Source organism: Rhizobiaceae bacterium, from assembly GCA_023953835.1.
GTDB lineage: Bacteria > Pseudomonadota > Alphaproteobacteria > Rhizobiales > Rhizobiaceae > Mesorhizobium_G.
The window spans coordinates 1,726,122-1,781,752 of record JAMLJB010000001.1 but is presented as its reverse complement, the minus strand read 5'-3'; the positions used below and the strand labels follow the sequence as shown (position 1 = coordinate 1,781,752).

Annotated in this window: 58 protein-coding genes (2 of these 58 cut by a window edge); 25 read left to right on the top strand and 33 right to left on the bottom strand. The window is 62.4% G+C overall.

All coding sequences use genetic code 11. The features are described 5' to 3' along the window. Nucleotides 1-1,152, bottom strand: partial view of a multidrug effflux MFS transporter gene (locus tag M9924_08335; protein ID MCO5064413.1) — the 5' portion only. The gene continues 54 nt to the left of window position 1, outside the view; the window shows 1,152 of its 1,206 coding nt (coding positions 1-1,152); the start codon lies at nt 1,150-1,152; the stop codon falls past the left edge of the window. Between the two features lie 98 nt (nt 1,153-1,250). Here M9924_08335 and M9924_08330 point away from each other — a divergent pair, with 98 nt between their 5' ends. Beyond that, a complete protein-coding gene (locus M9924_08330) occupies nt 1,251-3,296 on the top strand; it encodes a M3 family metallopeptidase (GenBank protein MCO5064412.1) in 2,046 nt (681 codons plus the stop codon). Between the two features lie 3 nt (nt 3,297-3,299). On the opposite strand, the gene M9924_08325 is transcribed toward M9924_08330, so the two are convergent. Then, the gene (locus M9924_08325; GenBank protein MCO5064411.1) at nt 3,300-4,961 is read right to left on the bottom strand and encodes an adenylate/guanylate cyclase domain-containing protein; all 1,662 of its coding nucleotides are present in this window, start codon (nt 4,959-4,961) and stop codon (nt 3,300-3,302) included. A gap of 238 nt (nt 4,962-5,199) precedes the next feature. Between M9924_08325 and typA the strand changes: the two genes are divergently transcribed. Further along, nucleotides 5,200-7,026: a translational GTPase TypA gene (typA, locus tag M9924_08320; protein MCO5064410.1), complete on the top strand. Its 1,827-nt coding sequence runs from the start codon at nt 5,200-5,202 to the stop codon at nt 7,024-7,026. A 67-nt stretch (nt 7,027-7,093) separates the two neighbouring features. Further along, nucleotides 7,094-7,708, top strand: a complete 615-nt coding sequence (locus M9924_08315) for a LysE family translocator (protein ID MCO5064409.1) — start codon at nt 7,094-7,096, stop codon at nt 7,706-7,708. 84 nt (nt 7,709-7,792) lie between these two features. Here the strand turns inward: M9924_08315 and M9924_08310 are convergent, their stop codons facing one another. The 8 genes from M9924_08310 to M9924_08275 form a co-directional block, all read right to left on the bottom strand. After that, entirely contained in the window at nt 7,793-8,197 is a 405-nt protein-coding gene (locus M9924_08310) for a F0F1 ATP synthase subunit epsilon (protein ID MCO5064408.1), read from the bottom strand. A gap of 89 nt (nt 8,198-8,286) precedes the next feature. Then, nucleotides 8,287-9,891 (bottom strand): F0F1 ATP synthase subunit beta, encoded by a 1,605-nt coding sequence (gene atpD / locus M9924_08305; GenBank protein ID MCO5064407.1) that lies wholly within the window; start codon nt 9,889-9,891, stop codon nt 8,287-8,289. A gap of 59 nt (nt 9,892-9,950) precedes the next feature. Further along, complete coding sequence (locus tag M9924_08300; GenBank protein ID MCO5064406.1) at nt 9,951-10,826, bottom strand: F0F1 ATP synthase subunit gamma; 876 nt, start codon at nt 10,824-10,826, stop codon at nt 9,951-9,953. Between the two features lie 27 nt (nt 10,827-10,853). Next, entirely contained in the window at nt 10,854-12,383 is a 1,530-nt protein-coding gene (gene atpA / locus M9924_08295) for a F0F1 ATP synthase subunit alpha (protein MCO5064405.1), read from the bottom strand. After that, complete coding sequence (locus M9924_08290) at nt 12,383-12,943, bottom strand: F0F1 ATP synthase subunit delta (GenBank protein ID MCO5064404.1); 561 nt, start codon at nt 12,941-12,943, stop codon at nt 12,383-12,385. The genes atpA and M9924_08290 overlap by 1 nt, the downstream gene beginning before the upstream one ends. 249 nt (nt 12,944-13,192) lie before the next feature. Then, nucleotides 13,193-13,588, bottom strand: coding sequence for a DUF4345 family protein (locus M9924_08285; protein ID MCO5064403.1), 396 nt, complete (start codon nt 13,586-13,588; stop codon nt 13,193-13,195). A 101-nt stretch (nt 13,589-13,689) separates the two neighbouring features. Further along, on the bottom strand, nt 13,690-14,295 hold the full coding sequence (locus tag M9924_08280) for an isoprenylcysteine carboxylmethyltransferase family protein (protein ID MCO5064402.1): 606 nt from the start codon (nt 14,293-14,295) through the stop codon (nt 13,690-13,692). A 75-nt stretch (nt 14,296-14,370) separates the two neighbouring features. After that, nucleotides 14,371-16,554, bottom strand: coding sequence for a primosomal protein N' (locus M9924_08275; GenBank protein ID MCO5064401.1), 2,184 nt, complete (start codon nt 16,552-16,554; stop codon nt 14,371-14,373). 79 nt (nt 16,555-16,633) lie between these two features. On the opposite strand from M9924_08275, the gene fsa reads away from it, so the two are divergent. Then, nucleotides 16,634-17,287, top strand: coding sequence for a fructose-6-phosphate aldolase (gene fsa / locus M9924_08270; GenBank protein ID MCO5064400.1), 654 nt, complete (start codon nt 16,634-16,636; stop codon nt 17,285-17,287). Between the two features lie 35 nt (nt 17,288-17,322). On the opposite strand, the gene M9924_08265 is transcribed toward fsa, so the two are convergent. The 4 genes from M9924_08265 to hemC all read right to left on the bottom strand — a co-directional run bounded on the left by M9924_08265 (nt 17,323) and on the right by hemC (nt 22,008). After that, nucleotides 17,323-18,978: a heme biosynthesis protein HemY gene (locus tag M9924_08265; protein ID MCO5064399.1), complete on the bottom strand. Its 1,656-nt coding sequence runs from the start codon at nt 18,976-18,978 to the stop codon at nt 17,323-17,325. An 8-nt stretch (nt 18,979-18,986) separates the two neighbouring features. Continuing rightward, nucleotides 18,987-20,300 (bottom strand): phage tail protein, encoded by a 1,314-nt coding sequence (locus M9924_08260; protein ID MCO5064398.1) that lies wholly within the window; start codon nt 20,298-20,300, stop codon nt 18,987-18,989. Between the two features lie 75 nt (nt 20,301-20,375). Then, complete coding sequence (locus M9924_08255) at nt 20,376-21,077, bottom strand: uroporphyrinogen-III synthase (GenBank protein ID MCO5064397.1); 702 nt, start codon at nt 21,075-21,077, stop codon at nt 20,376-20,378. Between the two features lies 1 nt (nt 21,078). After that, nucleotides 21,079-22,008: a hydroxymethylbilane synthase gene (gene hemC, locus M9924_08250; protein MCO5064396.1), complete on the bottom strand. Its 930-nt coding sequence runs from the start codon at nt 22,006-22,008 to the stop codon at nt 21,079-21,081. Nucleotides 22,009-22,099: 91 nt separating this feature from the next. Between hemC and tsaD the strand changes: the two genes are divergently transcribed. From tsaD to M9924_08225, 5 genes are read left to right on the top strand one after another with little or no spacing between them, the layout of a single operon-like run. After that, a complete protein-coding gene (gene tsaD, locus M9924_08245; GenBank protein ID MCO5064395.1) occupies nt 22,100-23,188 on the top strand; it encodes a tRNA (adenosine(37)-N6)-threonylcarbamoyltransferase complex transferase subunit TsaD in 1,089 nt (362 codons plus the stop codon). Continuing rightward, nucleotides 23,185-24,165, top strand: coding sequence for an NAD(P)-dependent glycerol-3-phosphate dehydrogenase (locus tag M9924_08240; GenBank protein MCO5064394.1), 981 nt, complete (start codon nt 23,185-23,187; stop codon nt 24,163-24,165). Before tsaD ends, M9924_08240 begins: the two co-directional genes overlap by 4 nt. 8 nt (nt 24,166-24,173) lie before the next feature. Next, complete coding sequence (locus M9924_08235; protein ID MCO5064393.1) at nt 24,174-24,470, top strand: YciI-like protein; 297 nt, start codon at nt 24,174-24,176, stop codon at nt 24,468-24,470. Nucleotides 24,471-24,478: 8 nt separating this feature from the next. Continuing rightward, nucleotides 24,479-24,904, top strand: a complete 426-nt coding sequence (locus M9924_08230) for an EVE domain-containing protein (protein ID MCO5064392.1) — start codon at nt 24,479-24,481, stop codon at nt 24,902-24,904. Continuing rightward, entirely contained in the window at nt 24,901-25,557 is a 657-nt protein-coding gene (locus M9924_08225) for a methyltransferase (protein MCO5064391.1), read from the top strand. The genes M9924_08230 and M9924_08225 overlap by 4 nt, the downstream gene beginning before the upstream one ends. An 18-nt stretch (nt 25,558-25,575) precedes the next feature. On the opposite strand, the gene M9924_08220 is transcribed toward M9924_08225, so the two are convergent. Next, nucleotides 25,576-26,091, bottom strand: a complete 516-nt coding sequence (locus tag M9924_08220) for a L,D-transpeptidase family protein (protein ID MCO5064390.1) — start codon at nt 26,089-26,091, stop codon at nt 25,576-25,578. A gap of 139 nt (nt 26,092-26,230) precedes the next feature. Between M9924_08220 and M9924_08215 the strand changes: the two genes are divergently transcribed. Both M9924_08215 and M9924_08210 read left to right on the top strand, forming a co-directional pair. Further along, on the top strand, nt 26,231-26,914 hold the full coding sequence (locus M9924_08215; protein ID MCO5064389.1) for a response regulator transcription factor: 684 nt from the start codon (nt 26,231-26,233) through the stop codon (nt 26,912-26,914). 159 nt (nt 26,915-27,073) lie between these two features. Further along, nucleotides 27,074-27,529 carry a cyclic nucleotide-binding domain-containing protein gene (locus M9924_08210; protein ID MCO5064388.1) on the top strand — a complete coding sequence of 152 codons (456 nt, stop codon included), beginning with the start codon at nt 27,074-27,076 and terminating at the stop codon, nt 27,527-27,529. 1 nt (nt 27,530) lies between these two features. On the opposite strand, the gene M9924_08205 is transcribed toward M9924_08210, so the two are convergent. The 6 genes from M9924_08205 to M9924_08180 form a co-directional block, all read right to left on the bottom strand. Then, nucleotides 27,531-28,334 (bottom strand): exodeoxyribonuclease III, encoded by an 804-nt coding sequence (locus M9924_08205; protein MCO5064387.1) that lies wholly within the window; start codon nt 28,332-28,334, stop codon nt 27,531-27,533. A 66-nt stretch (nt 28,335-28,400) separates the two neighbouring features. Next, nucleotides 28,401-29,048 carry an outer membrane lipoprotein carrier protein LolA gene (locus tag M9924_08200; protein ID MCO5064386.1) on the bottom strand — a complete coding sequence of 216 codons (648 nt, stop codon included), beginning with the start codon at nt 29,046-29,048 and terminating at the stop codon, nt 28,401-28,403. A gap of 110 nt (nt 29,049-29,158) precedes the next feature. Further along, the gene (locus tag M9924_08195) at nt 29,159-31,816 is read right to left on the bottom strand and encodes a DNA translocase FtsK (GenBank protein MCO5064385.1); all 2,658 of its coding nucleotides are present in this window, start codon (nt 31,814-31,816) and stop codon (nt 29,159-29,161) included. A gap of 197 nt (nt 31,817-32,013) precedes the next feature. After that, complete coding sequence (locus M9924_08190; GenBank protein ID MCO5064384.1) at nt 32,014-33,384, bottom strand: ammonium transporter; 1,371 nt, start codon at nt 33,382-33,384, stop codon at nt 32,014-32,016. Between the two features lie 32 nt (nt 33,385-33,416). Continuing rightward, nucleotides 33,417-33,755, bottom strand: a complete 339-nt coding sequence (locus M9924_08185; protein MCO5064383.1) for a P-II family nitrogen regulator — start codon at nt 33,753-33,755, stop codon at nt 33,417-33,419. Between the two features lie 227 nt (nt 33,756-33,982). Next, nucleotides 33,983-34,852 (bottom strand): acyl-CoA thioesterase II, encoded by an 870-nt coding sequence (locus M9924_08180; GenBank protein ID MCO5064382.1) that lies wholly within the window; start codon nt 34,850-34,852, stop codon nt 33,983-33,985. Between the two features lie 187 nt (nt 34,853-35,039). On the opposite strand from M9924_08180, the gene M9924_08175 reads away from it, so the two are divergent. The 3 genes from M9924_08175 (at nt 35,040) to M9924_08165 (ending at nt 37,309) form a co-directional block, all read left to right on the top strand. Beyond that, nucleotides 35,040-36,281 (top strand): ubiquinone biosynthesis hydroxylase, encoded by a 1,242-nt coding sequence (locus M9924_08175; protein ID MCO5064381.1) that lies wholly within the window; start codon nt 35,040-35,042, stop codon nt 36,279-36,281. A gap of 39 nt (nt 36,282-36,320) precedes the next feature. Continuing rightward, nucleotides 36,321-36,797 (top strand): YbaK/EbsC family protein, encoded by a 477-nt coding sequence (locus tag M9924_08170; protein ID MCO5064380.1) that lies wholly within the window; start codon nt 36,321-36,323, stop codon nt 36,795-36,797. Between the two features lie 74 nt (nt 36,798-36,871). Continuing rightward, a complete protein-coding gene (locus M9924_08165; GenBank protein MCO5064379.1) occupies nt 36,872-37,309 on the top strand; it encodes an OsmC family protein in 438 nt (145 codons plus the stop codon). Between the two features lie 59 nt (nt 37,310-37,368). On the opposite strand, the gene M9924_08160 is transcribed toward M9924_08165, so the two are convergent. The 4 genes from M9924_08160 to sdhC are packed head-to-tail and all read right to left on the bottom strand — an operon-like array spanning nt 37,369 to nt 40,795. Beyond that, on the bottom strand, nt 37,369-38,148 hold the full coding sequence (locus M9924_08160) for a succinate dehydrogenase iron-sulfur subunit (protein ID MCO5064378.1): 780 nt from the start codon (nt 38,146-38,148) through the stop codon (nt 37,369-37,371). 11 nt (nt 38,149-38,159) lie between these two features. After that, nucleotides 38,160-39,986, bottom strand: a complete 1,827-nt coding sequence (gene sdhA / locus M9924_08155) for a succinate dehydrogenase flavoprotein subunit (protein MCO5064377.1) — start codon at nt 39,984-39,986, stop codon at nt 38,160-38,162. A 3-nt stretch (nt 39,987-39,989) separates the two neighbouring features. Next, nucleotides 39,990-40,373, bottom strand: a complete 384-nt coding sequence (gene sdhD, locus M9924_08150; GenBank protein MCO5064376.1) for a succinate dehydrogenase, hydrophobic membrane anchor protein — start codon at nt 40,371-40,373, stop codon at nt 39,990-39,992. Next, nucleotides 40,373-40,795 (bottom strand): succinate dehydrogenase, cytochrome b556 subunit, encoded by a 423-nt coding sequence (gene sdhC / locus M9924_08145; protein MCO5064375.1) that lies wholly within the window; start codon nt 40,793-40,795, stop codon nt 40,373-40,375. The genes sdhD and sdhC overlap by 1 nt, the downstream gene beginning before the upstream one ends. A 312-nt stretch (nt 40,796-41,107) precedes the next feature. Between sdhC and M9924_08140 the strand changes: the two genes are divergently transcribed. Together M9924_08140 and M9924_08135 are read left to right on the top strand one after the other, a co-directional pair. After that, entirely contained in the window at nt 41,108-41,428 is a 321-nt protein-coding gene (locus tag M9924_08140) for a hypothetical protein (protein ID MCO5064374.1), read from the top strand. 3 nt (nt 41,429-41,431) lie between these two features. After that, entirely contained in the window at nt 41,432-42,205 is a 774-nt protein-coding gene (locus tag M9924_08135) for a hypothetical protein (protein ID MCO5064373.1), read from the top strand. Nucleotides 42,206-42,238: 33 nt separating this feature from the next. Here M9924_08135 and leuC read toward each other — a convergent pair whose 3' ends face one another. The 3 genes from leuC to M9924_08120 all read right to left on the bottom strand — a co-directional run bounded on the left by leuC (nt 42,239) and on the right by M9924_08120 (nt 45,537). Continuing rightward, entirely contained in the window at nt 42,239-43,648 is a 1,410-nt protein-coding gene (leuC, locus tag M9924_08130) for a 3-isopropylmalate dehydratase large subunit (protein MCO5064372.1), read from the bottom strand. A gap of 254 nt (nt 43,649-43,902) precedes the next feature. Further along, the gene (locus M9924_08125) at nt 43,903-44,727 is read right to left on the bottom strand and encodes an amino acid ABC transporter permease (protein MCO5064371.1); all 825 of its coding nucleotides are present in this window, start codon (nt 44,725-44,727) and stop codon (nt 43,903-43,905) included. An 18-nt stretch (nt 44,728-44,745) separates the two neighbouring features. Next, complete coding sequence (locus M9924_08120) at nt 44,746-45,537, bottom strand: basic amino acid ABC transporter substrate-binding protein (protein MCO5064370.1); 792 nt, start codon at nt 45,535-45,537, stop codon at nt 44,746-44,748. A gap of 198 nt (nt 45,538-45,735) precedes the next feature. Here M9924_08120 and M9924_08115 point away from each other — a divergent pair, with 198 nt between their 5' ends. The 3 genes from M9924_08115 to M9924_08105 all read left to right on the top strand — a co-directional run bounded on the left by M9924_08115 (nt 45,736) and on the right by M9924_08105 (nt 47,142). Continuing rightward, nucleotides 45,736-46,407: an LON peptidase substrate-binding domain-containing protein gene (locus tag M9924_08115; GenBank protein MCO5064369.1), complete on the top strand. Its 672-nt coding sequence runs from the start codon at nt 45,736-45,738 to the stop codon at nt 46,405-46,407. Nucleotides 46,408-46,459: 52 nt separating this feature from the next. Next, nucleotides 46,460-46,636 (top strand): Trm112 family protein, encoded by a 177-nt coding sequence (locus tag M9924_08110; protein MCO5064368.1) that lies wholly within the window; start codon nt 46,460-46,462, stop codon nt 46,634-46,636. Nucleotides 46,637-46,719: 83 nt separating this feature from the next. Next, nucleotides 46,720-47,142 (top strand): metallopeptidase family protein, encoded by a 423-nt coding sequence (locus tag M9924_08105; GenBank protein ID MCO5064367.1) that lies wholly within the window; start codon nt 46,720-46,722, stop codon nt 47,140-47,142. Nucleotide 47,143: 1 nt separating this feature from the next. Here M9924_08105 and M9924_08100 read toward each other — a convergent pair whose 3' ends face one another. Both M9924_08100 and M9924_08095 read right to left on the bottom strand, forming a co-directional pair. Continuing rightward, a complete protein-coding gene (locus M9924_08100) occupies nt 47,144-47,350 on the bottom strand; it encodes a DUF1737 domain-containing protein (protein MCO5064366.1) in 207 nt (68 codons plus the stop codon). Beyond that, on the bottom strand, nt 47,347-48,264 hold the full coding sequence (locus M9924_08095) for a CoA ester lyase (protein ID MCO5064365.1): 918 nt from the start codon (nt 48,262-48,264) through the stop codon (nt 47,347-47,349). The genes M9924_08100 and M9924_08095 overlap by 4 nt, the downstream gene beginning before the upstream one ends. Before the next feature lie 90 nt (nt 48,265-48,354). Between M9924_08095 and M9924_08090 the strand changes: the two genes are divergently transcribed. The 5 genes from M9924_08090 (at nt 48,355) to M9924_08070 (ending at nt 53,102) form a co-directional block, all read left to right on the top strand. Next, complete coding sequence (locus tag M9924_08090) at nt 48,355-49,521, top strand: FAD-binding oxidoreductase (protein ID MCO5064364.1); 1,167 nt, start codon at nt 48,355-48,357, stop codon at nt 49,519-49,521. A gap of 73 nt (nt 49,522-49,594) precedes the next feature. Then, entirely contained in the window at nt 49,595-50,200 is a 606-nt protein-coding gene (gene leuD, locus M9924_08085; GenBank protein MCO5064363.1) for a 3-isopropylmalate dehydratase small subunit, read from the top strand. Beyond that, nucleotides 50,197-50,580, top strand: a complete 384-nt coding sequence (locus tag M9924_08080; protein ID MCO5064362.1) for a RidA family protein — start codon at nt 50,197-50,199, stop codon at nt 50,578-50,580. Before leuD ends, M9924_08080 begins: the two co-directional genes overlap by 4 nt. A 74-nt stretch (nt 50,581-50,654) precedes the next feature. Then, nucleotides 50,655-51,755, top strand: a complete 1,101-nt coding sequence (leuB, locus tag M9924_08075) for a 3-isopropylmalate dehydrogenase (protein MCO5064361.1) — start codon at nt 50,655-50,657, stop codon at nt 51,753-51,755. A gap of 312 nt (nt 51,756-52,067) precedes the next feature. Beyond that, nucleotides 52,068-53,102, top strand: a complete 1,035-nt coding sequence (locus M9924_08070; protein ID MCO5064360.1) for an aspartate-semialdehyde dehydrogenase — start codon at nt 52,068-52,070, stop codon at nt 53,100-53,102. A gap of 100 nt (nt 53,103-53,202) precedes the next feature. Here the strand turns inward: M9924_08070 and M9924_08065 are convergent, their stop codons facing one another. Together M9924_08065 and M9924_08060 are read right to left on the bottom strand one after the other, a co-directional pair. Continuing rightward, entirely contained in the window at nt 53,203-53,619 is a 417-nt protein-coding gene (locus M9924_08065) for a DUF6220 domain-containing protein (protein ID MCO5064359.1), read from the bottom strand. Between the two features lie 6 nt (nt 53,620-53,625). After that, entirely contained in the window at nt 53,626-54,189 is a 564-nt protein-coding gene (locus tag M9924_08060) for an NAD(P)H-dependent oxidoreductase (GenBank protein ID MCO5064358.1), read from the bottom strand. 88 nt (nt 54,190-54,277) lie between these two features. Here M9924_08060 and M9924_08055 point away from each other — a divergent pair, with 88 nt between their 5' ends. Further along, nucleotides 54,278-55,165, top strand: coding sequence for a LysR family transcriptional regulator (locus M9924_08055; GenBank protein ID MCO5064357.1), 888 nt, complete (start codon nt 54,278-54,280; stop codon nt 55,163-55,165). Nucleotides 55,166-55,335: 170 nt separating this feature from the next. On the opposite strand, the gene rpsP is transcribed toward M9924_08055, so the two are convergent. Continuing rightward, nucleotides 55,336-55,631: the 3' portion of a 30S ribosomal protein S16 gene (gene rpsP, locus M9924_08050; GenBank protein ID MCO5064356.1), read on the bottom strand. 97 nt of this gene lie beyond the right edge of the window; the window shows 296 of its 393 coding nt (coding positions 98-393); its start codon lies beyond the right edge, outside the window; it ends in the stop codon at nt 55,336-55,338.

The following is a 55,631-nucleotide window of genomic DNA, read 5'->3' as shown; positions in this document are numbered from 1 at the left end:
CCCCAGCAGCGGCACAACCGTTGCGAGCGCCACGACTGCATCGCCGATCAACGCGGCGAGCGATCCGCCAGCCAGCCCGGTCCCCATCTGCATGAAACCGAGCAGCGCCGACGCCGCCCCTGCATTGCGTCCGAACGGAGCCATCGCCGCCATTGTCATGACCGAAACGATGAAGGCCACGCCAAAGGCGTAGAAGGCGAGCGGCACCATGACGGTAGCGAAGCTCGGCGGCCAGATGCGTGGCAGGGTGACGAAAGCGATGCTCGCCAGCCCGACAAGCGTCAGTCCCAACGGCACAAGCGCGGCAGGCGACCATCGCCGCATCAGCCAGCGCAGCGTAAGCGAACCGACGATGAAGCTGCCTGACTGCATCAGCATCGCCAGACCGAATTGGGTGGGCGTCAACCCGACCCGGTTCATCATCACGAAGGGCAGCATCGTGGCAAGCGCATAGATCGCGCCCGTGGCGCCGGCGTTTGTCAGGCTGGCGGTCATGAAATAGGGGCTTTTCAGCAGACTGGCATAGCTTGCAAGAAGCGCGCGCGGCGAGATGCGGCCAAGATCTCGCTCGACGGTTTCGCGAATGCCGAAGATCGTCATGAGCACCAGCGCCCCGCCCGCAACCGCCATGACGAAAAAGATCGCGTGCCAACCGAAGAACTTCATGGTCAGCCCCCCAATGGTCGGCGCAAGCGCGGGCCCGATGGCGAGGATCGTCGCGATCAGGTTCATGATGCGGGCCGCCTGGTCGTGGTTGAACAGATCGCGGACGATGGCGCGGGACATGGCGATGCCGGCGGCGGCGCCGATGCCCTGCACGAACCGCGCAGCGATCAGCACGCCGATGCCGGGGGCAAACAGGGCGGCGAGGCTGGCCATCGTGTAGATCGCCATGAAGGCGATAGTTACCGGCCTGCGTCCCAGCCCGTCCGACAGCGGCCCCGTGACCAGTTGCGCGAACGCAAAGCCCGCGAAATAGAGCGAGAGCGACATCTTGACCGCTTCTTCGGTGGTGCCGAAAGCGTGCACGATCTCCGGCATGGCGGGTGTGTAGACCGACATTGAGAATGGACCGATCATGGCCAGACACGCGCCGATGATACCGACGCGGCGCTCGCTCATCAGTGGCCGTTGCGGCTGTTGGATGTCCATGGGTTTTGTCAGCACATGGTTGGACGGGACAGTCAAGACCGTTGCGCCGACAGAGGATGGGACCTACATCGAAGGCGCACATTCGACAGGATCATGGCATGATAGAGATTTCCCTTACAGAACATCCTTTGACGCATTGGACCGGCCCCTCCGGCCTGCCGGACTTCTCACGCATCGAGGACCGGGATTTCGCAGGCGTGCTCGACAGCGCCATGAAGGCACATGAAGGGGAAATCGAGGCAATTGCCGCCAACCCTGAACCCGCAAGCATCGAGAACACGCTCAAGGCGCTCGAACTCGGCGGCGACGCGTTGCACCGCGTATCTTCCATTTTCTGGTGTCGCGCGGGCGCACACACCAACGACACGATCCAGTCGCTCGAACGCGAGATCGCCCCGAAAATGGCGCGTCACTATTCCGCGATCTCGATGAACGAGCGGCTTTTCTCGCGCATAGACGACCTGTACCAACGGCGCGAGAGCCTGAAGCTGGACGCGGAGACGCTGCGCGTTCTGGAGCGCACCTGGAAGAATTTCGTGCGAACAGGTGCGAAGCTCGACCCCGAGGGAAAGAAGCGGCTGGCCTCCATCAACGAGGAACTGGCGGGACTCGGCGCACGCTTCGGACAGAACGTGCTGGCCGACGAGAAGCAATGGTATTTGCTACTCGATGAAAAGGACCTTTCCGGCCTGCCGGATTTCCTCAGGAGCGCCATGGCCGAGGCGGCCGACACGCGCGACGCCAAGGGCCAATATGCGATCACCCTCTCGCGCTCCATCTACGAGCCGTTCATGGCCTTCTCGGATCGCCGCGACCTTCGCGAGAAAGCGTTCAGCGCCTTCATCATGCGCGGCCAGACGGGTGGCGCGACGGACAATGGGGAAGTGGTGCAAAAGACGCTCGCACTCCGCGCGGAAAAGGCAAAGCTTCTCGGATATGAGAGCTTTGCCGCGCTCAAGCTCGACAACACCATGGCAAAGACACCCAAGGCCGTGCTCGACCTGCTCGAACCCGTCTGGGACAAGGCGCGCGCCAAGGCGGCGGCCGACGAGATCGAGCTTCAGCGCCTCGCGGCAGCCTCCGGCAGCAATGAGAAGATCGCGGGCTGGGACTGGCGCTATTATCAGGAAAAGCTGCGCGCCGAGACATTCGCCTTCGACGAAGCGGAGTTGAAGCCTTACCTGCAACTGGACAACATCATCGCAGCCTGTTTCGATGTCGCCGCCCGCCTGTTCGGCATCAGCATCGCGCCAATCGAGGGGGCAAGCGCCTGGCATCCGGACGTGCGGGTGTTCCGCGTGCTGGACAAATCCGGCAATCCGCTCGCGATTTTCCTCGCCGACTATTTCAACCGGCCTTCCAAGCGTTCCGGCGCATGGATGAGCGCGCTCCAGTCCGGCTACAGACTCGGAGAGGGATCGTCGCCGATCATCTACAACGTCATGAACCTCGCCAAGCCGCCGGCAGGCGAACCGGCTTTGCTTTCGCTCGACGAGGCGCGCACGCTGTTTCATGAGTTCGGCCACGCCCTGCACGGCATGCTGACCGATGTCACATGGCCATCGGTTTCGGGCACCTCCGTCAGCCGCGATTTCGTGGAGCTTCCCTCGCAACTCTACGAGCACTGGCTGACCGTGCCCGAAGTGCTCGAAAAATATGCGCTGCATGCGAAGACCGGCGAGCCGATGCCGAAGTCGCTGCTCGACAAGCTGCTGGCCGCCAGGACATTCGGCGCCGGGTTCAACACGGTCGAGTTCGCGGCCTCCGCGCTGGTCGACATGGCCTACCACGCCGAGCCGAACGCACCGGCCGATCCGCTCGCCTTCGAGGCACAGACGCTGCAAAGACTGCAGAAGCCGGACGCCGTTCCCATGCGACACCGCACGCCGCATTTCCAGCACGTTTTCGCAGGCGACGGCTATTCGTCGGGCTACTACTCCTACATGTGGTCGGAAGTGCTCGACGCCGATGCGTTCTCCGCGTTCGAGGAGACCGGCGACCCGTTCAACCCCGAAATGGCCGAAAAGCTCAAGACCTTCATCTATTCAGCGGGCGGTTCCCGAGACCCGGAGGAGCTTTACATCGCGTTCAGGGGCAAGATGCCTACCGCGCAGGCCATGATGGAGAAGCGCGGCCTGGAATGACGGTCAGGCCGAGACGGCTGCGGCAGGGGAGATGCGCGCTGTATCCATCCTGCGCGCGGCCATTGGCCCGATGACGCAGACTTCGAGCGGCGTCGGCATGCCGCGAATCTCTACCTGCTGAAAGGAATAGCCTTTCAGTTCCAGCCTCGACTGTTCGGCGGCGTGCCGCGATATGACAATCGCGGCATCCATTTCCTTGGCAAGCGATTCCAGCCGGCTTGCCACATTCACCGTCTCGCCGATGACCGTCACGTTGGTCGTGCGGCCGTAGCCCATCGTGCCCGCGATCGCCGGGCCGGAATGAATGCCGATGGCGACCCTCAGCGGTTCGGCAAGGTCCTGCTCAAGCTCGCGGCTGACCTGATCGAGTCCTTCCAGAATGGATTTTGCTGCCGCGAGCGCCTGTCGACAGGCAATGTCGGGACCCGTTTCGAGCCCGAATATGGCCATCGCGCCATCACCGATGAACTTGTCCAGCCGCCCGCCTTCTGCCTCCACCGCCCTGCCCACAATCGCGAAATATCGGTTGAGCATGAACACGGTGTCGAAAGGCAGGCTGCGGCTGGTGATACGGGTGAAATCGCGTATGTCGCAAAACAGCACCGCGACTTCGCGCTCCCGTCCGGGTGCAGGCGTGGCGCGCACGATTTCCGCGTGAACGCTCTCTTCCGTGGCGAGCACCGGCGCAACCTTGATGTCGGTCACCGGGCGCAACTGGCAGGCGAGCCGCACGTCGGGCGGAGCGTTGATCCGCTCCAGCGTCGCGGCCTCCACGGCTTCGGGCGACGGCTGCTCGGCCAGATGATCCAGCACGACGACCCGGCAGGTGGAGCATCTGCCGCGCCCGCCGCACACCGAATGATGCGGGATGCCCGCCAGCCTGCTGGCTTCGAGCACGCTGTAGCCGCGTGGAACCCGTGAGACCTTGCCGTCCGGATAGCGTATTTCGATCATGTTGCTTCGTTCGCTGAGAGAGCGGACGAAGCGCAACGCAAGCAGGGTGACCAGTGCGAGCCCATAGACCGAATAGATCGCGGCGACCGCCCGCTCCTTGACGATGCCCGCGGCCATGATCCGCTGCTCGTCGGGCGCGGGCAGGCCGAGACCGAGGTCGGCAACGGAGCGTCCGGCGGTGACGAAGGCGAGCGTTGTCAACACGGGAACGAGTGCCGCCACCACAAGCAGCGGCGCCCCCGCGCGCTCGAACCATGGCTTCTGGCGCTGCCAGAAATAGAGGCCGAGGCACGCATGGACCCAGACCGCGAACACCGCGAAGATCTGGCGCATGCCGGCTGTGGGCGAAGCGACCCAGAGCGAGTAAGCCACATAGCGATAGGTGTCGGGAACGCCGGTCAGCGCCTCGTTCAGCCTCGTGCCGATCACATGTTCCGCAATCAGCAATGGAATGAGCAGACCGAGCGTCACCTGGCACGCCTCGCGAAACGGCATGACCAGCGTTCGCCTGCGATAGAGGGCAAAGAGCGCGAGACCGACATGCGTGAGCAGCGCGCTGTAGAGCAGGATCGTTCCCACCGGATTGCGCCACAGCAGCAGGAACCAGGGGCGAACCTTTTCCGCCAGATCGAACGACACCAGCGCCAGCATGTGGTTGGCGAAATGCATCGACACGAAGCTGAACAGCACGAGGCCCGAATATAGCCTCATGTTCCGCAGCCGGCGGTCCAACCTTCCTCTTATCGGAGCACGGGCTACGCGGTTCATGCCGAATCCTGATCGATATCCAATGTGTCAGGCTCCTTGAGCGCCAGCAACGCCCATTCCGGCGCCTTTGCATAGCAGCAATGCCGAAGGCCCCTTTCGCAACTGCGAAAAAACCTGTATGAGCGCGGCAAACTCGGCATTCGCACCGACGGATGCTCCCGATTCATCCCGAGAACCCATTATGAAACTTCGCAATATCGCGATCATCGCGCACGTCGATCATGGCAAAACGACGCTCGTGGACGCCCTTTTGAAACAGTCCGGCGCGGTGCGTGACAATCAGCGGGTCGCCGAACGCGCGATGGATTCCAACGATCTTGAAAAAGAGCGCGGCATCACCATCCTCGCCAAGGCCACCTCCGTGGTGTGGAAGGACACGCGCATCAACATCGTCGATACGCCGGGCCACGCCGATTTCGGCGGCGAGGTCGAGCGCATCCTGAACATGGTCGATGGAGCCATCGTGCTGGTGGACGCCGCCGAAGGCCCGATGCCGCAAACCAAGTTCGTGGTGGGCAAGGCACTCAAGGTGGGCCTGCGCCCCATCGTGGCGATCAACAAGATCGACCGCCCCGACGCTCGCGAGGTCGAGGTCATCAACGATGTGTTCGACCTGTTCGCCGCGCTTGACGCTACCGACGACCAGCTCGATTTCCCGATCCTCTATGGTTCGGGCCGTGACGGCTGGATGGCCGAAAAGCCCGAGGGACCGAAGGACCAGGGATTGGGTCCGCTTTTCGATCTCGTTCTCAAACATGTTCCCGAACCCAATGTCGGAACCGGGCCGTTCCGCATGATCGGAACGATCCTCGAGGCCAATCCGTTCCTCGGGCGCATCATCACCGGCCGCATCGAGAGCGGATCGCTCAAGCCCAACCAGGCGGTAAAGGTCCTGCATCACGACGGTTCGTTGCTGGAAAACGGGCGTGTGTCGAAGATACTCGCCTTTCGTGGCCTTGAACGGCAGCCCATCGAGGAAGCGCAGGCCGGCGACATCGTCGCGATCGCGGGACTTTCGAAAGGCACCGTCGCGGACACGTTCTGCGACCCTGCGTTCAGCGAACCGCTCGCCGCGCAGCCCATCGATCCGCCGACCGTCACCATGTCCTTCCTCGTCAACGACTCGCCGCTGGCAGGCACCGAGGGCGACAAGGTTACGAGTCGCGTGATCCGCGACCGCCTGCTGCGCGAGGCCGAAGGCAATGTCGCGCTGCGCATCGAGGAATCGGCTGACAAGGATTCATTCTATGTGTCGGGACGCGGCGAATTGCAGCTTGCCGTTCTCATCGAGACCATGCGCCGCGAGGGTTTTGAGCTTGCCGTTTCGCGTCCCCGCGTCGTCATGCAGAAGGACGAGCATGGGCGCCTCCTCGAACCGATCGAGGAAGTGGTGATCGACGTTGACGAAGAGCATGCGGGAATCGTCGTCCAGAAAATGTCGGAGCGCAAGGCCGACATGGTCGAGCTGAAGCCTTCTGGCGGCAACCGCCAGAGGCTGGTTTTTCACGCGCCGACGCGCGGCCTGATCGGCTACCAGTCGGAGCTTCTGACCGACACGCGCGGCACCGCCGTTATGAACCGGCTGTTCCATTCCTACGAGCCGTTCAAGGGCGAGATTCCCGGTCGTGTGAACGGGGTGCTCATCGCCAACGAGCCGGGCGAGGCCGTGGCCTACGCGCTGTGGAACCTGGAAGATCGCGGGCCAATGGTGATCGACGCGGGCGTCAAGGTCTATGCCGGCATGATCGTCGGGATCCATACCCGCGACAACGACCTCGAGGTGAACGTCCTCAAGGGCAAGAAGCTCACCAATATCCGCGCTGCCGGCAAGGATGAAGCGGTGAAGCTCACCCCGCCCGTCCGCATGACGCTTGAGCGCGCGCTTGCATGGATTCAGGACGATGAACTTGTCGAGGTGACGCCGAAGTCCATACGGCTTCGCAAGCTCTATCTCGATCCGCATGAGCGCAAGCGGTTCGAAAAGACCAAACTTGCGGGCGCCGCCTGAAGTCAGCGCATGGTCCCTTGCTTGCGGACGTGATTTCCTGAACCTAAGATGGTTCAGGAGGCTCCGCATGTCGTTCTCATCACTGCTGATTTTCGCGCTGGCGCTTTTCGTCGCCGCCGGCTCGCCCGGTCCGTCGGTTGCCGCACTCGTCGCGCGGGTCATTTCGCGCGGTATGCGCGACGCATTGCCCTTCATGCTCGCCATGTGGATCGGCGAAGCGATCTGGCTGTCGCTCGCCGTGTTCGGTCTTGCGGTGGTGGCGCAGACCTTTCATGAGGCATTCCTGGTGTTGAAATGGATCGGCGTCGCCTATCTCCTTTTCCTGGCCTGGAAGATGTGGAACGCGCCTGCTGATGCTGTCGAAGGGGCGCTCCCGCAAAAGGGTTCTGGCCTGAAGCTGTTCGCAACAGGTATCGCGGTAACGCTCGGCAACCCGAAAATCATGCTGTTCTATCTCGCGCTCCTGCCCACGATCATCGATCTCGGATCTGTGACCATGGTCGGCTGGGTCGAGCTTACCTTGACCATGTTTATCGTGCTCGCGGTGATCGATCTGGGCTGGGCACTGGCGGCGGCGCAGGCACGCAAGCTGCTCAGAAGTCCCTCCGCGATGCGCATGGCGAACCGCATCAGCGCAGGCACGATGGCAGGGGCGGCGGCGGCGATCGCCACGCGGAGCTGAACTTCCGTTCGATGTCACACAAAAAAGCCGGGGTCGTCCCCGGCTTGCTTCCTACGCGGTCTATTCCACGCGGTTCAATTTAATCTACGCCGCGATAGCACCCTGCAGCGTCGAGAGGTGATCCAGATATTCCTGGGCCTTGGCGCGCGCGACGTCGGACTTTGCGTCGGACACGTCTTCCCTCGCTTCCTGGATACGGCGCGAAAGATCGTCACGGTTGATGTCCGCCACGGCGATTGCCTCCTCAGCGAGCAGCGTGCAACCCGTGGGAAGAATGTCCGCAAAGCCGCCGAACACCACGAAGCGCTGTTCCGCACCTGACGCGGGCTTCACCGTCACGACGCCGGGCTTGATGGTAGTCATGACCGGCGCATGGTTGGCCATGATGGTCATTTCGCCCTCGGTGCCAGGAATGACCACCGATTCGACCGACTCCGAAACGAGCAGCCGCTCGGGAGAAACCAGTTCGAATTTGAACGCTTCAGCCATGTGTCACCGTTTGTCCAGCGCAGCTTGCGCCGCAATTCTCGTCTGCGTGGAGAGGGCGAGGCTTGGATGCCGCGCCCTCAACCCTTGTCTCAGGCTGCTTCGGCGGCCAACCGCTGGGCCTTCTCGACGGCTTCCTCGATCGAGCCGACCATGTAGAAGGCGGCTTCCGGCAGATGGTCGTACTCACCCGCGACCAGACCCTTGAAGCCCTTGATCGTGTCCTGAAGGTCGACGAGCTTGCCCGGTGCACCCGTGAACACTTCGGCGACGAAGAAGGGCTGCGACAGGAAGCGTTCGATCTTGCGAGCGCGAGCAACCGTCAGCTTGTCCTCTTCGGAGAGTTCATCCATGCCGAGAATGGCGATGATGTCCTGCAGCGACTTGTAGCGCTGCAAGGTGGACTGCACCGAACGCGCGACCTGATAGTGCTCTTCCCCGACAACCAGCGGATCGAGCATGCGCGACGTCGAGTCGAGCGGATCGACGGCCGGGTAGATGCCCTTTTCCGCGATAGAGCGCGAAAGCACCGTGGTGGCGTCGAGGTGGGCGAACGATGTCGCAGGCGCCGGGTCGGTCAAGTCGTCGGCAGGGACGTAGATCGCCTGCACGGAGGTGATCGAACCCCTCGTGGTGGTGGTGATGCGCTCCTGCAAGGCGCCCATATCGGTCGCCAGCGTCGGCTGATAGCCCACGGCCGAAGGAATACGGCCAAGCAGCGCCGACACTTCCGAACCAGCCTGCGTGAAGCGGAAGATGTTGTCCACGAAGAACAACACGTCCTGTCCCTGGTCACGGAAGAACTCCGCGACGGTCAGCCCGGTCAGGGCGACACGCGCGCGTGCTCCCGGCGGTTCGTTCATCTGGCCATAGACCAGCGCGGCCTTGGAGCCTTCCCCGCCGCCCTTCTTGTTGACGCCGGATTCGATGAACTCGTGATAGAGGTCGTTACCCTCGCGCGTGCGCTCGCCGACGCCCGCGAACACCGAGAAGCCGCCATGCGCCTTCGCGACGTTGTTGATCAGTTCCTGAATGAGCACGGTCTTGCCGACGCCCGCACCGCCGAACAGGCCGATCTTGCCGCCCTTCGCATAGGGCGCGAGCAGGTCGAGAACCTTGATACCCGTGACAAGGATCTGGGCTTCGGTAGACTGTTCGACATATTCCGGCGCGGGCTGGTGAATGCCGCGATGTTCGGTCGCCTTGACCGCACCGGCTTCGTCGACCGGCTCCCCGATGACATTGATGATACGGCCAAGCAGTCCGGGGCCGACCGGTACCGAGATCGGGCCGCCCGTGTCTGCCACCGTCTGGCCGCGAACCAGACCTTCCGTCGTGTCCATGGCGATGCAGCGAACCGTGTTCTCACCGAGGTGCTGCGCGACTTCGAGGACAAGGCGGTTGCCGCCATTATCCGTCTCGACCGCGTTCAGAATTGCGGGCAGATGATCCTCGAACTGCACGTCGACGACAGCGCCGATGATCTGGCGCACCTTGCCCTTCGGCCCGGTTGCGAGCTTCACCTTGGCCGGCGCGGAGGTCTTGGCCACGGCGGCCTTCGCCGGAGCCGCCTTCACGGGAGCTGCCGCCTTGGCCGGTGCTGCCGCCTTGGCCGGTGCGGCAGATTTCTTAGCGGGAGCGGCCTTGGCAGCCGCTTTCGCGGGCTCGGCCTTCTTTGGGGTCGCTGCTTTCGCCATCCTGATTACCCTTTTTCGTCCTTGTGTCCTGTTCGCCGGCCTTTTTCAGGCAGGTCGAGCTAGAGCGCCTCGGCGCCCGAAATGATCTCGATAAGTTCCTTGGTGATCTGCGCCTGACGCTGGCGGTTGTAGGTGATCGAAAGCTTGTTGATCATCTCGCCTGCGTTGCGCGTCGCATTGTCCATGGCGCTCATCTTCGCGCCCATCTCGCCCGCTGCATTCTCAAGCAATGCGCGGAAGATCTGCACCGCGATATTCCTCGGGATGAGGTCTGCGAGAATTTCGCCTGGCTCCGGCTCATATTCATAGACCGCGCCCGCATCGGTCCCGGCAGCTGCCGTCGCCGCAGCCGGAATGATCTGTTGCGCGGTCGGAATCTGCGAGATGACCGACTTGAATTCGGAATAGATCAAGGTGCAGACGTCGAAGCCGCCTTCGTTGAAGAGCGAAATAACCTTGTCGGCAATAGCCTGCGCGTTGACGAAGCCGATCTGCTTCACGTCGCGCAGTTCAATGCGATCGATGATCAGGTTGCTGAAGTCACGACGCAATATGTCGTAGCCCTTCTTGCCAACGGTGATGATCTTTACCGTCTTGCCGTTGTTCTGGAGCTTGCGCACCGTATCACGTGCCAGACGAGCGATCTGCGAGTTGAACCCGCCGCACAATCCGCGTTCCGCCGTGCAGACGACCAGAAGATGCGTGTCGTCCTTGCCCGTTCCGGTCATCAGGGCGGGCGCTTCGCCTCCACCGCCGACGGCGGCGGAGATATTGGCCAGCACCGCCCCCATGCGCTGCGAATAGGGGCGCGCCGCTTCGGCGGCCTCCTGCGCACGGCGCAGCTTCGCCGCAGCGACCATCTGCATCGCCTTGGTGATTTTCTGCGTCGCCTTGACCGAGGCGATGCGGTTGCGAAGGTCTTTCAGCGAAGCCATGTCGTCAGGTCCGGTCCGTCTTCGCTCTTATGCAAAGGTCTTGGCGTAGGCGTCGATCTCGGCCTTGAGCTGGTCGCGCAGGCTGTCCGAAAGCGCCTTTTCCTTGCGGATGCCTTCGAGAACGGCCTTGCCCGGCCCACGCATATGCGCCAGCAGGCCCTGCTCGAACTTGCTGACATCGGAAACCGACAGCTTGTCGAGATAGCCGTTCACGCCCGCGAAGATCACCGCGACCTGCTCTTCCGTCTTGAGCGGCGAGAACTGCGGCTGCTTCAGCAGTTCGGTCAGGCGCGCGCCACGATTGAGCAGGCGCTGCGTCGCCGCGTCGAGATCGGAGCCGAACTGTGCGAACGCCGCCATTTCGCGGTATTGCGCCAGCTCGCCCTTGATCGATCCGGCAACCTGCTTCATCGCCTTGATCTGCGCGGCCGAACCGACGCGGGACACCGAGAGGCCGACGTTCACAGCAGGGCGGATGCCCTGGAAGAACAGGTTGGTTTCGAGGAAGATCTGGCCATCGGTGATCGAGATCACGTTGGTCGGGATGTAGGCGGAAACGTCGTTGGCCTGCGTCTCGATGACCGGCAGCGCGGTGAGCGAACCGGCGCCATTGTCGTCATTGAGCTTCGCAGCGCGTTCCAGAAGCCGGGAGTGAAGATAGAAAACGTCGCCCGGATAGGCTTCGCGGCCCGGCGGGCGGCGCAGCAGCAGCGACATCTGGCGATAGGCGACCGCCTGCTTCGACAGGTCGTCATAGCCGATCAGCGCATGCATTCCGTTGTCGCGGAAGTATTCGCCCATGGTGCAGCCCGCAAACGGCGCAAGGAACTGCATCGGTGCCGGATCGGAAGCGGTCGCCGCGACGATGATCGAATATTCGAGCGCGCCGCGCTCCTCGAGCACTTTCACGAACTGCGCGACAGTCGAACGCTTCTGGCCGACGGCGACATAGACGCAATAGAGCTTTTCCGATTCGGGGCCGCTCTCGTGGATGGATTTCTGGTTGAGGATCGTGTCGAGGATGATGGCGGTCTTGCCGGTCTGACGATCACCGATGACCAGCTCGCGCTGGCCGCGACCCACCGGGATCAACGCGTCGATGGCCTTGAGGCCGGTCGACATCGGCTCATGCACCGACTTGCGGGGAATGATGCCGGGAGCCTTGACGTCCACGCGGCGACGCTCGGTGGCCTTGATCGGACCCTTGCCGTCGATAGGGTTGCCGAGCGCGTCGACGACGCGGCCCAGCAGGGCCGGGCCGACCGGGACGTCCACGATCGCGCCGGTGCGCTTGACCGTGTCGCCTTCCTTGATGTCGCGGTCGGCGCCGAAGATAACCACACCGACATTGTCGGCCTCGAGGTTGAGCGCCATGCCGCGGATGCCGCCCGGGAATTCGACCATCTCGCCCGCCTGGACATTGTCGAGGCCATAGACGCGGGCGATACCGTCACCGACGGAGAGGACCTGTCCAACTTCCGTAACCTGGGCCTCGCGGCCGAAATTCTTGATCTGGTCCTTAAGGATTGCGGAAATTTCCGCGGCGCGGATGTCCATCAGCCGACCTCTTTCAGTGCAAGCTTGAGCGAATTGAGTTTGGTTTGAAGTGACGTGTCGATCTGGCGCGATCCCATCTTCACGATGAGCCCGCCCAACAGGGACGGATCGACGGTAACGTTGATCGAAACATCCTTGCCGGCAACGCCCTTGAGCGCGGCCTTGAGTTCATTCTCCTGCGCGGCGGTCAGCGCATGCGCGGATGTGACATCGGCTGAAATCTCGCCGCGCGCCTCGGCGGCGATGCGCCTGTAGGCAGCGATCATGCCGGGAATGGCGAACAGGCGGCGGTTCCTGGCGACCACACGCAGGAAATTGCCGGTCAGACCGCCGATCTTCGCTTTGTCGGCGACCGCGCCGATGGCCTTGAACTGTTCATCGGCGGAAAACACCGGGCTTTTTATCAGCCGGTCGAGATCCGGGCTGGAAGCGAGCATTTTTTCGAAGGAAGCAAGCTCGCCTTCGACCTTTGCGACCGCCTTGGATTCGGACGCCAGATCGAAAAGGGAGCGTGCATAGCGCTCTGCAACGGCGGAAATGGGCGAAGATGTCGATGCCACGGTCCGTCAATTCTCTTGTCTGACAGGCCGAAGATTTTTGGCTGAGAGCTCTGAACTCGGGCTAAATCTTTGACCTAATTACGATCTTGGTGCCTTTGGGGAGACAAAACGCCTTTGATGCGCCGTAGTCCCCCGGCGAAAACCGCTTGCCGTCTAGCACAGGCTTTTCAAGGCTGCAACACAGGCGAACGTGCTCATTTCAACTGATTTGTCGCACCTCGCTCCCGCCTTCGCAACCCCTGCCGCGACTCAGGCGAGCCAGCCGAGCGCAAAGGCCAGCGACGCGGCTGCCAGCGCCAGTTCGAGCAGCAGCCAGGCAAAGTTAGCAAGCGTCAATCCGGCGTCCGAAAGCATGGAGATCAAGCGACCGAACGCGGTGAGTAGCCAGCTAAAGCCGAGAGCCAGGTAGAGCAGCGGCTGCCCAAGCAGCAGACAGCATAGCGGCAGCCCGAGATAGAAGCCCGCCATGCGGCCCCTTATCTCCGCCTGCGCCTCGGGATGCCCCTCGCTGGTCCTCAGCCTCATGACCCGCATGGACAGGCCGGGCGCAAAGAGAAGCAGGAGGCCGATGAGTGCAGTGAACGAGGCGATGCCGAAGGCGACCCACTCCGCATTGGTGGTCGGCCAGGGAAAGGAAAAGTCCATGAATATCCCCAAGGTGCAATTCGCGCATTGAATGATACAGCAAAATCAAGTCAAGCCGCCATAGGGGCGGACAGGCGCGGCGATTGCTCGAAAAAGCAAAATCAGGGAAGCGTGAAAAGCACGGGCAGGTATCCCTGCTCCTTCAGGAATTCGGCAAGTTCGATGACGGGAAGGGCGGCCAGAAAAAGCAGGCCGTCCAGAAAGGTGCGCCTGAGCGCATCAGGTGAGAATGCGACCTCTCCGCTTTCCCGGTAGAGCGACGGCTTGGGCCAGAAAAGCGGCGTCACCCGGGCATAGTCGCGAAACTGCGCGCCGAAGAGCGTTTCGAGATGCTTCGCTTCCTTCTCGGCGGTCGCGACAAGCGCGAGATAGGCGGCCAGCCCAAGGCCAAGCGCCAGCACAAGCGACCCCACAAACAGCCCCACCCCCGTCACTCCGAGAACGGAAAAGAAATAGAGCGGATTGCGGCTCATGGAATATGGGCCTGTGGTGATCAGTTCCCGATTCTTCTTCGCGCCGATGTAGAGAATGCTCCACAAGCGCCCCGCAATGCAGCCTAGCACCATAAGGAGACTGACGACTTCGATGATCTCGCTGCCATCGCGCGCAAAGCCGGGATTCACCAGAAACGAGAATGCAAACGCCAGCAGCGCCCCAGTCTGCAGGAGTCGTATCCTGATTTTCTGATCGACCGGCTGCTGCCCCATACCCGAATGCCCCCTGGTTGCTAATATATTAAACGGCGCTAATATCAAGCTCTTTGCGGCGCTTTTGCGGTGGCTTCACAGAAAGCTCTGGGGGTCTATGTCCACCTGAATGCGCACCGAACCGCGCAGCTTCGGACCCGACAAGAGCGTTGCCCGCAGGTAGGACTGCATGTCGGCGCGTCGCGCGCCGTGAAAGAGCAGCCGGAATCGATGACGCCCGGCAACCAGCGCCAGCGGCGCTTCCGCCGGCCCCAGCACATGGATGTCGTCCGAATCGGGCGCGGCGCGGCGCAAGCCTCTCGCATGGGCTTCCGCATCGGCGCGATTGTCGGCGCTGACGATGACCGCAGCGAGCCGACCGAAGGGCGGCAGGGCGGCGCGCTCCCGTTCAGCGATTTCGCGCGCATAGAACGCCTCGCTGTCGCCCGACACAATCGCCCGCATGACGGGGTGGTCGGGCTGGTAGGTCTGGATGAGGCCCCGGCTTTTCTTGCCCGTTCGCCCTGCCCGGCCCGTCACCTGGCTCAGAAGCTGAAACGTTCGCTCGGCGGCGCGCGGATCGCCATTGGCAAGGCCGAGATCCGCATCGACGATGCCGACCAGCGTCATGTTCGGGAAATGGTGGCCCTTCGCGACGAGTTGCGTGCCGATGACGATATCCACGTCGCCGTCTGCGATTGCTTCGAGTTCCAGCCGCAGGCGCTTCGTGCCGCCGAGCAGATCGGAGGACAGTACGATCGTGCGCGCATCCGGAAAATGGGCGACAACCTCCTCGGCAATGCGCTCGACACCCGGACCGCAGGCCGCCAGATGATCGACGGTTCCGCATTCGGGACAGGCATCCGGGCGCTTCTCGCTGTGCCCGCAATGGTGGCATACAAGCTGCCCGCGAAACCTGTGCTCGACCAGCCAGGCCGAACAATCCGGGCACTGGAACCGATGTCCACATACGCGGCAAAGCGTGAGTGGGGCATAGCCACGCCGGTTGAGGAACAGCAGCGCCTGCTCGCCCCGTTCCAACGTCTCCCGAACCGGCAGCAGCAGGGCGGGTGACAGGAACCCGCCCCGCGCGGGCGGTGAACGCCGCATGTCGATGGCCTTCAACTCGGGAAGCGCAGCGTCCGCATAGCGTCCCTTCAGGGCGATATAATTGTAGCGGCCCTGCCTTGCGTTCACCTTGCTTTCCACGGAGGGCGTCGCTGACGCAAGCACCACCGGAAAGCGTCCGAGATGGCCCCGCACGACGGCCATGTCGCGCGCATTGTAGAAGACCCGGTCTTCCTGCTTGTAGGCGGGGTCGTGCTCTTCATCCACGACGATGAGGCCGAGTTCCTTGAACGGCAGGAACAGCGCCGAGCGCGCCCCCGCGACGACCCGGACATTTCCCTCGACCACCTGCCGCCAGACCCGCTCGCGCATGCGCGGCGCGAGATCGGAATGCCATTCGGCGGGCTTTGCGCCGAACCGGTCCTGAAAACGTTCGAGGAAAGCCTGCGTCAGCGCAATTTCCGGCAGCAAGATGAGGACCTGCCTGCCCTTGGCGAGCGCCGCCGCGACCGCCTCGAAATAGACCTCTGTCTTGCCCGATCCGGTCACGCCGTCGAGCAGCGTCACGCCCGGCGAATCGCTGGCCACCGCCTCGCGCAGGGCCTCGGCCGCGCGCATCTGGTCGGGCGTGAGATCGGGCAGCGCATAGCTTGCGTCCGGCAGCGCCACGACCGGGCGCGGCGGGATCATCACCGTCTCGAACACGCCTTGCGCCCTGAGCCCGTCGACCACGGCAGACGACACGCCTGCCGCATGCGCCAGCCCCGACCGCGTCCACGCCGGCCCCTCCGCCGCTATTGCCAGCACGCGCCTGCGCGCGTCTGTCAGCCGGTCCGGCTCGGCATCTGTGAGACGTATCCCCTCGGTCCACGGCTCCGGCTCGAATGCGGCGGGCGCACGCAGCAACAGCCGCGCGACGAGGCCGGGCGGCGTCAGCGTGTAGGCGGAAACCCAATCAACGAAACGCCGTGTCGTTTCATCGATCGGCGGGCAGTCGAAAACTTCCTCCACATGCCGCAACCTCTTGGAATCGAGTTGCTCGACGGCGGTGTCCCAGACAATGCCAGCCACCTGCCTTGGCCCGAGCGGCACCCGCACGATGGAGCCGGGCTGAGCCTCCATGCCGTCGGGAAGCGCATAGGAATAGGCCCTCTCCGCCGGCATCGGCACGAGAACGGGAACCACTTTCGAAAGGCGCGAATCTGATGTCATCGGGCGTGACCTTGCCCCGAACTTGGTCTAGAGCAAAGTCGAGACGATGCGCATGGCCGTCAAACGACAGGAGATTGAGATGAAGTTCTTCGTGGACACCGCCGATGTGACGGAAATCAAGGAGCTCAACGACCTTGGGCTTGTGGATGGCGTGACGACGAATCCGTCGCTGATCCTGAAATCGGGCGGCTCCATCGCCGAGGTCACCAAACAGATTTGCGACATCGTGGACGGACCCGTATCGGCGGAAGTGGTCGCTACCGACTATGACGGCATGATGCGCGAGGCGGCGGTTCTGTCGGAGATCGCCGACAATGTCTGCATCAAGGTGCCGCTGACGCTTGACGGCCTCAAGGCGTGCCGCGCGCTGCGTAACCAGGGGCGTCTGGTCAATGTGACGCTTTGCTTCTCGGCGAATCAGGCTTTGCTGGCCGCCAAGGCCGGTGCGAGTTTCATTTCACCTTTCATCGGTCGACTGGACGACATTGCGCTGGACGGCATGGAGCTGATCGCGGAAATCCGCCAGATCTACGACAATTATGACTATCCGACCGAAATTCTGGCGGCCTCGGCCCGCACGGTGAACCATATCAAGCAGGCGGCTCTGATCGGCTCCGATGTCGTTACCGCGCCCCCGGCGGTGCTGAAATCGCTGGTGAAGCACCCGCTGACCGACAACGGCCTCAAGCAGTTCCTCGCGGATTGGGAAAAGACCGGCCAGAAGATCGGCTGACGCAAAACGGGCGGCCATCGAGCCGCCCTTACGCGTCAGAACAGGCGGAAGCGTCCGCTCGCCTTTTCTTCTTCAGGCGAAACCCCCGGATCGTCGGGCAAGCGGCGCACAATCTCCGGGCGCTTCTCTTCTCCGGCGAAATCCCGCAGCGGCGGATGGTCGTTTGCCGCGCGCAGAGGCTTCGATTCGCCCGGCTTGTTGTCCTTGATCTCATCCTTTTCCTGCGCCGGTTCGGCGGGGCTTGCGGATATTTCTTCCCCATTCGCCTCGACGGGTTCCGTCGCGGTTTCGACGTCGATGACCGCCGGAGCTTCCTCAACGATCTCGGCTTCCTCCACAGGTTCGGGTTCGGCTTCGATCAACACGGGAGCGTTGGGCTCTTCCTGCTCGATTGCGGGACCGAGACGCTCGACCGGAACGCGCCACTGGAACGCATCGATCTTGCCGGTGACGGGCGATTGGGGCGCCCAGTGCTCGGAAATCACTCCATCGGCGACCCAGGCCGGATCGCGAGGCGCGCGCACGGCCCGGGCCAGCCATTCACGCACGCGGCCCGCATCGCCTCCGTCCGCTTCTTCAATATCCGCCAGCAGCAGATAGGCGCTCTCGCGCGGCTCCAGCCGGATCGAAGCCTGCGCTTCCTCACGGGCCAGCGCAAACTCCTGTGCGGCAAATGCCGCCCGCGACACGGTGAGCGCGCTTTCGGCATTGTTGGTGTGCAGCGAGCGCAATCGCTGCGCGCGCGCAAGCCGATCCAGCGCCGCATCGCCATGGCGCGCATGTACGTAAAGCTCTGCGATCTCGGGATGCGGCTGCTTGCGCCACGCCGCTTCGAGGATTTTCGAGCCCTTCCTGACCTCATCGCTCCTGAAAAGCGACCGGGCCGCAATCAACGCCGCCGGTATGAAGTGCGGCGCGAGACGGTTCGCTTCCAGCGCCGCCGCCCGCGCAGCACCGGGATCGGTGTCGAAACTCGCCATCGCATTGGCCGTCAGCAGGACCGCGCGGCGGCGATTGAACGCTTCCCTGTCGGATTTCAGCGCGCCCTTCTGCGCCTCCAGCAGCTTCAATGCGGCGTCCCAATCGCCTTCCTCGGCCTTTTCCTCGATCGTCGATTCCGCTGCCCAGCCGAGCTGCGGGGCGACCTGCGCGGCGCGCGACGCATAGTGCCGCGCGGCGTCGCGGTTTCCCATGCGCTCCGCCTCCAGATAAAGGCCGCGCAGGCCGAGCAGTCGCGTTTCAGGATCGTCGATCATCTGCTCGAACTTGTCGCGCGCAGCATCGTGGTTGCCCTCCAGCACGAGGGTCTGCGCCTCCAGCAGGTGGATCAGCGGTTCCTGATCGGAACTGATGAGCTTCAAAGCTTCCTTGTTCTTCTGGCGCGCAAGCAGCGCATCCCCCGCACCTGCCGCGATCATGCCGGTCGAAAGCGCCTGATAGCCACGGTCGCGCCGCCGCACCCTGAAATAGCGCGTGATCGTATAGGGGCTGTTCCAGATCGCCTTGACCACCCACCAGGCGAGCATCACAGCAGCAACGAGACCGGCCACGGCGACAGCCGCCACCATGAGCGTGACCTGATATTGGTAACCGTCGAACGTCACGACGAGATCGCCGGGACGATCGGCCAGCCATGCGAAACCGAACGCTATCGCGCCAATGAGGAGCAGGAAGAAAAGAACGCGTATCATTTGGTCCTCTACGCCGACTTCATCGCGTCCGCGACGAGCTGGTCAACCAGTTTCGTCACTTCGATCCGTGCCTTTATGCGATCCGCAAGGGAGGCGCCCGCCTGCTTCACCGCATCCGGCAGACCGTCATACTCGGCCATCGCCTTTGCGAGGTCGCCCGACTTGAGCGCCACTTCCATCCGCGCAATCCGCGCGCCGGGATCGTCTCCCGCAACCGCTCCCACCGGCCTGACCTTGACGACCGACTGGGCACTGTCGAGCAGGCGCTGGATTAGGCCCGCATTCGGATTTTCGGGCGAAGCCGCTGCCATCATCGCATCCGCCGCCTGCGGAAATTCGGCCAGAAGGTCCGCCTCGGTCGCAACACCCTGGTCCGCATATTGCCGAAGCGCTTCCAGTTGGGGGGCGCTCGGGGCGATTGCGGCAAAGGTTTCAGCTTCTGCGGCGAATGGTCCGCCGCGATCCACCGCAGACTTGAGCGCCGCCGCCGCAATCGCCAACGCGACCTTCGGCTGAGACGCCTGCTGCTCGACCTTGGCAGCCAATGCCGACAGCGATTGTTCCAGCGCCGCAATGCGCGCTTCGCCCTTGCTGAACGAATCGGCGGCTTCGGTGATCTTCTTATCGAGGCCCGCAATCTGGTCGTTCAAGCCTTGCGAGCCACCGGAAGCCGATTCGATCTTTTTTATGCGCTCGTCCAGCGCCGCGACCGCCGCAGCATCGCCCGCGCCACCCGAACCGGCGGCGGATTGCAGTGTCGCGACCTCGGATTTGAGTTGGTCGAGCGCCGCTGAAACACCGTCGTCCGCTGGCTCGGACTGAAGTGTCGCCAGCTCGCTTTTCAGGGCTGCAAGCTCCTGTTCGACCGGCGCGAGAGATGGCGCAGCGCCGCCTGTGCCGCCCACGAGACCGGCTGCCTGCAACGCATAGAACCCGCCCAGTGCCACAACAGCGCCGATCAACCCGGCTGCGATGCTGGAAACCCCGGAACCTTTACTCGGCGGTGGCGGCACCGCGTCGCCCGTCCTTCCGGAATCTTCAATGCGTCCGAATGAATAATCGGACGCCGGCCCGGATGTCCGCTCCGCGTCACTATCGGGCGCACTTTCGGTCACGGCTTCCCCGGCAAGTTCGGGATCGCCCTCGACCTTCCGCATCTCGGAATCCGGCTGGGCGGGAACTTCAATGCTTTCAACAGGTTCGGCCTGCACCTGCGGCTCATCCGCCGGTTCATCGACCCGTTTCACATCGTCCGCTCCCAGTTCGATCGTGACAGGCGTCCGCTGGCTCTTGCTGTGACGCGTTCTCGGGGTCTTGACCATGTCGGGCTCCGAAAATGTAGGGCATGCAAGACCTAGCACACCCAAGGCCAATAGGAACAGGTGACTCTGTGCCGCTCAGCCTGTGAGCAGCTTCAGAAGCGCGTATTCTTCAGGGCGCTCGGCGATTCTGGTTTCGTGCCGCGCCGTTCCGTTAAACCGCCCGGCGATGCGATCCGAAAGGCAGCAATGCACGCAACTGGAAAAGGTTTCCGAGAGTGCCGGGAGCGCTTCCAGACGCAGCAGGGCGTCGGCAGCGGTCGCGGAATAGAGCAGGACCGCGTCGATCCGTCGCCCCGAACGCAGATGCTCAATCTCGGTCGAAGATAACTCCACCGGCACGGCATCGTAGGTTTCCACGGTTTCCACCACCAGCCCGGCGCGGCGCAATGCATCCTCGAAATCGGGAAGGCGCACGCGCCCAGCCAGATAGGTAACAGGTCCGGGACACTCGCAAATCATCAAGTCCGCCAGCGCGTGCGCATCTCCGATCCCCACGCGTATATCTGAGAACCCCGCAGCTTTGGCAGCGGTGGCTGTTCGTGTTCCAACCGCAAAGCAGGGCTTGTCCGCAAAGGTTCGAATCAGACTTTCGGGCGCGTTTCGCACGGCATTGGCGCTCGTCACCGCGACCGCATCGCAGACTGGGAAGTGCTCCGGAACGGGAAGTGCGACGATATGTGTGAGCGGCAGCACGATGGGCTCCATGCCCATCTCGCGCAGGCGCGTGGCGGTCGCGGACGCGCCGGGCTCGGGCCGGGTCACCAGAACCCGCTGCATCTCAATCCCAGCTTTCGAAGAAGTCCGGCCCCGCCTGCGCACGGATGACTTGTCCGGCCTCCCTGCCGACATGAGTGGCGTCCTGCGCCGAGCCAACACGTTCGATTCGATGGGCATTTCGACCGTCAGGGGACAGGATGAGACCGGCGAACAGAATCGACCCTCCTTCAATATGCGCGTGACCGGCGATCGGCGTCCGGCAGGAGCCGTCCAGTGCGGCGAGAAATGCGCGCTCGCAGGCAAGCGCCTGCCCGGTCGGCACATGATGGATCGCCGCGACAAGCGCCGTCGCCCGTTCATCGCCGATGCGGCTTTCGATGCAGATGGCCCCCTGGCCGGGCGCGGGCGGAAAGGCTTCCACCGACATGATGTCCGTCGCGACATGCTCCATTCCGAGCCGTTTCAGACCCGCAAGCGCAAGCAACGTGCCATCGACCAGACCCTCTTCCAGCTTGCGCAGACGCGTCTGCACATTGCCGCGAAAGGTGACCACCTCCAGATCGGGTCTCAGGCGGCGAAGGAGCGCCTGCCTGCGGAGCGAGGACGAGCCGACGATTGCTCCTTGCGGCAGGTCGGCTATGGCTTCCGCCGAGCGCCCGATGAACACGTCGCGCACATCCTCGCGCGGGAGAAAGGCCGAAAGCTCCAGCCCATCCGGCAGCGCGGTCGGCATATCCTTCGAGGAATGCACCGCAATGTCGATCCTGCCGCCAAGCAGGGCTTCCTCGATTTCCTTCGTGAACAGCCCCTTGCCGCCGGCTTCGGAAAGCGCGCGATCCTGTATCCTGTCTCCGCTGGTGGAAATGACTTCGACGGCGAACGCCTCTTCCGGCAGGTTGTGTGCCGCCATCAGCCGCGCGCGTGTTTCATGCGCCTGGGCGAGCGCCAGCGGGCTGCCCCGCGTACCGATCCTGAAAGGCGTCGCCTTCATTGTCTGTTGTTTCAGCCTCGCGGTCCGTGATAACCCGCTGGCGGGTTTAGAGCGTAAACCCCAACCCCGCAATGAGGCAGGCAGCGACCAATTGATCCGTGTGCTCGGCATAGAAACGAGTTGCGACGAAACAGCGGCGAGCGTCGTGGTTTCGGATGCGCCCGCGCACGGGCGCATCCTCTCGAATGTGGTTCTCAGCCAGATCGAGGAACATGCAGCCTTTGGCGGCGTGGTGCCGGAGATCGCCGCCCGCGCCCATGTCGAAGCTCTGGACGGCATCGTGCAGGCCGCTCTCGATGAGGCGGGCGTCGGTCTGTCCGACATTGATGCGGTTGCGGCGACGGCAGGTCCGGGACTGGTCGGAGGGCTGATCGTCGGCCTGATGACGGCGAAGGCTATCGCCGCCGCCGCCGGAAAGCCCCTGCTCGCGATCAACCATCTGGAGGGTCACGCGCTGACGGCGCGGCTAACCAGCGGCCTTGCCTTTCCTTATCTGCTGCTGCTCGTGTCCGGCGGGCACACGCAGGTACTTCTGGTTCGCGGTGTTGGCGACTATCAGCGCTGGGCGACGACGATTGACGATGCGCTGGGCGAAGCCTTCGACAAGACGGCGAAAATCCTGGGGCTGCCGCATCCGGGCGGGCCGAGCGTGGAGCGTGCGGCGATGTCGGGCGACGCGGCGCGCTTTGCGTTCCCGCGCCCGATGAAAGGCGCTGCACAGCCCGATTTCTCTTTTTCCGGCCTGAAAACCGCGGTTCGTCAGGCAGCGATCCATGCCGCGCCGCTGACCGAGACCGACGTGGCGGACATCTGCGCCTCCTTTCAGCAGGCCATCGCCGACACGTTGCAGGAACGCGTGGATCGCAGCCTCGCGCGGTTCCGGGAGGCCTTTCCCGAGATTGATTCGCCGACGCTGGTGGTGGCGGGTGGCGTGGCGGCGAACAGGAAGGTGCGCGCAACGTTGGAAGCGCTCTGCGCAGCGCACCAATTTCGATTCGTCGCGCCGCCGCATATGCTGTGCACAGACAATGCCGCGATGATCGCCTGGGCAGGTATCGAGCGCCTCCAGGCCGATGTTCCGGGCGAAGATGCGATGCGCCTCGCGCCCCGCTCGCGCTGGCCGCTGGATGCGGTTTCCGCCCCGATGGTCGGATCGGGCCGCAGGGGAGCCAAAGCATGAGCGCGTGGCGAATCACCATTCTTGGCGGCGGAGCGTGGGGCACCGCCCTTGCCGCCGCCTTGTGCCGCGCCGGGCAGGACGTGACGCTTTGGGCGCGAAGTGGAGATGCGGTCGAAGCGCTCGCGCGCGGCGAAAACCCGCGCTACCTCCCCGGCATCCGCATTCCGGCGATACGCGCGACGACGGACGCAGCACAGGCGCTTGACGGTGCCGATTGCGTGCTGGCGGTGGTGCCCGCGCAATCGCTGCGAACGACGCTGGAAGCAGTGGCCGCCCGCATCCCGCCCGGCATTCCGGTCGTGCTTTGCGCCAAGGGCATAGAACGCACAACCGGCCTGCTGCTCTCCGGCATTGCGCGGGAGCACCTGCCCGACAATCCGCTGGCGGCGCTCTCCGGCCCGAGCTTCGCCACCGATGTCGCGCGCGGCCTTCCAACCGCGGTGGTGGTCGCGAGCGAGCAGGAGGGCCTCGCCGCCTCGCTCGCGCTGCGTTTTTCCTCGGAAGGATTCCGCTGCTACTCCAGCGACGACCTGATCGGCGTCGAGATCGGCGGCGCGCTGAAGAATGTATTCGCCATCGCGGCGGGTGCGGTGACCGGGGCAAATCTCGGCGCCAGCGCGCAGGCCGCCATGGTTACGCGCGGATTTGTGGAGTTGCGCCGCATCGCGGCGGCCTTCGGCGCACAGCCGCAGACATTGATGGGGCTTTCCGGCCTTGGCGATTTGATGCTGACCTGTTCGACGGTGCAGTCGCGCAATTTCGCCTATGGACTTGCCGTTGGCCGGGGCGAGAACCTTGACGGCCTGCCTTTGGCCGAAGGCGTGGCGACCGCCGCAATAGCGGCCCGCGTTGCCGAAGCGCGCGGGGTGGATGCGCCGATCATCAATGCCGTGTCGCAGATACTCGACCGCGCCATCACCATTCACGAAGCGGTGCGCCAACTGATGAACCGCCCGCTGAAAACGGAAAGCGAATAGGAGCACCAATGCTGTTTGCATTTCTCTGCAAGGACAAGCCCGGCCATCTTCAGGTTCGGCTGGATACGCGCCCCGCGCATGTCGAATATCTGAACATGCTCAATACGGAGGGCACGCTGAAATTCGCCGGTCCCTTCCTTGGCGATGACGGCAAGCCGAACGGCAGCCTCGTCGTCGTGGAAGCCGGCGATCACGCCGCAGCAGCAGCAATTGCCGCCGCTGACCCCTATGCGCAAGCCAGCCTGTTCGAAACCGTCGAGATCAAGGCATGGAACTGGGTTTTCAACAACCCGGCGTCCACGTGAGGCATGTCATGAACTACTGGCTGTTCAAGTCCGAACCCGACGTGTTTTCCTTCGATGACCTCAAGGCCAAGGGCAAGAAGGGGCAGGAGTGGGACGGCGTGCGCAATTACGCCGCGCGCAACAATATGCAGGAGATGAAGGTCGGCGATCTCGGTTTCTTCTACCATTCCAATATCGGCCTTTGCGCGGCGGGAATCGTCGAGGTGTGCGGGCTTGCGCACCCCGATTCGACCACGGACGATCCGCGCTGGGAATGCGTGGATGTGCGCGCCGTGCGCGACGTTCCGAACCCGCCGACGCTGGACGCCATAAAGGCCAACCCGAAACTGGCAAAGATGGTTCTGGTCAACAACTCGCGCCTCTCCGTCCAGCCGGTCACTGCGGAGGAATGGAAGGAAGTCTGCCGCATGGGCGGCGTTGACCCGGCTCCGTGACACGCCTTTCGATCGCGTCCGGGCGCGCCTTCATCCTGGAAAACACCTCGCTGATCGCGCCGCCGCATGTGCCCGAGCTGCGCCTGCATCTGGCGGATGAGGCACACGACCTCTGGCACAGGGCCGAGGAAGAACTCGCGGCCATCGGCCTGCCTCCACCGTTCTGGGCCTTTGCATGGGCAGGCGGGCAGGGCCTGGCGCGGCACGTGCTGGACAATCCGGGCCATGTCGCGAACAGATCGGTGCTGGATTTCGCGACGGGTTCGGGACTGGTCGCCATTGCTGCGTCGAGGGCGGGCGCTTCGACCGTCCTCGCTGCCGACATCGATCCGTTCTGCGAAGCGGCAGTCGAACTGAACGCGGAGGCGAACGGCCTTCGCGTGACCTTTGCGGGCGACGATCTGATCGATTCCGATCTCGGCTGGGACGTGGTTCTCGCAGGCGATGTCTTCTACGAAAAGCCGTTCGCGGAGCGTCTGGTCGGCTGGTTCGAAAGGCTTCGTTTGCGCGGCGCCGACATCTATGTCGGCGATCCGGGCCGCTCCTATTTGCCAAGAGACCGCCTTGAGATGATCGCCGTCTATGAAGTGCCGGTCACGCGCGCGCTCGAAGACGCCGACGTCAAGAAAACCACGGTCTGGCGTTTCGCCTGAGCAAGCCGAAACCCGGGTTCAGCGAACCACCGAAAGAATCGTTTGCCTGCCAAGCAAGGGCAGGAGACGGCGCATCACCTGCTTCGAAACAGCCACGCACCCCTCGGTCGGCGAAAAGCCGGGCCGCGCGAGATGGAAGAAAATCGCGCTCCCCCTGCCCCGGACGCGCGGCCGCACATTCCAGTCCAGTACGATGCAGGCGTCGTAGAGGTGATCGTCACGCATCATGCGCTCGTGGCTCGCCGCATAGGGCATTTTGACCGGGCGGTTATAGTTCCTGTCCCCCGGCACCTCGCACCAGCCGAGCGTTGGCGAGATGCGCTCCAGCGGAAGCATCGAGCGGTACTGGAACCGACCATCCCGGACGTAGCCGCGCAACAATCGCATATCGGCCAGCGGGGTTGCGCCGTCGCCCTCGCGCTTCAGCGACCTGATGCCGCCTCGCCCAAGCGCACATGGAAAAGCAGTGCCGCCGACATTCAAGATTCCCTGTGACGGCGCGCCAGGCCGGGCGCGGACGATGATTCGGCGCAAGATTCGGCCTGAATTTTCCGTTATCGCCTTGCGCGCGCCGATTTTCCTGTATGATCTTGCCACGACAAATCACCGTGCCGCCCCAACAACACCGCACACACAGCACAACGGGCGGTCGGTCACAACCACGGAACGAAGAATGGCTTCACGCACCATCCTGATCGTCGATGATGACGACGACCTGCGCGGCACCCTTGTCGAGCAGCTTTCGCTTTACGAGGAGTTCAAGGTGCTCGATGAGCCCACCGCCACCAGGGGCATTGCCTCGGCGCGGGCCGGCCTTGTGGACCTGCTGATCATGGATGTCGGGCTGCCCGACATGGACGGGCGCGAAGCTGTCAAGATGCTGCGAAAGGGCGGATTCAAGTCGCCGATCATCATGCTGACCGGCCATGACACCGATTCCGACACGATTCTCGGGCTTGAAGCCGGAGCCAACGACTATGTGACGAAGCCGTTTCGCTTTGCGGTGCTTCTGGCGCGCATCAGGGCGCAGCTTCGCCAGCATGAGCAGAGCGAGGACGCGACCTTCACGGTGGGTCCCTATACGTTCAAGCCGAGCCAGAAGCTCATGATCGACCAGCGCGGCTCGAAGATCAGGCTGACCGAGAAAGAAGCCTCCATCATCCGCTACCTTTACCGAGCCGGCAAAACGGTCGTGAAGCGCGACACCCTGCTTGAAGAGGTCTGGGGCTACAATTCCGGCGTCACGACACACACTTTGGAGACCCATGTGTATCGTTTGCGCCAGAAGATCGAGCGCGATCCTTCCAAAGCGGAAATTCTTGTGACAGAAAGCGGTGGTTACAGGCTGATGCCATAATCTCTTGCGGAGAAGTGATTGTGATGTCGGCCGGGAGGCATGATTCCGCCGCATCGTTAAACCTTCGGTGAGGAGATTGCGTCCAAAAATCAGTGGTTTGGTGCTCGATGACCGGCATTTTAGGAAAATGCTGCCCGTCGGGTCTCTGCCGGGGACGACATGGCGCTGGATGACGACATCCGTTTGCTGTCCGGCGTCGCTCTGTTCCAGAGCCTCGCCGAAGAGCACTTGCGCTTGCTCGCATTCGGCGCGGAAAAGACGAGTCTGCGCTCCGGTGAGACGCTGTACCAGGAAGGTGAGCCGGCGCTGTGCGCCTATATCGTGATGTCCGGGCGCATCGAACTCTACCGCGAACGCGACGGCACGCACCTCAAACTGACCGATGCGGGACCCGGCGCGGTGCTCGGCGAGCTTGCTATGATCGCGCCCACGCGCAGGCTATCGAGCGCGATCGCCACCATCGAAACCCGCGTGATGGCCATCGAGCGCAAGAGCTTCCGCCGCTTTCTGGAAGAATTTCCCGACCTTGCCGAACTGATCCGGCGTCGGCTGGCGCTGGAGTTCCAGGCGATGGTGGATCGGCTGGAGCAATTGTCGGCGAAGCTCGGAGAGTAGTCTACTCCGCCAGCCGCATGATGACCGGCACATGGTCGGAGGGCCGCTCCCAGCCGCGGGCTTCCCGCAATATTTCCATATCCGCGAGATTGCCAATCAGGTTCGGCGACGACCAGATGTGGTCCAGCCTGCGGCCACGGTCGGACGCCGCCCAGTCCTGCGCGCGATAGCTCCACCAGGTGTAGAGCTTGCGATCCTCGGGCACGTTGTGGCGCATCAGGTCGGCCCAGCCGCCGCCCTTGCGCATGGTCTCAAGCCCCTCGGTTTCGACCGGCGTATGGCTGACGACGTTCAGCAACTGCTTGTGCGACCAGACGTCATGCACCAGCGGCGCGATGTTCAGGTCGCCCACGAGTATGGACGCGGATTCTCCGTCATATCCCGCCCGCACATCGTTCATCTCGCTGATGAAGCCAAGCTTGTGCCTGAATTTCTGATTGATTTCGGGATCGGGTTCGTCGCCGCCGGCAGGCACGTAGAAATTGTGGAGGAGCACCGCCTTGCCCGCAGCGTTGAGTTTCACCGACAGATGCCGCGTGTCGTCGATCTCGCAGAACCGCCGCTTCTCGATGATCTCCAGCGGGCGGCGCGAAACGGTCGCCACCCCGTGATAGCCTTTCTGCCCGTGGATCGCGATGTGCTCATAGCCTGCGGCGCGCAGCGGCTCGAACGGAAACAGGTCGTCCGGGCATTTCGTTTCCTGAAGGCAGAGCACATCGGGCTGGACGCTGCGCAGGAAGTGCTCGACCAGCGGCATGCGCAGGCGAATCGAATTGATGTTCCAGGTCGCGAGAGTGAATGCCATTTTCGTGTGAGCGCGAGTGAAGATGCGCTTAACTGCCAGCCGAAGGCGGCATTGACAAGCCCGGTCTTACCGCTGGCTCTTGTTCTGGTTCATCTCGCGATTGCGCCGATAGTTGATTTCGAACATCGAAGGATCGAGCTGCACGCCGCTGCGGACATTCGAGATCATCACCGTCGTATCCTTGCCCTTGGCGTCGGTGATGGTCCATTCGAGCAATTCGCTCGTCTGCGGATTGAACTTCATCGTGATCGTCGAATTGCCGAACACGGATTTGTCCGCAAGCTGGATGGTGGTCAGGTCGTCCTCTTCCTTGACGCTCTTGACCCTTCCCCCGGACAGGTCGATCCGGTCGTCCAGAAGCAGCTTCAGAGGCGTCTTGGAAAGCGGATAGAGGTCGGACGTGCGCAGCTTCATGTTCTCGATCACCACCGAGGTGCCATCGGCGATCACACGAAAATTCGACGGCGCGTCATAGTTGAAGCGAATCTTGCCGGGCCGCTGGATGTAAAATTTGCCGCCGGTCTGCTCGCCGCGCGGGCCGAACTGGATGAAATCGCCGGTCATGGTGCGAACAGAGCCGAAATGGTCCGCGATGCGCTGGGCGGCCTGCGAGGCTTCCGCGCGCGCCGCGCCCGCCTGCGGGCCAAGCGCTGCACCCGCAATGGCAAGCGCCAACACCGTGCGGCGGGTGAAGGATGGAGATATCGAGGTCATCTTCATTTCAACACTTCCAATTTGCGGGCGGGCGATTCGTTCCCGCTTGTCGCTACCTCCGCAGTTAGGCCGAACTTTGGCCCGTTCAAGGTCCCGCGCTGCGCTGAGACCTACATCTCGTCCTGCTCGGTCGGCACGAGGATCTCGCGCTTGCCGGCATGGTTGGCGGGTCCGACGATGCCTTCCTGCTCCATGCGCTCGATGATGGACGCCGCCTTGTTGTAGCCGACGCCCAGCCTGCGCTGGATATAGCTGGTCGATGCCTTGCCGTCGCGCAGCACCACCGCCACGGCCTGGTCGTAGGGGTCGTCCGAATCCTCGAAATTGCCACCGCCTCCGCCGCGCGCCGGTTGATCCGCGTCGTCCTCGTCGTCATCCGCCGTGATAGCGTCGAGATATTCCGGAACGCCCTGCGCCTTGAGATGGCGCACGACCTTTTCCACCTCGTCGTCCGACACGAACGGGCCGTGCACGCGCTGGATGCGCCCGCCGCCGGCCATGTAGAGCATGTCGCCCATGCCGAGGAGCTGTTCGGCGCCCTGCTCTCCAAGGATGGTGCGGCTGTCGATCTTGGACGTCACCTGGAATGATATGCGCGTCGGGAAGTTCGCCTTGATCGTGCCGGTGATGACATCGACGGAGGGACGCTGCGTCGCCATGATGACGTGGATACCTGCGGCGCGCGCCATTTGCGCAAGACGCTGTACTGCACCCTCGATGTCCTTCCCGGCCACCATCATCAGGTCGGCCATCTCGTCGATGATGACCACGATATAGGGCATCGGCTTGAGGTCGAGCACTTCGGTTTCGTAGATCGCCTCACCCGTTTCACGGTCGAACCCGGTCTGGACGGTGCGGCTGATCTGCTCGCCGCTTTTCTCGGCTTGCGCGACGCGGGCATTGAAGCCGTCTATGTTGCGCACGCCGACCTTGGACATCTTGCGGTAGCGGTCCTCCATCTCGCGCACGGTCCATTTCAGCGCGACAACTGCCTTCTTCGGATCGGTCACGACCGGGGTGAGCAGGTGCGGAATGCCGTCATAGACGGACAGTTCCAGCATTTTCGGATCGATCATGATGAGGCGGCATTCCTCGGGCGTCATGCGATAGAGCATCGACAGGATCATGGTGTTGATCGCAACCGACTTGCCCGAACCGGTTGTGCCCGCCACGAGGACGTGCGGCATCTTGGCGATGTCGACGATCACCGCCTCGCCATTGATGGTCTTGCCGAGCGCCAGTGCGAGCTTCGCCTTGGTCTGCTCGAAATCGCGGCTGGCGAGCAGTTCGCGCAGATAGACCGTCTCGCGGCTGGCGTTGGGCAGCTCGATGCCGATGGCGTTGCGCCCCGGCACGACGGCAACGCGACAGGCAATCGCGCTCATCGAACGGGCGATGTCGTCGGCAAGCCCGATGACGCGGGAGGATTTGATCCCGGGTGCAGGCTCCAGTTCGTAGAGCGTGACGACCGGTCCGGGCCGGACCTGGATGATCTCCCCCTTGACGCCGAAATCTTCGAGCACGCCCTCGAGCAGGCGCGCGTTCTGTTCCAGCGCATCCTTGGAAAGCGACGGGTGCTTCGCCACGTTCTTGGGTTCCGCCAGAAAGTGCAGCGACGGCATCTCGAAGCTGGCCGAGCCGAGCAGTGAAGTCTGCGCCTCGCGCACGACGCGGGTGCCCTGCTGGGGGCGCGGCGCGGGCGTGGCCACGCGGGCCGACGCGCTCAGCGCCGCAGCGACCTGACCGGGCATCGAGCGATAGGGCTGGACGCGCGTATCCGGCGCCGGCATCGGCACGTCATAGTCGTCGTCCATATCGAACGGAGGCGCATCGTCCTGCATCTCGTCGTCGAAAACACGCGGCTCGACATGCCGCTCATTGACCATTTGCGCGAAGAACTCAGGCTCGACCCGCGCCCGTCCGTTCGAGGTGACACGCATCTCCTCCATTTCGGCGCGCTCCACCTCTTCGGCGGCACGCCGCCAGCCGCCACGGCGCTCGAAGTCGCCCGGCTGCGGACGCGCCCGGAAATGACGGCGGAACCAGTGCTGGGCCGACAGCCACCAATGCGTTACCGCGCCGAGGAAGGCGAAGCTCATGCCCTCTTCCTCGTCTTCGTCTTCCTCGTCCAGTGCGGGTTGACCCGCATGACGCATCGGAAGTTCGGCCTTCTTTTCCTTCTGCGGATCGGGACCGCGCGCGATGATCGCAGCCGCGTAACAGAAGGAAACGAGTGCGGGCACGAGCAAGAGCAGCGCGAGGACCGCTCCTTTCCAGCCTGTCGGATACGCACCTATGAACAATGACGGAAGCTTGAGGACCATATCCCCGAAAACACCGCCGAGGCCCGTGGGCAGGGGCCATGTGGGCGGGCGTGCGAAGCAGCCCGCGATGCCGGCGAAGAGCACGGATGCACCGAACCAGGCAAGCGCCCTGCGCGCCACGCGGTCAATGCGCGTCGCGGTCGCCAGGAACAATGCCCAGATCACGGCGGGCACGAGTGCAGCCACCGACGAAAGCCCATAGAACTGGATGGCAAGGTCCGAGAAAACCGCGCCGGGATACCCCATCGCATTGGTGACTTCATTTCCCGTAGCGTGGCTGAAGCTTGGATCGGCGACGTTCCAGGTTGCCAGCGCCGCAAGGCAGAAGCCAATCAGGACAAGCAACGCAAGGCCGGTCGCGCGACCCGCCTGCCGTCGCAGGAATGACCGGACGCCGAATCCCTGAGTTTCCAACGCCATGGATGAGGGAGAAGCTGAACGCATACGCTAGAAGACCCCGTCACTTCGCCGCGCTCCGCAAGCGGGCAGATTCGCGGAAAGACTAGAGGGGTCTGGTAAAGGCACGATTAACCATAGGCCACATGGCGGGGAGATTGTGCGCGGCACAAAAAAAGCCCGGCACGGAGCCGGGCCAGTGGACAGGAAAAAATGGCGCGGCGTTGCCGCCGCGCCGGTCGGTCTTAGGAGTGATATGCGACTTCGCCATGCGAGGTGAGGTCGAGGCCCTGACGTTCCGCCTCTTCGGTCGGGCGCAGGCCGATGATTGCGTCGACGATCTTGTAGAAGATGGCCGACCCGATGCCGCACCACACGACGGTGATGATGACAGCGGTGAGCTGGGTCATGAACTGGCCGGCGATGGAGAAATCGTCGCCACCCGTACCGCCCAGAGACGGCGCGGTGAAGATGCCGGTGCCGAGCGCGCCAATGATGCCGCCGATGCCATGGATGCCGAAAACATCGAGGGAGTCGTCATAGCCCATCTTCGCTTTGACGACCGCGACGAAGAAGTAGCAGACAGCCGAGGCGATCGCGCCCAGGACGATCGCGCCGATGGGGCCAACCGTGCCGCAGGCCGGTGTCACGGCAACAAGACCCGCCACCAGGCCCGACGCGGCGCCGAGCATGGAAGCTTTGCCGCGCAGCAAGGCTTCGATTGCAGACCAGGCGATGATTGCGCCGGCTGTGGCCGTGAACGTATTGATCATGGCCAGGGCAGCGCCACCGTTCGCCTCAAGATTGGAGCCCGCATTGAAACCGAACCAGCCGACCCACAGGATCGAGGCACCGACCATGGTCAGCGTCATCGAATGCGGAGCCATGTTGTCCTTGCCATAGCCGACGCGCTTGCCGACGAGCAACGAACCGACCAGGGCCGCAATGCCCGCGTTGATGTGAACGACGGTTCCGCCCGCGAAGTCCAGCGCGCCCATCTGGAAGATGTAGCCATTCGCATCCCAGACCATATGAGCGATCGGGAAATAGACGAAGGTCACCCACAGGATGGTGAAAAGGACGACAGCCGAGAATTTGATGCGCTCCGCAAACGCCCCGACGATCAGCGCCGGCGTGATGACGGCGAAGGTCATCTGGAAGCAGATGAACACATATTCCGGAAGCACATATCCGTCACTGAACGTGGCGGCGGTGGAGTCACTGGTCACGCCCGCAAGAAACACCTTGCCGAGACCGCCCCAGAAAGCGCCGGTGCCGCCGCCGAAGGCCATCGAATATCCGTAGACGACCCACACAACCATGACGACTGCCGCAATCATGGTGCACTGCATGAGAACGGAAAGCATATTCTTGGCGCGAACGAGACCACCATAGAACAATGCCAGTCCGGGCAGGGTCATGAACAGCACGAGGACCGTAGAGGCCATCATCCATGCGGCGTCGCCCTTGTCCATCACCGGCGCTGCCGCTGCCGCGGCATCCGTGGCGGGCGCGGCATCCTGGCCAAAAGCCGCAGCGGTCCCAAGTGCGGCCAGTCCGAGCGTGCCGAGCAAAGCCGTGCGCGCCCCTTTCCTGAGTATCGTATCCATTGTCATTGAACTCTCCTGAGAATCACTCGAACCGCGGCTCACAGCGCGTCCGTGTCGGTTTCACCGGTGCGAATCCGCACGGCCTGATCGATGCCGAAAACGAAGATCTTGCCATCGCCGATCTGGCCGGTCTTGGCGGATGCAGCGATTGCGTCGACCGTCTTGTCGACGAGGTCGGCGGCAACAGCGATTTCGATCTTGATCTTGGGCAGGAAGCTGACGGCGTATTCGGCGCCGCGATAAATTTCCGTATGACCTTTCTGACGCCCGTAGCCTTTGACTTCGGTGACGGTCAGGCCCTGAATGCCGACATTGGTGAGCGCCTCGCGCACCTCGTCAAGCTTGAACGGCTTGATGATTGCCATCACGATTTTCATGAAGAGTTACCCTCTGCTTTGCGGGTCCCCGCTGTTACTCCAAAAATCACCGGAACGTCCGGCGACTGACACAACGGATTCAAGACCCGTGCCAGTTGCCGCGCGGGCGTAAAGAATCCTGAAAATGAAAGGAAAAATTTGAAACACTATCACTGCATGAAGGAGGCGCCTTCGCACCTGCAGCAACGAAGCCGATTAAAAAATCGGCAAACTTCTAAATTTGCCTATTATTTAGGCTTTTTGCGAACTCGAATAAGCCCTTCCTGGGCAACCGAGGCAATCAAGGTGCCGTCTCTCGCGTAGAGAAACCCGCGCGTGAAGCCCCTCGCACCGGATGTCGACGGGCTGTCCTGCGTGTAGAGGATCCAGCCATCCAGCGGGTGGTCACGATGGAACCACATCGCATGGTCGAGGCTGGCGGCTTGTATATCCTGGTCGAAGATCAGGCGGCCATGCGCGAATGTGGATGTGTCCAGCAGGGTCATATCAGACAGATAGCCGAGCAGTACGCGGCGCAGGGCGGGGTCGTCGGGCGGTGTGGCGGCGAAGCGGACCCAGACATGCTGGAAGGGATCAAGCTTTTCACGACTGGTATAGTGCTCGAGGAAGACCGGACGCATTTCCACTGGCCGCTCACGTTCCCAGAAGCGACGGATCACTTCGGGAACCTTGCTGCCCACGGTTTCGGTCAATTCCTTCTGGCTGGCAAGTTCCTCGGGCTGGGGCACGTCGGGCATGCGGATCTGATGATTCAGTCCCTCTTCCGGCGTCTGGAACGAGGCTTCGAGCGAAAAGATTGCCTTGCCGTGCTGCGTGGCGACGACCCGTCGCGTGGTGAACGATCCGCCGTCACGTATGCGGTCCACGGTGTAGACGATCGGCGCGGTGGGGTCGCCGCCCAACATGAAATATGCATGCAGCGAATGCGCCAGCCTGCCGGGGTCGACCGTGCGCTGCGCTGCCACGAGTGCCTGGGCGATCGTCTGGCCACCGAAAACGCGCTGCCAGCTCGTGCGCGCGCTGCGTCCCCTGAAAATGTTCTCCTCGATCTTTTCCAGATCGAAGAGCCGCAGCAGCGAATTGAACACTTCAGACATGCTTCGTCCGCCATTGCGTTTTCAAACCGCAGCCGGTTTCCGACAGCCACTGTCCAGCGTCAAGCCCGTAATTCATCCATTCGCGACGTGGGCGCATTGCCGCAGACGGAGCGACCAGCGCCTTTTCGACACGCCACTGTGTTATAAAGGCGGCGAGGGAACTTTTCCCGCAACTGGATCGAATGCCATGACCGACACGGACAAACAAAAGCCAGCCACGCTCGACATTCTGATTGCAGGCGCGGCCTATGTCGGCATGTCCGCGGCTGTTGCGATCAAGTCCGCGCGCCCCGAACTCAACATTGCGGTCGTCGATGCCGCCCCGCCGGATGTGTGGCGCAGGGACGAGCGGTGCTCGGCCATCGCCGCAGCCGCTTCCCGCATGCTCGACCGTCTCGGTTGCTGGCAGCAGATCGAAGCCGATTCGCAGGCGATCACCGAAATGATCGTCACCGATTCGCGCACAGGCGATCCGGCGCGTCCGGTGTTCCTGACATTCGACGGCGAAGTCGAGCCGGGCGAACCCTTCGCCCACATGGTGCCGAACACCGCGCTGAACGGCGCATTGCGCAAGCAGGCAGCGACACTCGGCATCGACATTCTGGAGGGGATCGCGGTCAGCGGATTCGAGACAAACCTCGCCGGACTTGTGGTGCATCTTGCCGATGGCGCGGCGATCCGCACCCGCCTCCTGATTGCAGCCGATGGCGTGCGCTCCCGCCTCCGCGACATGGCCGGCATCAAGACCGTCCGCTGGGACTATGGACAATCCGGCATTGTCTGCACGATCGCGCACGAACGTCCTCACCATGGACGGGCCGAGGAGCATTTCCTGCCGGCGGGGCCTTTCGCTATCCTGCCGCTGAAAGGCAATCGCTCTTCCATCGTTTGGACGGAACGGACAGCCGACGCCGAACGGCTGGTGGCTGCCGATGAATTCGTCTTCGAAAGCGAACTTGAAATGCGCTTCGGCCTGAAGCTCGGCGAGATACGCGCGGAGACGAAGCCCCGCGCCTGGCCGCTTGGCCTCACGCTTGCGCGCGAATTTGTCAGACCCCGATTTGCGCTCGCGGGCGATGCCGCGCATGGCATTCATCCGATCGCGGGCCAGGGACTCAATCTGGGCCTCAAGGATGTGGCCGCGCTGGCCGAAGTGATCGTCGATGCCGACCGCCTTGGACAGGATTTCGGGGCGCTGGACGTGCTTGAGCGCTACCAGCTCTGGCGGCGCTTCGACACATGGCAGATGGGCGTCACCACCGACGTGCTCAACCGTCTGTTTTCAAACGATCTCGGTCCGCTGCGGGCCATCCGGGACATCGGGCTCGGCCTCGTGGACCGCGCGCCGCAGCTCAAGAAATTCTTCATCCGGCAAGCGTCAGGGCTTGCAGGCCCTGCTCCCAAACTGTTGCGCGGCGAGGCCATATAGCGACTTGCATCACGCTGGATTGCCATTGAAAAAACGTTCATGTCTCTTGAAACAGTACGCGCATTCTTCGCCGCCAACGCACCCGATATTTCCGTCATCGTGACCCCGCAAAGCTCGGCGACCGTCGCCCTTGCCGCAGAGGCGCACGGCGTCGAACCGGAACAGATTGCCAAGACGATCTGCCTGCGTATTGGCGAACAGGTTCTTCTCGTGGTGGCCGCAGGGACCGCCCGGCTGGACAACCGCAAGTTCAAGGATCGGTTCGGCGGAAAGCCCAGAATGCTGGGCGGCGAGGAGGTCGTGGCCGCAACCAGCCATCCGGTGGGCGGCGTTTGTCCGTTCGGTCTGCCCTCTGCGCTTCCCGTCTATTGCGACCATTCCCTGCGGCGCTTCGAAGAGGTCGTGCCTGCGGCGGGCGCAACAAATGCAGCGGTGCGCATCTCGCCCGAAAGAATGGCGGCGCTCACATTCGCGGAATGGGTGGACGTATGTCAGGAAGTCACAAACGCAACCTGATTCTGCCGGATGCGTTGGGCCTGCAGGCTCACGACATGCTATAGTTCACCCTCAACCAAAACGGGAGAAATGCCATGAACCGCACTGCTACGGCGATCTGGAAGGGCACATTGACCGAGGGATCGGGCACTCTGGATACCCAGAGCGGCGCATTCAACAAGCAGCCCTATTCGTTCAAGGGTCGGTTTCAGGACGAGTCCGGCAAGTCGGGCACCAATCCCGAGGAATTGATTGCCGCCGCACATGCGGGCTGCTTCGCCATGCAGCTTTCGCACTTCCTTGCCGAGAACGGCACTCCCGCGGCCGAGTTGAACGCAACGGCTGTCGTGACCTATGGCCCTGCTGCCGGCGGCGGCTTCGAGATTACCGAAAGCGCCATCACGCTTGTGGGCAAGGTGCCGGGCATCGAATCGGCAAAATTCAAGGAACTGGCCGACAAGGCAAAAGCCGGATGCCCGGTCTCAAAAGCGCTCGGGGCAATCAAGGTTTCGCTCGACGCCAGACTTGGCTGACCGAACCTGCATCGTTCGCCTTGCCGCGCGCGGGGTGAGCGTCCGGTCGAGCGGCGCGATTAAACGCGCCGCTCGACCATCATCTTCTTGATCTCGGCAATTGCCTTGGCGGGGTTCAGCCCCTTCGGGCAAGTCTGCGCACAATTCATGATCGTGTGGCAGCGATAGAGCCGGAATGGATCTTCGAGGTTGTCCAGACGCTCGCCAGTTGCCTCGTCGCGGCTGTCGATCAGCCAGCGATAGGCCTGGAGCAACACAGCCGGCCCGAGATAGCGGTCACCGTTCCACCAGTAGCTCGGACATGAGGTCGAACAGCAGGCACAAAGGATGCACTCATAGAGGCCATCGAGCTTCTGGCGGTCCTCATGGCTTTGCAGCCATTCCTTGGCCGGTTCCGGCGAAACCGTCTGCAACCAGGGCTGGATAGACGCGTGCTGCGCGTAGAAATTGCTCAGATCGGGCACGAGGTCCTTGATGACCTGCATGTGCGGCAGCGGATAGACCTTGACCGGGCCCTTGATTTCATCGGCGCCCTTGGTGCAGGCGAGCGTGTTCGCGCCGTCGATATTCATCGCACAGGAGCCGCAGATGCCCTCGCGGCATGAACGCCTTAGGGTCAGTGTCGGGTCGATCTTGTTCTTTATGTACAGGAGCGCGTCCAGCACCATCGGCCCGCAATCGTCCATGTCGACAAAATAGGTGTCGATGGCCGGGTTCTCGTCATCGTCCGGCGACCACCGGTAGATGCGGTATTCGCGCAGGTTCGTTGCGCCTTCCGGCTTCGGCCAGGTCTTGCCTTCCCGGATCTGGGAATTCCTGGGGAGTGTGAGTTCAACCATGTCCCTGACCCTCAGTACACGCGCGCCTTGGGCGCGATTCTGGCCGGATCGATGCCGCCGTCTTCAACCGGAAGCTGCGGTTCGACGTGAACGGGCCGATAGGCGAGCTTGACCTTGCCATTCGCATCGACCCACGAAAGCGTGTGCTTTCGCCAGTTCTTGTCGTCGCGCTTTTCGAAGTCTTCGCGCGCGTGCGCGCCCCGGCTTTCCTTGCGCGCCTCCGCCCCGTAAACCGTGCAGATCGCATTGGCCATCAGGTTTTCGAGTTCGAGCGTCTCGACCAGATCGGAGTTCCAGATCATCGAGCGGTCGAACACCTTGATGTCCTTCATCTCGCCCCAGATCTTCGACACACGCTTGCAACCCTGTTCCAGCGTTTCCTGCGTGCGGAACACTGCCGCCTCTTCCTGCATGGCGCGCTGCATGCGCTCGCGCAGGACCGCTGTCGGCGTCGACCCGTTCGCATTCCGCAGGCGGTCGAAACGGTCCATGATCTTGTCGACGGAGGCCATGTTGAGGGACGGCACAGGCGATTTGCGGTCCACGACCTGCCCTGCCTTGATGGCGGCGGCGCGTCCAAACACGACGAGGTCGATCAGCGAGTTCGATCCGAGCCGGTTTGCGCCATGCACCGAGGCGCAGCCCGCTTCGCCCACCGCCATGAGCCCCGGCTGGATGCGGTCGGGGGACTGCCGGGTCGGGTTCAACACCTCGCCCCAGTAGTTCGTCGGGATGCCGCCCATGTTGTAGTGCACGGTGGGCAGCACCGGGATCGGCTCGCGCGTGACATCGACCCCCGCGAAGATCTTCGCCGATTCCGAGATACCCGGCAGCCGCTCGTGCAGGACGGCGGGGTCCAGATGGTCGAGATGAAGGAAGATATGGTCCTTTTGCTTACCGACACCACGGCCTTCGCGAATCTCTATGGTCATGCAGCGTGAAACGACGTCACGCGACGCAAGGTCCTTTGCCGAAGGGGCGTAGCGCTCCATGAAGCGCTCGCCCTCGGAATTGACCAGATAGCCGCCCTCGCCGCGCGCGCCTTCGGTGATGAGGCATCCCGCGCCGTAAATGCCGGTCGGGTGAAACTGGACAAATTCCATGTCCTGCAGCGGCAATCCCGCACGCGCGGCCATGCCGCCGCCGTCGCCGGTACAGGTGTGTGCCGAGGTGGCCGAGAAATAGGCGCGGCCATAGCCGCCCGTCGCCAGCACGACCATCTTGGCCGAGAAGCGGTGGATCGTGCCGTCATCCAGGTTCCACGCAACGACGCCGATGCATGCCCCGTCGTCGTCCATGATCAGGTCGAGAGCGAAATACTCGATGAAGAACTGGGCGTTGTTGCGCAGCGACTGACCATAGAGCGTGTGAAGGATGGCGTGGCCGGTGCGATCAGCCGCCGCGCATGTGCGCTGCACAGGAGGACCGTCGCCGAAATTCTGCATGTGGCCGCCGAAGGGCCGCTGATAAATCTTGCCCTCTTCCGTGCGCGAAAAGGGCACGCCGTAGTGCTCCAGCTCATAGACCGCTGCCGGGGCTTCACGCGCCAGATATTCCATCGCGTCGACGTCGCCCAGCCAGTCCGAGCCTTTCACCGTATCGTAGAGGTGCCACTGCCAATTGTCGGGCCCCATGTTCTGCAAGGACGCGGCGATGCCGCCTTGCGCCGCGACGGTGTGCGACCGGGTTGGAAAGACCTTGGTGATGCAGGCGGTCTTGAGACCCTGTTCCGCCATGCCGAGCGTCGCACGCAACCCCGCACCGCCCGCGCCGACGATCACCACGTCGAACTTGTGGTCCACATATGTATAGGCAGATGAAGCCTTATCCGATGCCATTGGTCAGGCTCCGAGGGTCAGTTTGATCAGCGCGTAGAGCGCCGACGCCCCGACCAGAATTGTAAAGAAGGTATTGAGCATGAGCAGGACGAGTTTCATGCCCTCGCCATGCACATAATCTTCGATGATGACCTGCATGCCGAGCCGCATATGGTACAGGACCGAGAACAGCGTCAGGCCGAGCAGAAGCGCGACGAACGGATTTGCAAGTGCGGCGCGCGTTTCCTCATAGCTCGCGCCGTTCAGTGCGACGACAAGGCCGACGAAGAACAGCGTTAGTGGAATATTCGCGATGGCGCTGACGCGCTGCTTCCAGAAATGGTCGGTGCCTTCATGCGCGGAACCTAGCCCGCGAACCCTGGCAAGTGGCGTTCGCATGTCGCCCATCACATGCCTCCTCGTACCGACAGGGCGAAGGCCCAGACCAGAATCGTGATCGCAACCGAAGCAACGAGGCTCGCCCACGCGATCTTCGACGCCGTGTGCTTTTCAAGGCCGGTCGCGGTGTCCCAGATCAGATGGCGGACGCCGCCCAGCATGTGATGGATCAGCGCCCAGGTGTAGCCGAGCAGGACAAGGCGCCCGATCCACGTCCCGAACAGCCAGGAGACGAAATCGAAATAGGGGGCATTGGTGGCAGCGGCGATGAGCCACCAGACCACCAGCAGGGTTCCGAAATACAGCGCGCCCCCGGTGATACGGTGCACGATGGACATCGTCATGGTGATGGTGGGCTTGTAGACCGAAAGGTGCGGCGAAATTGGACGCGCCCTTCGACCTCGCGGTTGGGTGGCTGTTGATTGGCTCATGGCTCCCCTGTCGTCGCTTTTCCGGCGCCTGTTTCCGAACCGGATGAGCCGGTTCTAATTAGCTTTTCGCACTGCGTCAAAGGCGAAAAACACTTTCGGCAGCACTATTTAACCCTCGAAAACAGGTTCAATCGATTGAAGGAGCGGGCCGCGGCGGGAACGTTCGACCTGTGGAAATTAACCATATCTTCAAATGCCGCGCCTTCAGCCATTCGGTGGCATTCCACAAAGGTTAATAGATCGTTAACATGGTCGTAGAGGAGGCTTGCACCTCAGGCAGGGGATTCAGGCTTTATGCGATTTATGAGATCAATGCTGTGCGCTGCGGTTCTTGCATTCACGGCGAGTGGAGCGTGGGCAGAGGATTTCGCCTACGCGGACTCCTATGGCAATCTGGTGATCAGGGGGGCTGCGGGCTACAAGCGCATCCTTGTTGGCCGGGGTGGTGACGCCGAACGCGTGAACAAATTCCTTGACCGGGGGCAGACTCGGGAGCGCGGCGAATACATGCTGCCGCGCAAGCTGTATTTTGGCTATTGGGATTGTTACAGGCCCGGCGTCTTCGTGAAAGGCCGATCCTATATGTACGGGCTGGCTGACGGTGAAATGCCCGTGCTCGCGCGCTGCCGCTGATCGATGATGCACGCATCCGGTCTTTTGCGCGGCCTGCGGCGTCCGACATTGCGCATCCCCGCAATTGCAGGCGAATTGCTCATTGCGGTGGCGGGCGGCATTGCGGTCGGGATCGCAGCCGCCATTGCGCTGGACGAAGTCGAGCATCGAGAGCCGCCCGCAACCCCAATGCAGACGGAAGCCGTTCGCGCCAGCCCGGCGGAACTCGCCCGTCCGATGCAGTTCTCCCCTCTCGGCAACGGCGTCCTTCAGGCGATCGGCAGCATAGAGCCAGGCACTGCCTCACGACTCGCACATGAACTGGAGGCCCGCAGCCCCGACATCCGCACCGTTTCGCTGAACTCGCCTGGCGGTTCGCTCGACGAAGCGATGGCGATGGGCAAATTGTTGCGCGAAAGCGGGCTTGCGACGGAAGTGCCCGATGGAGCCGTCTGCGCGTCCGCCTGTCCGCTGCTGTTTGCCGGTGGCGTCGCGCGCAGCGCCGGCCAGCGCGCAGCAATCGGCGTGCACCAGTTCTATGCACGACCGGTGGCCGGACTTCGCGGCAGCCTCGACGCCATGTCGGACGCCCAGCTCACCACGGCGCGCATCTCCCGTCACCTGACAGATATGGGAGTGGACCCGACAGCCTGGTTGCATGCGCTCGATACGCCGCCAAGCTCGCTCTACTATTATTCGAGCTGGGAACTGGCGGACTATCGACTGACAACGACGGGAGCACCTGCGCCGGTCGCTCATTTCCTTGGCGAACTCGCCCGCTTCCTCGGAAAAGGCTGAGGGCGCGGGTCCGCGCCCCAACCATTTCGCCGTTCAGTTCCAGTCGCGGATGTCCACGAAATGGCCGGCAATCGCCGCCGCCGCCGCCATCGCAGGCGACACGAGATGGGTGCGGCCCTTGAAGCCCTGACGGCCTTCGAAATTGCGATTCGAGGTGGAAGCGCAACGTTCATGCGGCTTGAGCCGGTCGTCATTCATGGCGAGGCACATGGAGCATCCCGGCTCACGCCAGTCGAACCCGGCCTCGATGAATATCTTGTGCAGCCCTTCAGCTTCAGCCTGTTCTTTGACCAGACCCGATCCCGGCACAATCATCGCATTGACGGTCGGCGCGACCTTGCGCCCTTCGACAACCTTGGCCACGGCGCGCAGGTCCTCGATACGCCCGTTGGTGCAGGAGCCGATAAACACGCGGTCGAGATGGATGTCGGTGATCCGCGTGCCCGGCTTCAAGCCCATATATTCGAGCGCCCGGACCTTCGAGTGGCGCTTGTTCTCGTCCTCGATTTCCGCCGGATCAGGCACCACGCCTGTTACCGCCACCACGTCTTCCGGCGACGATCCCCAGGTGACGATCGGCGGCAGCTTTGCGGCGTCAAGCACCACGACCTTGTCGAAATGCGCGCCTTCGTCGCTGTGCAGCGTCCTCCAATAGTCCAGCGCCATGTCCCATGCCTTGCCCTTGGGCGCCTTTGGCCGGCCCTGGATATAGGCAAAAGTCGTTTCGTCGGGCGCGATCAGCCCGGCGCGCGCGCCGCCTTCGATGGACATGTTGCAGATCGTCATGCGGCCTTCCATCGACAGCGAACGGATCGCCTCGCCCGCATATTCGATCACATAGCCGGTGCCGCCCGCCGTTCCGATCTCGCCGATGATCGCAAGGATGATGTCCTTCGCCGTCACGCCTTCGGGGAGCTGGCCGTCGACACGCACCAGCATGTTCTTGGCCTTCTTCTGGATCAGTGTCTGGGTGGCGAGGACATGCTCCACCTCGGAGGTACCAATACCATGCGCCAGCGCGCCGAACGCGCCATGCGTGGAGGTGTGGCTGTCGCCGCAGACGATGGTCATGCCCGGCAGGGTGAAGCCCTGCTCGGGACCGACAATGTGGACGATCCCCTGGCGGCTGTCGTTCTCAGAATAATATTCGACGCCAAAATCCGCGGCGTTCCGGGCCAATGCCTCGACCTGGATGCGGCTTTCCTCGTTCTTGATGCCGAGGCGGCGGTCCGCCGAGGTCGGCACATTGTGGTCGACGACGGCAAGTGTCTTTTCGGGGTGACGCACGGCACGATTGGCCATGCGAAGACCTTCGAAGGCCTGCGGGCTGGTCACCTCGTGAACGAGATGGCGATCGATGTAGAGAAGGCACGTGCCGTCGTGCTGCCGATCGACCACGTGATCGTCAAAAATCTTGTCGTAAAGGGTGCGGGGAGCGCTCATTGTTGCGTAAATCCGTCGATTTGAAGAATGGAAGGCCCGGCTTGGCCGGAACGTGAACGGTCTGTCCGGATCAGGCCGGAAGTCGGCTTGTCGGCGCGCCGCAAACCCGCGCGAAGAACCGTGCCGGCAGACGCTTCTTGTCCTGCAGCACGAATCCCTTGTAGTGCGGGTCCGTAAAAAGCCGTTCCATGGCCTGCCTCATACCAGTCTTTTGCCGGGGCAGCAATCGCGCAATGCGCCTGGGGTCAGGTCCGTCAATGTTCAGGGGCGGTCGTCTGGCTGAACCGCATCCGTCGCTCGACCGCGCGCAGCGCCAGCGAAAGGCCGATGGTCAGGATCAGATAGATATAGGCGACGATCGAATAGGTCTCGAAGAAGCGAAAGGACCCGGATGCGTAGACCTTGCCCATCTGCGTGATGTCGGCGACGCCGAGCACCGACACCAGCGAGCTGTCCTTGACCATTGCAACGAAGTCGTTGCTGTAGGGCGGCAGTATAGTGCGGAACGCCTGCGGCCATACGACATGGCGAAAGCGCCGGTAGCGGCCAAGGCCGAGCGCCTTTGCGGCTTCGACCTGCCCCACTTCGACGGACTGGATTCCGGCCCTGAATATCTCTGCTATGAAGGCCGAATAACCGATGGTGAGCGCCATGATCGCCCGCCATTCGAGCGAGAAATCGCGTACGGATGCCTCACCCGTCAGCCCCAGCGCCTGCAACGGCAGCGTTGCCGCGTTCCACAGCCAGACCATGGCCGGTGCACCGACGAAGGCGATCCAGAACAGCAGCACGAGCATGGGCACGCCGCGCACGATCTCAATGTAGAAGCGCGCGACCTGGCTGACCCATATCGAGCGGGACAGGCCCATCACCGCGAAGCAAAGCCCCAGCGCCGACGCCAGCGCATAGCCGATCAATGTGACGCGAACGGTGACGCCGATGCCTTTCGCGACCGTCGCAAAGACCTGCGCATAGAGCCCGTTCGCCGCGATCAGCACGGCGACCGTCGCGCCGATCAACGCAGCAGCGACGAGCCAGTATGGAAAATCGGGCTTCCCGGCCCTTCTTGCTGACGACATCGAGTGGTTCGAGACGGCCTATTGGCCCATCTTGTATTCGAGGAACCATTTGCGGTTGAGCTTGTCGAGCGTACCGTCCGCCTTGAGCGCCGCAATCGCCTGGTTCACCGGAGCGACCAGATCGGACCCCTTCTTGAAGATGAACCCGAAATCCTCGCTGCCGAGCGGTCCACCCACCATCTTCAGCGCACCGTCCGACGCATCCACATAGCCCTGCCCGGCGGTGCCGTCGGTCAACACGACATCCACGTCGCCTGTCTTGAGCGCCTGCACACTTGCACCGAACGTTTCGAACAATTTGATGCGCGGGTTCTGCTCATTGCCGTCGAGCACGCTGTAGACCGCCGTGTAGAATGGCGTGGTGCCCGGTTGGGCCCCGATCAGTCCATCAGCCATCGCCGCGAAGCTCTTCGCATCGGTGAACCGATCCTCGTCGCCGCGCACCAGCATGAACTGTTCCGACCGCATATAAGGGTCGGAGAAGTCCACCTTCTCCTTGCGGTCGTCCTTGATCGTGATGCCGGTCATGCCGATGTCGTACTGGCCGTCCGAAACCGCCTGAATCATCGCATCCCAGGAGACGTTCTTGTACTCGACCTTGAAGTTGAGACGTTTCGCGATCTCGTTCATCGCGTCATATTCCCAGCCGATCGCGTTGCCGGTCTTGGGATCGACAAACTGCAAAGGCGGATATGCGTTCTCCGTCACGACGCTGACCGCACGTCCGCCGAGATCGGGCAAGGACTGCGATGCAGCGAAATTCGTGAAGAGCAAGCCAAGCAGACCGGCGAGGACATACCTGAAAAACATTGAAGCGCTCCGGATGCGGGCGCACGCGCGCCCTTGGTACGAGCGAGTTTAGCGGCTGATGCCTGCGTTTCAAGCTGAGGCGGCGCACTTGCGGCACCTTTCCTCGAAACATATTTTCGGTAAGCTGCCTTGAGGCAGCCAGAAATGAGCTGTCAGATCGGGTAAATGCCCTCTGACGGCCATGGCCGGGAGAAGTTTTTGCAAGTCGGCAACGCCCACTATCGATCCGCAAAGGATCTTCCTGCCACCTCGGTCATTTTTCCCCTGAGTGGCGCCCTTCTCCTGCCGGGTGGTCGCCTGCCGCTCAACATTTTCGAACCGCGCTATCTCCAGATGGTGGACCACGCAATGTCGGGCAAGCGCCTCGTCGGCATGATCCAGCCCGCGCTTGACGAAAGCCTTCGGGCCGACGGCGAGCCCGAGCTTTGCGCGGTCGGCTGCCTCGGGCGCATCGTGTCCTACTCCGAGACCGGGGACGGGCGCTATCTGATAGCCCTTCAAGGCGTGTGCCGGTTCCGGGTTGTCGACGAACCGGCGGTCAAGACGCCGTTCCGGCAATGCAGGATCGCGCCCTTCCTCACCGACCTTGCCGAGGAACAGGGCGCGGATCAGGTGGACCGCGCCGCCCTGCTCGATACGTTCCGCGCCTTTCTGGAAGCCAACGACCTGCAAGCCGATTGGGAGGGAGTGAACAATGCCGGCAACGCGATGCTGGTCAACGCGCTTTCGATGATGGCTCCATACGGGCCGGCCGAAAAGCAGGCACTTCTGGAAGCGCCGGACCTTCGCACGCGCGCCGAGACGCTGGTCGCCATCACTGAAATCGCGCTCGCCCGCGACCGGGACGATTTTGCATCAAACCTTCAATAGGCAGGCTCCAGACGTGAAACGCGCAAGCAGAACCCGGGCACAGGCACAGGACATGCCGATGGATATCCGCATGCTGGAGATGCTCGCCTGCCCGCTGACCAAAGGCCCGCTGGTCTGGAACCCGGCGCGCAGCGAACTTATATCGAAGGCGGGCAAGCTCGCCTATCCAGTCCGCGAAGGGATTCCCGTCATGCTGCCGTCGGAAGCGAGAGCGCTCGAAGACGAGTGAAGCAGAATTGTGCCTGAAGGGTCGATTTGACCTCGCAACTTCGGGCCGGAGCAGGTAAAGCCAAGCAAAAAAGCGAGATAGGTATGGCACGGATCTATCAGACCCGCGCATGGGGAGAGCAGCTTTCCCCTTCTCTTGACGAACTGGAATTGCTTGCGCTTGAGAGCTACGCAAGCCTGCCCGACGGGTTTCGCGAGCTGACCGGCGAAGTCGTCGTCCAGATCGCGGATTTTCCGACCGACGAGGTCATGGACGCGCTTTCACTCGAAACGCCCTTCGACCTGCTTGGGCTGTTCGAAGGCCGAGGCATCGCCGAGCGCTGGAATCCGGCAACCGGCGAAGGGCCAAATCGTGTGACGCTCTACCGGCGCGCCATCCTCGACTATTGGTCGGAGAACGAGGAAACGCTCGGCAGCATCATCACCCACGTCCTCATCCACGAGATAGGCCACCATTTCGGCCTGTCCGACGACGACATGGAGCGCATCGAGGGTTCGATCGAGTAGCTCAGAAGTCGCCGAGCTTGATCGAGGGATCGTATTCGACGCCATCGACCTCCTTCACGACCGCCTGCCCGCAGCGCATGGTTCTGGTTTCGGTGTCAAAGGCATAGGTGGGCGATCCGTACAGGTGCCAGCCCTTGTTCAATGCTGCGGTGACCTTGTGGCAGAAGCTCGAATCATCCGGCCCGCTCAGGAACCTGTACAGTTTCATTCCCGACGCCCCTTCATGGCGGAAACCCGGGCCAGCAGTTTTTCGGCCTGAACCAGATGCAGCCGCTCGACCATGCGCCCCTTGACCGAAATGACCCCTTTGCCGGCATTCTCGGGCAAGGCAAACGCTTCTGCTACGGCGCGCGCTTCCTCAACCGCCTCCGCAGGAGGTGTGAACGCACCGTTTGCAATCGGAATTTGCGAAGGGTGGATCAGCGTTTTCCCGTCGAAGCCCATCTGCGCGGCCTGCCGGCATTGGTCCTCGAAAGAAGCCGCATCACTGAAATCGTTGAACGGGCCGTCGAGTACGTCGACGCCGCCCGCACGCGCGGCCATGACGATATGAGCAAGATGCGGCGCAAGGAACCGTCGGTCATTGGTAATCGCAATGCCTGTTTCCTTCGCGAGATCGTTGGTGCCGACGACAAGGCAGGCCAACCTTGCCGCGCGGTCGCGTCCCAACTCCGCGATCGGCCCGAGGTTCAGCATGGCGCGGGGTGTCTCGATCATCGCCCAGATGCGCAATCCCGCATCCACCTCGTCAAGCGCCTCGTCGGCCTCCAAGATGTCGCGCGGCGTATCGACTTTCGGCAGCAGGATCGCGTCGGGACGGCAGGCGCCCGCGGCGGAAAGGTCATCCGCGCCCCATTCGCTGGAAAGCGCATTGATTCGAACGATCAATTCCTTGCCGTCCCTCGGCAGGGCAGCCAGCACCTCCACAAGCCGGGCGCGCGCCGCCGCCTTTTCATCGGGGCCGACCGAATCCTCCAGATCGAAGATCACTGCATCGCTGGCGATGTCCGGCACCTTCGCAAGCGCCTTGGGGTTTGAGGCCGGCACGTAGAGGACAGAACGGCGGGGGCGAAACGGCTGGCTGGACTGCATGGGCCATCTATGCAGCGCGGATAGCGGCATGGCAAGGCTGGACCATTGCACAGGCGCTCCAATGCGCTTGACAGGAACGACGCGCTGGCGTTTCGACAGCAAAAAATGCCGGAGGCAGGTTTGAACTACGATATTGTCATTGTCGGCGGAGCCATCGTCGGAAGTTCCATCGCATATTTCCTTCGCAAGGAAGGCTTTGTTGGAACAATCGCGGTAGTGGAGCGCGATCCGCAGTTCGAGCATTCCTCCACCACGCTTTCAGCCGCCTCGATTCGCCAGCAATTCTCGATCCGCGAGAACATCCGCCTTTCACAGTTCACGCTCGGACTTTTTCGGAGCCTGAAAGACGAATTCGGTGCGAACGCGGATATCGGGTTCCGGGAAGGCGGCTATCTGTTATTGGCGTCAGGCGAGGGACTACCGGTACTGTCGGCAAACCATGACGTCCAGATGAGCGAAGGCGCCAGCATCCTTCTGGAAGATGCCGAAGCGCTTGCCCGGCGCTTCCAATGGCTCTCGACTGACGGGGTCGCGGCAGGCGCATATGGCGAAAGCGGAGAGGGATGGTTCGATGCGCACGCCCTGCTGATGCTGTTCAGAAAGGCCCTGCGCGGCATGAATGTCGATCTCATCCAGAGCGAGGTCGGATCGATCGGGCGAGAGGGCTGCAAGGTCAATTCCGTCACGCTGAAGGACGGCACGACGCTCGGGGCAGGCACCATCGTCAACGCGGCCGGACCTAATGCCGGCGCGGTCGCCGCCATGGCGGGCCTTCTCCTGCCGGTCGAACCGCGCAAGAGAACGGTGTTTGTGTTCGAAGCGCGCGACAGGTTCCAAGACATGCCCTTGCTGGTTGATCCGAGCGGCATCTATGTCCGACCGGAAGGCTCCGTCTATATCACCGGCGGGGCGGAGAATGAGGATGGAGAACAGGCCGCCGATCCAGCCGATTTCAACCCCGAATGGTCACTTTTCGAAGAAACCATCTGGCCGACGCTGGCCAACCGGATTCCGGCCTTCGAAGCCATCAAGATGACGCGCGCCTGGGCGGGCCACTACGACTACAACACGCTGGACCAGAACGCAGTCATCGGCCCCCACCCCGAAGTAGCGAACTTCATATTCGCCAACGGGTTTTCCGGCCACGGCCTCCAGCAGGCCCCGGCGGTCGGCAAGGCAATCGCCGAACTTGTCATCCACGGAAGCTATCAGACCATCGACTGCTCGGTGTTCGGCTATGAGCGCGTGACAGCGGGGCGCGCATTCCGCGAACTCAACATCATCTGATGCTTTGATTCGGCACGGAGTTTGTGTAAAGCGGGCCGAAGCCATTCCCGAACGGACCAACGGGGTTAAAGCCATGGACAAGTTTACAACGCTCACCGGCGTCGCGGCGCCCCTGCGGATCGTCAATATCGACACCGATATGATTATCCCCAAGGACTATCTGAAAACGATCAAGCGCACCGGACTCGCAAAGGGCCTCTTCGCCGAGATGCGCTTCAACGAGCATGGCCACGAAAACCAGGATTTCGTGCTGAACAAGCCCGCCTACCGCAAGGCCCAGATCCTCGTGGCGGGCGACAATTTCGGCTGCGGGTCCAGCCGTGAGCATGCCCCATGGGCGCTGCTCGATTTTGGCATTCGTTGCGTGATTTCGACGAGCTTTGCCGACATCTTCTACAACAATTGCTTCAAGAACGGCATACTGCCGGTGGTGGTGAGCCCAGAAGACCTCGAAAAGCTGATGGACGACGCCGAACGCGGAGCCAATGCGACGTTGACGGTCGACCTCGAAGAACAGGAAATTCGCGGCCCGGATGGCGGCGTCGTGAAATTCTCCATCGATGAGTTCCGTCGCCACTGCCTCCTGAACGGACTCGACGACATCGGCCTGACGCTTGAGAAATCCAGCGCAATCGACAGCTTCGAGAAGAAAACCGCCGAAAGCCGTCCCTGGGCGTGAGCCGTCGGCTGATCTCGACCGGCTCGCCATTCGAAAAGACGGCGGGCTACAGCCGCGCTGTCGTGCAGGGTGACTGGTGCTTCGTCTCAGGCACGACCGGCTACGACTACGCCACGATGGCCATGCCCGAAAGCGTGGAGGACCAGACGCGGAACTGCCTTTCCACCATCGGCGCGGCATTGGCTGAAGGCGGCTTCGAACTGGCCGATGTGGTGCGCGCCCACTACTATGTCACCGACCGGTCCTATGTGGACCGCGTATTTCCGATCCTCGGAGAAACTTTCGGCGACATACGTCCGGCTGCAACGATGATCGTGTGCCAACTCAACAAGCCGGAGATGAAAATTGAAATCGAAGTGACGGCATTGAAGCGCATCTGACGACCGCATGCTTGTCAATCCGCTGCAAGCGCGGTAGCCAGACGCGCCCATCATCTTTCTCAGGATATTTCATCATGGCAGCGCGCAAGCTTTTCCTTCTCTCCGGTGACGGTATCGGCCCGGAAGCGATGGCGGAGGTCAAGAAGATCATTGCCGCGATGAACAAAAACGGCGCCGGATTCGAGACCGACGAGGGACTGGCGGGCGGCTCGGCCTACGACGCCCACGGCAAGGCGATTTCCGATGCGGACATGGACAAGGCGCTCGCCGCCGATGCCGTTCTCTTCGGCGCGGTCGGCGGCCCGAAATGGGACGGCGTGCCCTATGAGGTGCGCCCCGAGGCGGGTCTGCTGCGGCTGCGCAAGGACCTTGCCCTGTTCGCCAATCTGCGCCCCGCGATCTGCTATCCCGCCCTCGCCGAATCCTCGTCGCTGAAGAAGGACGTGATCGAGGGCCTCGACATCCTCATCGTGCGCGAGCTGACCGGCGGGGTCTATTTCGGCGAGCCGAAGGAGATCATCGATCTCGGCAACGGCCAGAAGCGCGGTATCGACACGCAGGTCTATGACACGTTCGAGATCGAGCGCATTTCCGGCGTCGCCTTCGAGCTGGCGCGGACTCGCCGCAACCATGTTACCTCGATGGAAAAGCGCAACGTCATGAAGTCCGGTGTGCTGTGGAACGAGGTCGTCACCCAGACCCACAAGGCGAAATATTCCGACGTGAAGCTCGACCACATGCTGGCCGATGCAGGCGGCATGCAGCTTGTGCGCTGGCCCAAGCAGTTCGACGTGATCGTCACCGACAACCTGTTCGGCGACATGCTTTCCGATGTCGCGGCGATGCTGACCGGCTCGCTCGGCATGCTGCCCTCGGCCTCGCTCGGCGCGGCGGACGGCAAGACCGGCAAGCGCAAAGCACTCTATGAGCCGGTGCACGGCTCGGCCCCCGATATTGCGGGCAAGGGCATCGCCAATCCCATCGCCATGATCGCATCTTTCGCAATGTGCCTGCGCTATTCGTTCGGCATGGTCGAGGAGGCCGACAGGCTGGAAGGCGCAATCGCCGACGTTCTGGATGACGGGTTGCGCACGAAGGACATCATGTCCGCCGGGATGACCGAAGTCGGCACAGTCGCGATGGGTGATGCAATCCTCGCGCGGTTCGTCTCCTAGGTCATCGACCTAAGGCAGATTGACTCCGCGCCCATTCCGCGCGATAGCGCTGCCGCGTATGGAGCGAAGACATTGAGCCATTTGGGCCTCATGACAATCGATTGCTCCGGCTTCGGACTGAACCTCCGCAGCCGGGACGTTCGTGCTTGCGTCCGCTTCACCAAATCAACGGCCAAAAAAACCACCGTCACCACGGTCTGATCTCCCTTGGCCAATCCGCCCTCTCCCCGGGTCCGGCCCGAGGGAGGCGGGACCCGCGAGGCCGGCGGGTTCTTCTCCAAACCAAGCGGAGAGCGACAGGAGACTTTTGCGATGGGTTTCAAGGTAGCAATTGTCGGCGCGACGGGAAATGTCGGCCGCGAAATGCTCGACATTCTCGAAGAACGCGGCTTTCCCGCCGATGAAGTCGTGGCGCTGGCCTCGCGCCGCAGCCAGGGCACCGAAGTGTCTTATGGGGACCGCACCCTCAAGGTGAAAGCGCTGGACAGCTACGATTTTTCCGACACGGACATCTGCCTCATGTCGGCGGGCGGCAATGTGTCCAAGGAATGGTCGCCGAAGATCGGCAAGCAGGGCTGCATCGTCATCGATAACTCTTCCGCGTGGCGCTACGACGCGGACGTCCCGCTGGTCGTCCCCGAGGTGAACCCCGACGCCGTGGAGGGCTTCACCAGGAAGAACATCATCGCGAACCCGAACTGCTCGACCGCGCAGATGCTCGTGGCGCTCAAGCCGCTCCACGACGCGGCGACGATCAAGCGGATCGTCGTCTCGACCTATCAATCGGTGTCCGGCGCCGGCAAGGAAGGCATGGACGAGCTGTTTTCGCAGTCGCGCGCGGTTTTCGTTGCCGATCCCATCGAGGCGAAGAAGTTCACCAAGCGCATCGCCTTCAACGTCATCCCGCACATCGACGTGTTCATGGAGGATGGCTACACCAAGGAAGAGTGGAAGATGGTCGCCGAGACCAAGAAGATGCTCGACCCGAAGATCAAGGTGACGGCAACCTGCGTGCGCGTGCCGGTGTTCATCGGGCACTCGGAAGCCATCAACCTTGAATTTGAAAAGCCGATCACGGCGGACGAAGCGCGCGACATCCTGCGCGACGCGCCGGGCTGTGTCGTCATCGACAAGCGCGAGAATGGCGGCTACGTCACGCCTGTCGAAAGCGCTGGCGAGGATGCGACTTATATTTCACGCATCCGCGAAGACCCGACCGTCGAAAACGGATTGGCCCTATGGGTCGTCTCGGACAATCTGCGCAAGGGAGCGGCCCTCAATGCCGTTCAGATCGCCGAACTGCTGGTCGCTCGCGGGCTTATCACGCCGAAGAAGAAGGCTGCTTAAGCAGAATTTGATATGTAAAGGGCGAGCCGTATAGCTCGCCCTTTGCATTTGTATCCGATTAAGCCGCACTGCCGCGGCTGGTGCAGCTCGGTACCAGACACTATTCGGCCAGTGTCAAATGAACGGAGCGAGCGCGGCGACGCTCTGTCTTCGCCAGCAATATCAAGCCACCGGCCAGCAGCATCGCACCATTGAACGGATGAAAAGAGAGCATCAGCGGATTCGTTCCGGCAGCCAACCCGATTTGGGCAAGATAAAGCACGAAGACCAGTCCGGACCACCAAGCGAAGCCACGCAATCGACGCACCAGAAGCGCGCCACCAAGAAGAATTATCGATGAGATAAGCAAGGATGCACCAAGAATGGTATGGAGGCTCCATAGATTGGCATTCCGGAAAAGCGCTGCTCCTGCGCTCAGGAATTGGCCGAGCAGTCCGATCGGTAAAATCCGGGCTGAAAGCGTGAACCAGAACGGCGTGCCGAGAGCGAGATCGGCAAAAGTGTCGTGCATTTTCATGATGGTTCATCCCACTTCCGCCGAAATGCCGATCCAGGCGGCGAGTGTGGAGGCATAGGCGACGGCGGCATCATTTATCGCTCCGGTGGAGAGCTTGTCCGCACCATAGAGGATAAACGGCTCAGCCCAGACCAATCCGCAGCGATTTGCAGTGGCACGCAACGGGGCGAAGAGGTCCGTGATGGTAAACAGATTTCGCCCACCCGGCTTATAGCTCTCGTACGTATTACCGGCGGTTGCCGCAATCAGGAGTGGCACACCCTCAAGACGGCTACCTTCGGCTTCGTAGGTCAGGTAGAACATCCGCGTGAGCACCGCATCTTGCCAGACTTTCAATAGTGACGGCGTTGAATACCACTGCACGGGAAATTGCAGCACGATCCGGGCGGCGCTCAGAAGCCTCGCAGCCTCGCGCTCACCATCTCTGTATAGGTCGAGCCCGTCCGGACAAGTCCGATACATATCGACTACCTCGACCTCTGGCATCGCCGCGGCGGCTTTCGCAAGGGCGGCATTCGCCCTTGAACGGTTCAGATCGGGATGGAAAAGAAGAAGAAGGGTTTTGGTCATGGTCGTCTCCTGCATTGCATTGCAATGACCATGACGGCAGCTTAAAAATTACTCCAATCGATTTATTGACTATGCTATTATCCACAGTATGAATTTACGATCTTTGGATCTTAACCTGCTCGTTGTCCTGGACGCTCTCCTCGACGAAGCTCATGTGAGCCACGCTGCGGATCGCTTGGGCTTATCCCAGCCAGCCACCTCGGCGGCGCTGCAACGCTGCCGCCATCTTTTCCGCGACGAATTGCTGGAACGCGGCCGCGGCACCATGCGGCTGACAGCGAAGGCGGAAGCCCTGCGCGCGCCATTGAAATCGCTGCTGGCGGGCGTAGTGGATCTCGTCGATGCGCCCAAGGTCCCGCTGCGAGAGACGCGTCAAACCCTGCACATTTTGATGGCTGACTACCCCGCCCTTTTTGTGATCGGCCCACTGCAGCGCGCCCTGCAAGAAACAGCACCCGGCATAGACCTCGTGATCCAGCCATGGCATGGCGCCGACGCCGCGCGTATGGCACTTATCGATGGAGCCACAGACCTCGCAATCTCGGTTTTCCCGACCAGCGACGAATATATCCATCGGGAAGAAATACTTACGGAACATTATCTGGTAGCAATGCGATCAGGCCACCCTGCGGCGTCGCGTTTTGATCTCGATCGCTGGCTTGCTTTCCCGCATATTCTTGTTTCAGGCCGGGGCGATATACGCACTCCGCTAGATGCCGAACTCGCCCGACGAGGCCTTGCGCGTCGTGTGGGCCTTGTAGTCCCGAATTTTGGAATGGTGCCAGATCTGTTACGCGGATCAGACATGATTGCCATGCTGCCCTCGCGGGTTTTGCATGAAAGCCGCGACCTGATACTTTCGCCCCCACCCTTCCCGGTCGATGGCTTCTCACTTCATCTTGCCTGGCACCAAAGGCGGGCCAAAGATATAGGGCTGCAGCACGTGGCAAGAGTATTGGCGAAGCTGCTATCGTGAAGCTTTGCATCGGCACGCTCAAGCTTTGACGCACAGCGCATACCGCACCTGGCCTGCAATCTCAGGTGTATCCGTTCAAGATCGGCTACAAATCATGAAGCGTTGCAGCCGATCTTTGAATGGCAACTATTGATAGCTCGCCAGCTTCGGAAGCTGGCGAAACATAAGTCTTACTCGCTGGCGGCGGCTTCCTCGACGGGAGCTTCCGCTGCGGCTGCTGCCGCTGCGGCTTCCTCGGCCTGCTTCTGAAGCGCGACGCGCTCCTGGGCCTTCTTGCCCGGAACCGCCTTGGTCGGATTGCTGCGCGACGGACGCTTGGCGACGCCGGCCTGGTCGAGGAAGCGCAGCACGCGATCGGTCGGCTGCGCGCCCTGCGACAGCCAATGCTTGACGCGATCGGTGTCGAGCGTCACGCGATCGGCATCCTTCGCCAGCGTCGGGTTCCATGCACCGACCGCCTCGATGA

Excerpts from the sequence above, each read along its gene's own strand:
- M9924_08330 (MCO5064412.1), top strand. The coding sequence starts at position 1,251 with ATGATAGAGATTTCCCTTACAGAACATCCTTTGACGCATTGGACCGGC.
- M9924_08325 (MCO5064411.1), bottom strand. The coding sequence starts at position 4,961 with ATGAGGCTATATTCGGGCCTCGTGCTGTTCAGCTTCGTGTCGATGCAT.
- typA (MCO5064410.1), top strand. The coding sequence starts at position 5,200 with ATGAAACTTCGCAATATCGCGATCATCGCGCACGTCGATCATGGCAAA.
- M9924_08315 (MCO5064409.1), top strand. The coding sequence starts at position 7,094 with ATGTCGTTCTCATCACTGCTGATTTTCGCGCTGGCGCTTTTCGTCGCC.
- M9924_08310 (MCO5064408.1), bottom strand. The coding sequence starts at position 8,197 with ATGGCTGAAGCGTTCAAATTCGAACTGGTTTCTCCCGAGCGGCTGCTC.
- atpD (MCO5064407.1), bottom strand. The coding sequence starts at position 9,891 with ATGGCGAAAGCAGCGACCCCAAAGAAGGCCGAGCCCGCGAAAGCGGCT.
- M9924_08300 (MCO5064406.1), bottom strand. The coding sequence starts at position 10,826 with ATGGCTTCGCTGAAAGACCTTCGCAACCGCATCGCCTCGGTCAAGGCG.
- atpA (MCO5064405.1), bottom strand. The coding sequence starts at position 12,383 with ATGGACATCCGCGCCGCGGAAATTTCCGCAATCCTTAAGGACCAGATC.
- M9924_08285 (MCO5064403.1), bottom strand. The coding sequence starts at position 13,588 with ATGGACTTTTCCTTTCCCTGGCCGACCACCAATGCGGAGTGGGTCGCC.
- M9924_08280 (MCO5064402.1), bottom strand. The coding sequence starts at position 14,295 with ATGGGGCAGCAGCCGGTCGATCAGAAAATCAGGATACGACTCCTGCAG.
- M9924_08275 (MCO5064401.1), bottom strand. The coding sequence starts at position 16,554 with ATGACATCAGATTCGCGCCTTTCGAAAGTGGTTCCCGTTCTCGTGCCG.
- fsa (MCO5064400.1), top strand. The coding sequence starts at position 16,634 with ATGAAGTTCTTCGTGGACACCGCCGATGTGACGGAAATCAAGGAGCTC.
- M9924_08265 (MCO5064399.1), bottom strand. The coding sequence starts at position 18,978 with ATGATACGCGTTCTTTTCTTCCTGCTCCTCATTGGCGCGATAGCGTTC.
- M9924_08260 (MCO5064398.1), bottom strand. The coding sequence starts at position 20,300 with ATGGTCAAGACCCCGAGAACGCGTCACAGCAAGAGCCAGCGGACGCCT.
- M9924_08255 (MCO5064397.1), bottom strand. The coding sequence starts at position 21,077 with ATGCAGCGGGTTCTGGTGACCCGGCCCGAGCCCGGCGCGTCCGCGACC.
- hemC (MCO5064396.1), bottom strand. The coding sequence starts at position 22,008 with ATGAAGGCGACGCCTTTCAGGATCGGTACGCGGGGCAGCCCGCTGGCG.
- M9924_08240 (MCO5064394.1), top strand. The coding sequence starts at position 23,185 with ATGAGCGCGTGGCGAATCACCATTCTTGGCGGCGGAGCGTGGGGCACC.
- M9924_08235 (MCO5064393.1), top strand. The coding sequence starts at position 24,174 with ATGCTGTTTGCATTTCTCTGCAAGGACAAGCCCGGCCATCTTCAGGTT.
- M9924_08230 (MCO5064392.1), top strand. The coding sequence starts at position 24,479 with ATGAACTACTGGCTGTTCAAGTCCGAACCCGACGTGTTTTCCTTCGAT.
- M9924_08215 (MCO5064389.1), top strand. The coding sequence starts at position 26,231 with ATGGCTTCACGCACCATCCTGATCGTCGATGATGACGACGACCTGCGC.
- M9924_08210 (MCO5064388.1), top strand. The coding sequence starts at position 27,074 with ATGGCGCTGGATGACGACATCCGTTTGCTGTCCGGCGTCGCTCTGTTC.
- M9924_08205 (MCO5064387.1), bottom strand. The coding sequence starts at position 28,334 with ATGGCATTCACTCTCGCGACCTGGAACATCAATTCGATTCGCCTGCGC.
- M9924_08200 (MCO5064386.1), bottom strand. The coding sequence starts at position 29,048 with ATGACCTCGATATCTCCATCCTTCACCCGCCGCACGGTGTTGGCGCTT.
- M9924_08195 (MCO5064385.1), bottom strand. The coding sequence starts at position 31,816 with ATGCGTTCAGCTTCTCCCTCATCCATGGCGTTGGAAACTCAGGGATTC.
- M9924_08190 (MCO5064384.1), bottom strand. The coding sequence starts at position 33,384 with ATGACAATGGATACGATACTCAGGAAAGGGGCGCGCACGGCTTTGCTC.
- M9924_08185 (MCO5064383.1), bottom strand. The coding sequence starts at position 33,755 with ATGAAAATCGTGATGGCAATCATCAAGCCGTTCAAGCTTGACGAGGTG.
- M9924_08180 (MCO5064382.1), bottom strand. The coding sequence starts at position 34,852 with ATGTCTGAAGTGTTCAATTCGCTGCTGCGGCTCTTCGATCTGGAAAAG.
- M9924_08175 (MCO5064381.1), top strand. The coding sequence starts at position 35,040 with ATGACCGACACGGACAAACAAAAGCCAGCCACGCTCGACATTCTGATT.
- M9924_08170 (MCO5064380.1), top strand. The coding sequence starts at position 36,321 with ATGTCTCTTGAAACAGTACGCGCATTCTTCGCCGCCAACGCACCCGAT.
- M9924_08165 (MCO5064379.1), top strand. The coding sequence starts at position 36,872 with ATGAACCGCACTGCTACGGCGATCTGGAAGGGCACATTGACCGAGGGA.
- M9924_08160 (MCO5064378.1), bottom strand. The coding sequence starts at position 38,148 with ATGGTTGAACTCACACTCCCCAGGAATTCCCAGATCCGGGAAGGCAAG.
- sdhA (MCO5064377.1), bottom strand. The coding sequence starts at position 39,986 with ATGGCATCGGATAAGGCTTCATCTGCCTATACATATGTGGACCACAAG.
- sdhD (MCO5064376.1), bottom strand. The coding sequence starts at position 40,373 with ATGGGCGACATGCGAACGCCACTTGCCAGGGTTCGCGGGCTAGGTTCC.
- sdhC (MCO5064375.1), bottom strand. The coding sequence starts at position 40,795 with ATGAGCCAATCAACAGCCACCCAACCGCGAGGTCGAAGGGCGCGTCCA.
- M9924_08140 (MCO5064374.1), top strand. The coding sequence starts at position 41,108 with ATGCTGTGCGCTGCGGTTCTTGCATTCACGGCGAGTGGAGCGTGGGCA.
- M9924_08135 (MCO5064373.1), top strand. The coding sequence starts at position 41,432 with ATGATGCACGCATCCGGTCTTTTGCGCGGCCTGCGGCGTCCGACATTG.
- leuC (MCO5064372.1), bottom strand. The coding sequence starts at position 43,648 with ATGAGCGCTCCCCGCACCCTTTACGACAAGATTTTTGACGATCACGTG.
- M9924_08125 (MCO5064371.1), bottom strand. The coding sequence starts at position 44,727 with ATGTCGTCAGCAAGAAGGGCCGGGAAGCCCGATTTTCCATACTGGCTC.
- M9924_08120 (MCO5064370.1), bottom strand. The coding sequence starts at position 45,537 with ATGTTTTTCAGGTATGTCCTCGCCGGTCTGCTTGGCTTGCTCTTCACG.
- M9924_08110 (MCO5064368.1), top strand. The coding sequence starts at position 46,460 with ATGCCGATGGATATCCGCATGCTGGAGATGCTCGCCTGCCCGCTGACC.
- M9924_08105 (MCO5064367.1), top strand. The coding sequence starts at position 46,720 with ATGGCACGGATCTATCAGACCCGCGCATGGGGAGAGCAGCTTTCCCCT.
- M9924_08100 (MCO5064366.1), bottom strand. The coding sequence starts at position 47,350 with ATGAAACTGTACAGGTTCCTGAGCGGGCCGGATGATTCGAGCTTCTGC.
- M9924_08095 (MCO5064365.1), bottom strand. The coding sequence starts at position 48,264 with ATGCCGCTATCCGCGCTGCATAGATGGCCCATGCAGTCCAGCCAGCCG.
- leuD (MCO5064363.1), top strand. The coding sequence starts at position 49,595 with ATGGACAAGTTTACAACGCTCACCGGCGTCGCGGCGCCCCTGCGGATC.
- leuB (MCO5064361.1), top strand. The coding sequence starts at position 50,655 with ATGGCAGCGCGCAAGCTTTTCCTTCTCTCCGGTGACGGTATCGGCCCG.
- M9924_08070 (MCO5064360.1), top strand. The coding sequence starts at position 52,068 with ATGGGTTTCAAGGTAGCAATTGTCGGCGCGACGGGAAATGTCGGCCGC.
- M9924_08065 (MCO5064359.1), bottom strand. The coding sequence starts at position 53,619 with ATGAAAATGCACGACACTTTTGCCGATCTCGCTCTCGGCACGCCGTTC.
- M9924_08060 (MCO5064358.1), bottom strand. The coding sequence starts at position 54,189 with ATGACCAAAACCCTTCTTCTTCTTTTCCATCCCGATCTGAACCGTTCA.
- M9924_08055 (MCO5064357.1), top strand. The coding sequence starts at position 54,278 with ATGAATTTACGATCTTTGGATCTTAACCTGCTCGTTGTCCTGGACGCT.